Origin of the sequence: Salinicola sp. LHM (genome assembly GCF_034479735.1) — a bacterium.
In the GTDB taxonomy this organism is placed as follows: Bacteria; Pseudomonadota; Gammaproteobacteria; order Pseudomonadales; family Halomonadaceae; genus Salinicola; species Salinicola salarius.
The window spans coordinates 456368-511775 of record NZ_CP140261.1 but is presented as its reverse complement, the minus strand read 5'-3'; the positions used below and the strand labels follow the sequence as shown (position 1 = coordinate 511775).

The following is a 55408-nucleotide window of genomic DNA, read 5'->3' as shown; positions in this document are numbered from 1 at the left end:
AATGAAAGAGGGCCCAGGCGCAAGCGCCGGGGCCCTCAGTAAGCACGACCATAGGTGCTTGGCTATCACGGTCTCGCAAATCCGTGAATCCATGGCATCAGAACATTCCTGTCTGCATTCCTGGCGAGCATCCATCCAATGGAAGGCGACAGCATAAAGCCAAATTATGACTAGGAATAATGAACTGGCTTAAGTATTGCCAGTATTTTGTTACTCATTGTAAGTATGCAGGCAGCTCCTGCTCGGTCGAGCTGCCCTGTTTCGTCATCGGGACTGCTTCAGCAGCGCTCCAGATAGTGGACGCTGAACAGGTCCTCGTCGTCGGTCCAGCAGGCGCGCGCCTTGAATCCCGCGCGCTCCGTGAGTGCCTGAAAGCCTTCGACCGTGTACTTGTAGGAGTTTTCGGTATGGATCGTCTCGCCCTCCTGGAAACGGAAGCGCTCGCCTTCGATCGCCACGACCTGGGGTAATCGGCTGACCAGGTGCATCTCGATGCGGGATTGCGCCTCGTTATAGAAAGCGCGATGGGCGAAATGCCCGGGGTCGATTTCGGTATTCAGCTCCCCGCGCAGCCGATCCAGCAAGTTCAGGTTGAACGCTGCCGTCACGCCTGCCGCATCGTTGTAGGCGGCTTCGAGTGTGGTCTTGTCCTTGATCAGGTCGACACCTATCAGCAACCCGCTGCCAACGGGCAGCAGTGAGTGCAAGCCGCGCAGGAAATCTTCGGCGGACTCCGGGTCGAAGTTGCCGATGCTCGAGCCCGGGAAGAAGCCGACCGGCCGTTCGCAGTACAGCCCCTCCGGCAAGTCCAAGTTGCAGGAGAAGTCGGCACAGGCGGCGTGCACCTCGAGCCATGGATAGTCGGCAGCCAGACGGCGCGTGCTTTCGAGCAGGAAGTCCCGGGAGATATCGATGCCGAGATAGCTCGACGGTCGCATGGCTTCCAGCAGCAGCCGAACCTTGCGGCTTGCCCCGCTGCCGAGTTCGATCAGCGTCGCGTCATTCCCGGCGATGCTTGCGATGTCCTCGGCGGCGTCGGCCAAGATCAACTCCTCGGTTCGTGTCGGATAATACTCCGGCTGTGATGAGTACCTGGCGTTTCCGATCGCCATGCTCGGAATCACGGTGGCGCGCCGTGCCTGGACGATGGGAGTAGCGTTCGTGTTATATCGGCTGTTCGATGTCACCAAGCCATTGCCCATTGGCTATAGCGAAGCCATCGGTGGCGGCTTGGGTATCGTGCTGGATGACGTTATGGCGGCATTCTTTGCATGTATTGTGCTCTTTGTGGGGCTTACCCTGTGGCACCGATGGCATTCCAGGTGAAGCGATGATCCTGCCACCGTCACGCAAAAACCCGGTCGATCGAAATGCCTGAGATGTGGCTTCGGGGAGGCCTCAGTTGAATGAACACCGAATTGGGATAAATCACGATATCCGGCGCCTTCCGGATTTTCAGGAACCATTCAGGAACCGGCTGTATCTTCGGCAAATAGATTCAGTCTCTCGATGAGCCATGAGAATATTACTGGTAGAAGATGATGAGCTGTTGGCGGAAAGTTTGGCAGAGCTTCTGGATGATGCTGGCTACCGCACCGACATTTCACCTAGTAGCCGATCGGCGTCTGCGCTCTCGGCTAGCGAGGAGTACACGCTGGTCATTCTGGACCTTGGTTTGCCGGACGGCTCCGGGCTGAGTCTCCTCTCCGACTGGCGGGACGCTAAGTGGTCTGTGCCGATACTGATTCTGACCGCAAGAGATAGCTGGATGGATAAGGTCGAAGGGCTTCGCGCCGGCGCCGACGACTACCTCACCAAGCCTTATCATGAGGAAGAGTTGCTGGCGCGTCTGGAGGCCTTGTTGCGTCGTCGAGGTAGTCATTTTTCCTCCCTTCTGGAGATCAACAATCTTCGGCTCGATGAGGCACGCCAGCAGTTCAGTGTGGATCACCAGGAGTGGCAAACACTCACCTCCACCGAATTTCGGCTTCTGCGCTACCTGATGCGCCACCCTGATCGCGTTCACTCCAAGCGACACTTGCTCGAACAACTCTACGCGCTCGAGCAGGATGCTGCGGCTCCCAATCTCGTCGAGGTCTATATCGGCAGACTACGTCATCGGCTCGGACGTGAGCGCATCGTGACGCGCCGTGGTGAGGGGTACATGCTTGTCTCGGTTTAGCCGGCGAAGCCTACGCCTCCGGTTGCTGGGTAGCCTGGGCATTGCGGCGCTGATCGTCGTCGGGAGTACCTGGGTACTGCACGGACTGCTGCTGGACCAGTTGGCACGGAATTTTCTCGCCGATCGCTTACAGCAGGAATCCGAACTGCTCGTGCGCCGATTGCGCCTCGAGGGCCCGAGTGCCCTGTCGCTGCCACCTGATTCCAGCCCCGCCGAAACCTTTCACCACTTCTATCAGTTGCGGACCAACGGCCGTGTCTACGCGACTCACGATGCGCTCGAGACATTGCCGACCGGGGATACAGAAGGCGCGCAACTCTTGCAGTGGCGCGATCATCGACTGCTGCTGTGGCGAACCGGATTGATGCTTGCCGGCGAACCTGCCACATTGACGGTCGGCGAAGACTTCGCCGGCATCGAGCGAGGACTGACACGCCTTCACTGGTGGATCGGTGCAGCGGCCATGGTGCTGCTGTTGCTGTTGATACTGCTCAACCTGTTCGCGGTCAATCATGCTTTACGCCCGTTCGGTCGGCTATCGCGCCAGCTCATCGAGCTGCAACGCGGCGAGCGCCGCCGCCTGGACATCAAAACCGTCTCCGAGCTGAAAGCCCCCATCGCTCAACTCAATACCCTTCTCGACGAACATGAACGTCGTCAGCAGCGCTCGCGGGAGTCACTGGCCAACCTTTCTCACGCGATCAGGACGCCACTAACGGCGGTCATGCAAGCCCTTCGCTCAAAACGAGCCCTGGATGATCAACGTCGTAAGCAGATTCTGGCTCGTCTCGACGACATCGATGAAAAACTGGAGAGCGAACTACGCCATTCGCGTATCGCCGGCCAGTCTACAGGACAGCAACATACCGGCATGGCAGAAGTCATTTCCATGCTGGAAATGTTTCGTACCCTCTACCCCGATCGCATCTTCGTTCTCGATGACACCGCCGTCGTCGATTTCCGGATACCGCTGGAGCGTCAGGACGGCATGGAGATGCTCGGTATCGTGCTCGACAATGCCGGTAAATGGGCGCGCCAACGCGTCGAGCTTACGCTACTTCCCAAGCCCTGGTGCCTAAGGCTCGAGGATGATGGCCCGGGGGTTCCGGATATCATGCTCGATCGCCTGGGCCAGCGAGGCGTCAGGCTTGATGAACAACATCGTGGCCACGGCCTGGGGCTCTCCATTCTGTCACAGCTCACCGAACGCTACGGCGGTCGTGTGACCTATGGCCGTTCACGACTGGGCGGGCTGCGGGTCGAAATCACGTTACACCCTGGCTCGGCGCCGTGAAGATACTTTTCTCGTTTTGGCGGATCTATTCAGCCTCTTTTCAGCTTACCCACGTTTACTGATGGCGAAGGCTCATGAACGCTCGGGAGATTCGTCATGCCACGCAGAAACGTCGCACTACTTTTGTCCGCAACACTCATTCTGGGTGCTCAAGTCGCCCACGCTTCGCCGCTACCCGATGAGGCGACACTCTACAAAAGCCCTGCCTGTGGCTGCTGTGCCGCTTACGGCGATTATCTGAAGGAGCGTGGTGTCGATGTCAAAGTCGTGGAAACCACCAACCTCGGCGAAATCAAAGAACGCCTTGACCTTCCTCATGGACTCGGGAGCTGCCACACCCTCAAGATGGGGGGCTACGTTGTCGAGGGCCATGTACCCGGCGCAGCGCTCGATCGGCTTTTTGCCGAACGTCCAAGCGTTCGCGGTATCGCCCTGCCCGGCATGCCGGCTGGCACACCGGGGATGCCCGGCGATCAGGTTCAGGCCTTGAACGTGCATCAGTTCGACGGTAACGAAACTCGAGTGTTCATGACCCTGCCGATATCGGCAGGCTGATTCTGGCACCCGGCAATCTGGTTTTGGTATCCGCCGGCCTCGATCAGCGGGCGAAAACATCACCTTTAAATATCCTTTCTCATAACAGCGGAGCTTTTTGATGAAATTCCTGTTCTTGCTTTTCACCTTGACTGCCGTCAGCGCCTCAGCCTTGGCAGATACCGGCCACGGTCAGTCACACCAAAGTGAGCCCGCGCCCAGCCGAACGATCGATATTCAGGCCGGAAGCATGTGGTTCGACGCCGACAAACTGCAGATCGAACCCGGTAAGACGGTACGTTTTCGGATCGAAAACGTATCCATGATTCCCCACGAATTTTCTATCGGCAGCGGCCGCATGCAGCAGATGCATCGAGAAATGATGCAACAGGGCGGAGACCATCACGGCGCTGAAGGCAGCGATAAGATGATGGGCGATCATCACAACGGCATGATGGATCACGGTGAGACCCAAAGCGCAGCCGTCACCATAGCGCCGGGCGAGACCGAGACACTGATCTGGACCGCACCCGAGCAGGGCGACGTCATCGAGTACGCGTGCTTCCTTCCCGGCCATTACGAAGCCGGGATGAAAGGAACCGTCACCTTGAATTCGAACGCTTGAACCTTGGTCATGCGCACCGCACGCGCTCCTAGGTGATCTCACGCACGTTGGGGAATGAAATCCATGAAACATCGCTCGATCGATAATGATCGTCGTCGACTTCTGATCGCACTGGCCGGAACCGGCGCCCTGGCAGGATTGGAGTCACTGCTACCCAGCTATGCCCGAGGCGAGGCGCTCTCTTCGCAGAGTGGGGTCGCGGCGCTGGTTGCGGGCGGCTCGCCCCGCCCTGTCTCGCTGGATCTCGACGTGCGTCGAGAACGGGTTGCCATCGCCGGTGGCCATGGCAGCGGCATCACCATCAATCGTTCGATTCCCGCGCCGCTAATCGAACTATGGGAGGGGCAAACCGCACGCCTGCGCATTCACAACCATCTCGATGAAGATACCTCTATTCATTGGCATGGTTTGCTCTTGCCGTTCGAGATGGATGGCGTGCCAGGTGTGTCGTTCCCCGGCATCGCACCTGGCGAAAGTTTTGAGGCGGCATTCTCCGTGCGCCAGAGCGGCACCTATTGGTATCACAGTCACTCCGGCATGCAGGAGCAGATCGGTCTGACCGGCCCGCTCGTCGTGCACCCTGCAGCCCCCCATCGGATACAGGCCGATCGCGAATACGTGATCATGCTCAACGACTGGACCTTTGAAGATCCACATAGAGTGATGGCACGGCTGAAAAGTCAAAGCGACTACTACAACTACAACGAACGCACGGCAGGCGATTTTTTCGAGGCCGTGGAGAAGCATGGTTGGAAAGCCACGCTACAAGACCGTCTGGCGTGGAACAATATGCGCATGAGTCCCAGAGACATTGCCGATGTGACAGGGTCGACGTACACCTACTTGATGAACGGCCGTCATCCGGCGGCTGGCTGGGAAGGACTCTTTCAACCGGAAGAGAGGATACGGCTGCGGGTTATCAATGCCTCGGCAATGACCTACTTTAACTTCCGCATTCCCGGCCTGGCCATGACAGTGGTAGGCGCTGACGGTGAGGAAGTGGAGCCGGTAGAAACCGACGAGTTTCAGATCGGTGTCGCAGAAACCTATGACGTTATCATCGAGCCGCGAGCAGACACTGCCTACACGCTGATGGCGGAGTCAATGGACCGCAGTGGTTTCGCCTTGGGCACTTTGGCGCCTCGCGCTGGCATGCGCGCGGCGGTACCCCCGTTGAGAGAGCCACCGCAGCGCACGATGGTGGATATGGGTATGGATATGTCGCACGGCGCCATGGGCGGCATGGCCGCCGGGGAGATGAGTGGCATGAGCGATGGCAGCATGTCGATGAACCACGGCTCCATGAATGGCATGGGCGATGGTGGCATGTCGGGTATGAACCACGGCTCCATGAATGGCATGAGCGATGGTGGCATGTCGGGTAGGAACCACGGCTCCATGAATGGCATGGGCGATGGCAGCATGTCGGGTATGAATCACGCCGGCGGCAGCCACAACGCCATGGCCGGAATGGCCGGAATGGGCGCAGAGGATGCCGGCCCGGTCGTGGCACGCCATGAGCAAGGCGGCCACGGACCCGGCAACATCAACGTCGCCGAGGTGCAGAGCAACCGGCTCGGTGAACGTGGGACCGGTCTCGAGACTGTCGATCATCGCGTGCTCACCTATAGTCAGCTACGCAACATCAAGCCCATGCGCGACCGACGCCCGCCGTCACGCACGATCGAGCTGCACCTGACCGGCAATATGGATCGCTACATGTGGTCATTCGACGGCGTGAAGTATTCCGACGCCGAGCCAATCGACATCGTGCTGGGAGACCGTATTCGTCTGGTGCTGGTCAACGACACCATGATGGAGCATCCCATCCACCTACATGGCATGTTCATGGAGCTGGAGAACGGACAAGGGGAACACCTACCGTTCAAACACACGCTCAGCGTCCTGCCGGCCTCGCGTGCGTCATTACTTCTCACTGCCGATGAACCGGGTCGCTGGGCTTTCCACTGCCATTTGTTGTACCACATGGATGCCGGGATGTTCCGGGTAGTCAGAGTCGCTCCGGCGGAGGCGTTCGACAATGTTTAACAGCAAATTCACCTGTCGCGGAACACTCCTCCTCGCGGCTCTATGCTTGCCAGTCGCCGCTATCGCCGACAACCATGGCCGTGCCAATGTGGACGAAGTCGTCCCCGGCGGGCCTCTGAACGCCCACAGCGGCTCTCCCGCCGAGTGGAACGAACCGGTACATGATGACGCGCTGTTCAGCCAGATACTCCTGGATCGGTTCGAGTATCGCGACACAAACGGCGCCCCCAACGCCTGGCTGTGGGATGCCCAAGGCTGGATTGGAAACGACATCGACCGTTTCTGGTGGAAAAGCGAAGGAGAAGGGCCAATCAATGGAGGAAGTCCCGAAAGCAGCGATCTCCAGTTGCTCTATAGTCGCGCGATAAGCCCGTTCTGGAACTTGCAGACGGGCGTGCGTCAAAGCTTCAATCCGGACCCTGATCGACGCTTCGCGGTCGTTGGCTTTCAGGGTCTGGCACCTTTGATGATGGAAACCGACACTGCGTTATTCGTCAGTGACGAGGGTGATGTCAGCGCAAGCACCGAATTCGAATATGAAATGCTCATCACTCAACGACTGATTCTTCAGCCTCGGCTGGAGCTCTCGGCATCGCTTCAAGATGTGCCGGAATATGACCTGGAGCAAGGCCTCAACAGCAGCGAGGTCGGGCTGAGGCTAAGTTATAGCCTGATACGGGAGATCAGCCCTTACGTGGGGATCAGTCATGAACGCAATTACGACGAGGATGAATCGACTACTGCATGGGTAGTGGGTTTGCGAGCCTGGTACTGAGTCTCTGTTGTGGGGAGGAGGAAGCATCACGATGGCATTTTTACCCGTGAAGGACACACCTGATCGCTACGGCAGAATCAGCCGATGGTTACACTGGGGAATCGGCGCGCTGCTGCTTTGGCAACTTGGCGGGATGGCAGCAAAAATATTATGGGGACACCCCCAGTGGGTACAAGCCTGGCTTTCGACCCATCAACCCCTGGGCACGCTGTTGATGGGCTTGATTGTACTTCGCGCACTTTGGGCACTGTTCAACTTACGCCACCGCCCGGCTCACGTCGGCAAGCTGGCCAAAATCGCGACTTTTTCGCACTTATTGCTCTATCTGCTAATGCTGGGAATACCGGCTCTCGGGCTCTACATGACCTGGCTCGGTGGTCAGCCATTCGCACCTTTCGGCATACCTCTATTCGACGGCCAAAGCGCCCAGGGCGCTCGGATGATGCTGGCTCGTCAGTGGCATGTCTGGCTGGGCTGGGCCCTGCTGGCGCTGATTGTCGGTCATGCCGGTATGGCACTGCTTTGGCACGGTCTGATACGCCGGGATGGTACTCTTAGCCGCATAGCGGGGCCCCGGCGCCGCTGATCTAGCGTCAGTTCGAAGCAAGATTTCGAAGATATTCGGATGAAATAATTGGTAAAGCTCCCTGTTTCCAATCTTTTGATCCTCTTGAAGAGTCGATGGATCGGACCGAAAATACTTGTCGGACTCAGGGAGACTCATGCAGGAAACCATGAATGCCGTCTCATCGTCATAGGTGTGACGTATCCATCATGGTTTGAGGGATTCTAGTCGGTGTCCTTTATAATTCGATAGTTTGCATATGGATCCCGTGCGATCGTGTTAGACAGTGCGGCCTTTCCCGATCGTTATGTTCGTCAAAATGCAGGACAAATGCAGCTATCATTCGGAAATTGGAAGATTCACTCGCCAAACAAGCTAACCAGTGCCGCCCTGCTGGTCGGTTCTTCAAGATTTATCTGCTGGCAACACGGCATCCCCTTCCCTCTACCGGCTACCGGCTACCGGCTATAGAAATATCATTTCCTATGCACCAAACCTTTTCAGGCATTTTAAACACCGTTAGTGGCCTGAATCTTCGAGCAGATTCGAGAAACGTTCGAAATACAGAGAGGCGATAAAGAAACAGAGCTTAACATAAGTGGTGCTATCATAGGTCGGACGAGGTGTAGTGGCATGAACATCTGAAGATCTATCTAATTTGGTGAAAGGATTGCAATGTGATAGAACAAGCAGAACCGCAAAGCAAACATTCACTTAGTGCAATTGACTTACGCCACCCCATTACCGGATTCGCTTTTCAAGTTTATCCATCAATATTCGTATCGTTTTCAGCTCCAGTTCAGATTCGTCGCACATACTTAGGCTGTACCAACTTTTAGGAGATTGTCATGAACCGTGGAATTCAAGCATTGACCTTAGCGCTTGCCGTAGCTATCACTGCCCCCGCCTTTGCGGCTCCGGGACATCAAGATACAGCGAACAAGATATTACAAGAGGGTATCTCTTCTACCCAGCAGTTAGCGAGCACCTCCGTTCGCTACCAAGTCCCGGTTGATCGGGCTGGGAAGCTTTACTTAAGCAGCGAACATCTTGCCAGCGATTCAGGCCAATCAATGGTAATCGAAGCTGCATTATACAACTCTGCTGATCAGCTACTAGCTAGCGACACTGACAACAGTGGACACTTCATGATCACCGAGGACGTAACACCGGGGCAGTATTACCTTGAGATAAAAGGTTCTGCACTGGGCAGTGTCAACGAGTCAAACAGTCGTTACAATATACACATGGGGTTTGAATAACCAACAGAAAAGCAATAACCAAATCAACGCACCAGGCCCTAAACAAAGGGCCTGGCCGTCACGTTATTTGGTAAATTCTTTTGCAAAATAACAGTCAAAAAAGTATCCATGTACGTGATGCAGCCTAAGAAACAGTAGACTAAGCTCTTTCCAGATAATGAACACTAAACAGAGCGGCGTCATCGACCCACTGAGCTCTCGCTGGAAAGCCCGCACGCACAGCTAAAACCTGGAATCCCTCGATCGTGTATTTATAGGAATTCTCAGTATGTAGCATCTCTCCCGTCTCGAAACGGAAAATTTCGCCAGCCACCTCGATCTCCTGGGCAATATCGCTGACCAAGTGCATCTCGGTACGCGATTGCGCTTCGTTGTAAAACGCCAGAGGCGAAAATGAACTGCGGATCGAGATCGGCCTCGACTTCGCGGCACGGCCGCTCGAGCAGATTGAGGTTGAGGGCCGCCGTTACCCCCGCTACATCGTTGTAGGCAGCATTGAGGGTTTTGGTGTCCTTGATCAGATCGACGCCGATCAGCAAACCACTATCCACAGGCAGCAATGAGTGCAGGCTGTGCAGAAATGACTCCGCTTTCTGCGGTGTGAAGTCACCGATGCTCGAGCCGGGAAAGAAAGCCACCGGATGATCGCACGCCAGCCCCTTGGGCATCGCCACGCGCTGCGAAAAGTCAGCACAAGCAGCATGAAGGATAGTCAGCGGCGAGACGTCGCGTACTATCCAGCAGGAAATCACGGGAAATATCCATACCCAGATAGCTCGTCGGTCGCACCGCCTCGAGCAACAGGCGAACCTTGCGGCTCGCTCCGCTACCCAGTTCGATCAGCGTGGCATCCCGGCCCACCACATTGGCGATGTCATCGGCGGCATCGCGCAGGATCGCTTCTTCCGCGTGTGGGATAATACTCAGGCTGTACGCAGATCTGGTCGAACAGCTCCGAACCACGCCGATCGTATAAAACAAGGGCGATGCCATCTTGGGGGCCGACCTCAGGCCTCGAAGCAACTCGTCGCGTAGCGATTTAAAGGCAACCGGAGGTTGCTCAGACTGCTGACGAACCCACCGATTTCGGTGGGTTCGTTGTTTTCAGGATGGCACTACCCACACCGTCGCCATGCAATCGGCATAACGCGCTGTTGCGATGTCAGCCGAGAGAACACGCCCTGAGGGCTCTGATACGCCTTCAGGTAGCTCAAAATCGCGCTAAAAAGCCGGCGCCATCGCGCCAGCGCTATCTTCTTGAGGTTTTGGCACGCGGCGGCTAGCAGACACTGCTCTCTCACCCGCTTTAGCCCACGCATTCGCGCATAGCGATGCCCATGTAGCTGTTTGGCATCGGCGAAGCTGCGCTCCACCGTTTCTTTCCTGCGTTTGTAGAGCTTCTTGCCCGGCTCCGTCAGCCGTCGGGCATCCACCCGATCCTTGTCGTCCTGCCACACATGTCGCGTGACGGTTTTGATCTGTTTAGCGTTACGGGTACAGGATGCGAGTCGAGGGCAGTCCCGGCAGATTATGGGGTCGCTGCGATAATGGCGGTAGCCGTTGCGATCGGTCGTGGCGTAGGTCAGGGAGTGGCCTTCCGGGCACTGATACGTGTTGCTCTGCGTTTCATAAGTGAACAGTCGCTTCGGCAGATAACCCTTGAGTTTGCTGGGTCGGCGATAGCCGATGACGCCGTAGAGACTGCGCGCTTCCAGCCCGTGGCAGATGGCGGCCGTGAAGTAGCCAGCATCGAGGCCGACACCGATGGGGTTGAGTCCGAAGCGCTGGCACTGATGATCGAGTCTTGCCAGATAGGGAACACTGTCATGCACGCTCGCCGGCGTCACATGGGTATCGGTGATGATGGCGCATTTGCCGTCAACGGTGCGGTGATCCAGGTAGAAGAAGCCGGTAGGCTTGCCGTCGCGCACCATGTAGCCGCTATCGGGATCGGTGAGGCTGATCTTCTTCTCGGTCGTCGCCGGTGCCTTGGCACGCGGCGTCAGGGCTTTTTTCCCTGCTGAGCGCGATCCTCCTCGACCGCCACATCCAGCGCTTCCCAATAATCTTGCGTGCTCGTTTCGACTTCGCGTCGCTCGAGGCGATGCTTGTTGGCGTTGGCCTTGAGATGGGTGCTGTCGGTGTACAGTACCTCGCCGCCGACCAGTCCCTGCGCGATGGCCTGCTCGACCACGGTGTCGAAGATCTCCTGATGGATCGTACTGTCGGAGAACCGGCGGCGCCGGTTCTGACTGATCGTCGAGGCGTCGGGTATCTTGTCGGTCAGTCGCAGCCCCAGAAACCAGCGATAGGCGACGTTGACCTGGATCTCGCGCATCAGTTGGCGTTCGCTGCGAACGCCGAACAGATAGCCGATGAACAGCGCCTTGAACAGCAGTACCGGATCGAGTGCGGGCCGGCCGTTATCGGCGCAGTAGAGATGACGCACCCTGTCGCGAATGAAGGTGAAGTCGAGCGCGGCATCGATCTGGCGCAGGAGGTGGTTGTGGGGAACCAGCTCCTCGAGCGTGACCATCTCGAGTTCATGTTGTTGTGGGGAAGGATCTTTGAGCATGTCGGCAGCTGCAGCGAAAACGGGTCTGCCAATAACAACAAAGCTCCGGCGAAGACGCCAGAGCTTTGTCAGCAGTCTGGGCAACCGGAGGTTGCTGATCGTGGAAACGCACGGCTGTTGCCGTGTTCGACATTATGGTCACGCCTCCCTTGCCAGGCGAAATCCCGAGAATGCCCAGCGGGCATGAGGCGGGAAGAAGTTGCGATAGGTGACGCGGACGTGATCGGCCGGCGTCGTACAACAGCCGCCTCGCAACACCATCTGGCCGGACATGAACTTGCCGTGGTATTCCCCCAGACTGCCCGGCAACTTGCGAAACCCCGGATAGAGACGATAGGCGCTGCCCGTCCACTCCCAGACATCGCCGAACACCTGTCCCGGGGCGCCTGTGTCCCCGCCAGCGGCGACCCGGCGCCTATGGTGGCAAGCCGGCGGTCGTGTCTCCCCAACCGTCTAGATCGCCGATTTGACGTAACGGCACCCAATGTTGTTTGGGTCACCGACATCACCTACATCCGCACCCACGAAGGCTGGCTCTACCTGTCGGTGGTTATCGACTTGTTCTCGCGCCAGGCCGCGGGCTGGTCGATGAAGCCACGCATGACAACGGACCTTGCCTTGGATGCCTTGCTGTCAGCCGTCTGGCGGCGGAAACCCCAAGGGATTGTCATGGTACATTCGGACAGTAAGACTACAAAGTGCCAGGTGTTCCTGGGTTGATCTAACGCTCACAGTGATCGATCTATCCTGAAGACCTGGTGCCGTGAGTGTTCTCGGGTTTCCTGACCCGCATTCCGATCGACCATGGCCAAGTGTCTTTCCCTGGACCTGTCGGTTACCCGGGAACATCTAACGGCGAGGTTTCGCCTCGTCGAAGCATGTGACCCAAGAAGGGCCTGACAGCCTGTCTCGTTACTGTCGTGTCCAGGCTATCGAACTCGGTGAAACCATCCTGAACCGATAGTCTGGAGACCCGCCATGAACCAGCAACACAGTGACCGCCCTGGCATTGTCGGCGGCGTTGATACCCATAAGGATCTGCATGTGGCCGCGGTCGTGGATGCCCATGACCGCGTTCTTGGTTCCGCCGGTTTTCCGACCACCCGGCATGGCTACAAAACGATGCTGACTTGGATGCGCTCCTTCGGCGAGATCAGCCGGGTGGGTGTCGAATGTACCGGCACCTACGGAGCTGGCCTACTGCGCTACTTTCAGCACACTGACATCACCATTCTGGAGGTTACGACGCCCGATAAGAGCGTACGGCGCAAGCGTGGCAAGAATGACACCCTCGATGCGGAAAACGCCGCCCACGCGGCCTACGCAGGAATTCGCACTGTCACGCCGAAGACACGTGACGGCATGGTCGAGGCCTTGCGCGTGCTGAAAGTTTGCCGGAAGACTGCAGTCGAGGCTCGTCGTGTGGCGCTCCAGATGATTCAGACCCAGGTGATCTCAGCGCCAGAGGAACTGCGCGACCTACTGAGAAAAATGACGCGGATGCAGTTGATCCGGACGCTGGCAGCATGGCGACCCGACCTGAGCGGGTACCGAGATATTACGATGGCCTATCGTATCGCCCTGAAGTCCCTCGCTCGCCGCTACCTGGAGCTGCATGACGAGATCGCCGATCTGGATATCATGATCAAGGCCATCGTCGATGAACTGGCACCCGAATTGGTGTCGCGGACTGCGGTAGGCTACGAGTCGGCAGGACAATTACTGATCACGGCGGGCGACAACCCGGACCGCCTCGGCTCAGAAGCCAGCTTTGCGGCGCTATGCGGTGTCAGCCCGATTCCTGCCTCGTCAGGAAAGATGCAGCGGCACCGGCTCAATCGGGGTGGCGATCGGGCCGCCAATAGTGCGCTGCATATCATCGCCATCGGGCGACTACGCCTGGATGCCATCACGCAGGCGTATGTCTCGCGACGGATGGCGGAAGGACACTCCAAACTGGAAGCTATCCGCTGTCTGAAACGCTATATCGCCCGGGAGCTGTACTATGTGCTGCGCAACCGCCATCGTGAGATCCGTCAAGCACAAATCGCCACTTGACACTTAGAAGGGCGTCCAGGGCGGTCAATATGCGAGCCGAGTCTTCCGTCAGCGACTGTGGCGCTACCGGATACAACAGAGCATGAGCCGTCGTGGAAACTGCTGGGATAACGCACCGATGGAGCGGCTGTTCCGCAGCTACAAGAGCGAGTGGATGCCCGCGATCGGCTATCTGTCAGCACAAGAGGCTTTACGAGATATCAGCTTCTATCTGATGGAGCGCTACAACCGACAGCGACCCCATCAGTACAACGGCGGCATGTCGCCCGCACGAGCGGAAGCAACACTCAATTCACTGTCCGGAATTAGTTGACCACTACAGTGCGCAAGGGCCTCAGAAAGGAGCTGAAACCGTCCCAGAGCCGGACTCTCAAGGGAGACCGGAAAATCCTGCTGAAACGCGCTCACGAAGTCTCAGACCGGGAGCGCCTCATCATGGAGACCTGGACAGGCGCGTTCCCGCAACTGCTGGCCGCCTACGAGCACAAGGAGCGCTTCTACGGCATCTGGGACGCCACCACACGGCTCCAGGCAGAAGCCGCCCTGGACGAGTGGATAGCCACCATCCCGAAGGGCCAAAAGGAAGTCTGGAGCGATCTGGTCAGGGCAGTGGGAAACTGGCGCGAAGAGACCATGACCTACTTCGAGACGGACATGCCCGTCACCAACGCTTACACGGAGTCCATCAACCGACTGGCCAAGGACAAGAACCGTGAAGGGCGCGGTTACTCCTTCGAGGTGATGCGGGCACGAATGCTCTACACCACGAAGCACAAGAAGAAGGCACCGACTGCGAAGGTCTCTCCTTTCTACAAGAAAACCATCGGTTACGGACTGCCGGACTTCGCAGAGGAACTCAACTACGGAGTCGATCTATCAACCATCTGAGGGTGGTATCAGATTGATGGGGTGAAGGTGCCCCATCAACCATTAAATCCGTATACCCCATATTACTGATAACGCAACGAATTTTACTGGGCGCCTCGTCTATCTCTGATATATCCCGTTCAAACTCCGATGTCGAAATATATTCATTCTTATAGGTTAAACGGAACGAACCCATGTCTTCCCAATGCCAACGCTGCGCTCAAGCCTGACTGCACCGGCTCGATACCGGCTTCGACCTCCTCGAGCAATAGCCCTTGAGCGGCCAGCGCCTGCAGGCAGACCAGCACCGGTACACCCTGCTGGCGCAGGGCGTTCCACCAGGGCGCGTTGGGGTTTTCCTCGAGTGACGGCTCGGCAATCCGCTCGCGATAGGCTGCAGATTTCAACACGCATGGCGTCGCCGGCCCGGCAACGACGACCACGGCGCGACACGCCACCTCGGCCTGTGACATCAGATTAAGCGTTCGCACCAGCCGCATGACACCGCCATGCACTCGATCCGTCGCATCGGCCGCACTGGAAATCTGAAAGAGCCCATGACAGGTCTCGCCGGGCGCGGGAAGCCACTGATCGACCGACTGCCCCACGGGCAGCGGTGAACCGGGGATCGCCAGTTCGGCATTACCGGGTTTGCCTCGAATCAGCCCCAAAGAGTCGAGCCACTGCGATGAGGGGTAATTGTGCATTTTGACCTCCGCTTAGATATCATAAAAAGAATAACGATATTCAATAAATGAATATACGCTATCGACAGCGATAGCAATGGTTCATTTTCAGCTCATCCCCATGGGCCAATCTGTCGCCATCGAATCAGGAGCGCAGCCGATGCGGGCAGGAGCGAAGGGGAAGTCAATGCGGTCAAGGCGATTCCGGTGGATCATGATGCTGGCATTGCTCGGTGTCGCCACGCTGTCCATGGCGCAGGATCCGTTCGGGCAACAGAGCGACTTCCTGCCGCCGGATCAGGCCTTCGAACCGACGCTGATACAAGACGGCGACGAGGTGGAAATCGACTGGCAGATCGAGCCCGGTTACTACCTCTATCGCCACAGCTTCTCTGCTCAAGCCGATGAGCGCGAACTGTCGCTCGATATCCCCGAGGGGGAGACCATCGAGGACGAGTACTTCGGCCGGTCCGAGATCTACCGTCATGCGTTGAGCATGACCACGCAGCCCGGGGAAGCCGATACCCTCACCCTGCGTTGGCAGGGTTGCGCCGATGCCGGCCTCTGCTATCCCCCCCAGCAGCGAACCTTCGATCTGGAGTCCGTCGCAGATGCCTCGGGGGGCAGCACCACCGACGCGAACGCGCTGGAAACGGATGCCTCGGCCGATGCGCCGAACGCGTCATCTGCCACGCCATCGTCTGCCGCACCGAGCCCCACCACTCAGACCCAGACAGACGTGGCGATGGCGGAAGATCAGCAGCTGGCGGCGCAGCTCGCCGGCGGCAACTGGATCTGGACGCTGGCAGCTTTCTTCGGCATGGGGTTGCTGTTGACCTTCACGCCCTGCGTGCTGCCGATGATCCCCATCCTCTCCAGCCTGATCGTCGGCCAACGTCGCAGCGGCAAGAATCCACGCGCCGCCGGCTTCGTGCTCTCGCTCGTCTATGTTCTGCCCATGGCCGCGACCTACGCGATACTGGGCGTGGCCGCGGCCATGGCCGGCGCCAACCTGCAGATGCTGTTCCAGAATGTCTGGTTCATCGGCATCTTCTCGGTGCTGTTCGTGGTGCTGGCGCTCGCTATGTTCGGTGCCTTCGAGCTCGAACTGCCGCGAGCGCTGCATCAACGCCTGGATGCGAGACTGTCGAAACAGCGCGGTGGCCGACTCAAGGGCGCCGCTGTCATGGGGGTGCTCTCCGCCCTGCTGGTCGGCCCCTGCATGACCGCTCCTCTCGCCGGCGCTCTGCTCTTCATCGCCGAAACCGGCAATCCGTGGCTGGGCGGTGCGGCGCTGCTCGCGCTGGGCCTCGGCATGGGCGCCCCGCTGGTACTGATCGGCACGGCCGGCAGCCAGTTGCTGCCCAAGCCTGGTGCCTGGATGACGCGCGTCAAGGCACTGTTCGGCTTCGTGCTGCTGGGCATGGCGATCTGGTTCGTCGCCCGAATCCTCTCGGATGCCATCGTCCTTGGCCTGTGGGGCGCGCTGGGCCTGGGCGCCGCGATTTCTCTTGTGATCATGGCGCGGGGCAACGGCACGGGTAGCATTCTGCCTCAGTTCGCCACCGCCAGTGCCGCCATCATCGGTCTGTGGAGCGCCTTGATCCTGATCGGTGCCGCCGGTGGCGCCGACGACCCGTGGCGGCCACTGTCGGTCTACGTCCCGAGCGGTGTGGCAGCGACCTCCCAGGACGCCAGCGGGTCCGGGCCTATCGCGTTCGACGATGTAAAGGATCTGGCGACGCTCGAACGCCGTATCCAGGCAACCGCCAACGGCGGCCAGATGACACTGGTCGAATTCACTGCGGACTGGTGCGTCTCCTGCGAGGTCATCGAACAGGAAGTGTTCAGCGACCCGACCGTCAAGAATGCGCTCCGGGACGTGCAGCGGCTGAGTATCGACGTCACGGATTACGACGCCGAAGATCAGGCGATCATGCAGCACTTCGGTGTCGTCGGCCCGCCGACCCTGATGTGGTTCGGCCCCGACGGTCAGGAGCAGCGCAGCGCCCGCATCATCGGTGAACTGGATGCCGAGGCCTTTCTCGACCGCTATGCGCAGGCCAGACAGAGCGCCAACGAATCCACGGAGGGCTGACCATGAATCCGCTCGATCGCAGTATCGCCCTGGGCCCCCTAGGCGTGAGTCTGGGTCAGCTTCTGCTGGCCCTGGCCATGATCGTCGCCCTGATCGTGGGTGCCTGGATGGGCCGCCGTCGGCAGGTCAGCGTCGGCGATCTGCTGTTCAATGCGTTGCTGATCGGCGTGATCGGTGCACGAATCGTTTTCGTGGCCCGCTACTGGCAGAGCTACGACACGTTCTGGTCCTGGCTCGATATCCGGGATCGCGGGTTCGAGTCGCTGGCGGGGCTGGCTATCGCTTTCGTCTATCTGGCCTGGCGTTTCTGGCGGCAGCCGGCCATGCGCCGCCCGTTGGGTACAGCGGTGCTAGCGGGTGCATTGGCGTGGTCGATGACGGCCGGCGCGCTGGCGCTGATGGCGCCCCGCGGCGCGAGCCTGCCCTCGATCCCGTTGGCGGCTCTCGATGGGTCAACGGTGGCCCTGCCCGCCGTGCTGCAGGAAGCCGATCGGCCCATGGTGGTCAATCTCTGGGCGAGCTGGTGCCCGCCCTGTCGTCGCGAAATGCCGATGCTGGAGCAGGCCCAGCAGGCGCGGGACGACGTGTCGTTCGTGTTCGTCAATCAGGGCGAGAGCGTCGACGCCGTGGAGACGTTTCTGCAACGAGAGTCCCTCGCGCTCGATCATCTCTATCGCGATCCGGACATGACCTTCGGTCGGGAAGTGGGGGCCATGGCCATGCCGACCACCCTCTACTACGACGCCGACGGCCAGCTCGTCGATACCCACTTCGGCGAGCTTTCCCGAGCCACGCTCGATCGCAGTCTCGAGCGCTTTGCCCCCTGACGACCCAGACGCGCTTTCAACCCGAGCGCTTCACTCGACCTTCCCGCTAGACATTAACAGACGGAGACGACCACGATGCACGACCACGCCCCCCGAAGGATGCCACTACGGCTCGCGCTGCCCCTGGCCGCCGGTATTGTCCTGGCGGCAAGCCTCCCCGCCTTTGCCGAAGACTGGCCCGCACCGATCCAGACGCTCGAGCAGCAGGGCCTCACCATTCACGGCAAGTTCGACGCGCCCGGCGGGCTCAAGGGCTACGCCGCCAGCGTGCGCGGCCAGTCCGTTGCGGCTTATCTGACCCCGGACGGCGAGCATGCCGTCGTCGGTACGCTGATCGACGCGCAGGGCCGGGACGTCTCCGCCGAGCCGCTGGAACAGCTCGTCGATGGACCCAAGAATGCCGAGCTATGGAAGGCAATGGCGGGCCACCATTGGGTTCGCGAAGGCGATACCGATGCATCGCGCGTGGTCTACACCTTCAGCGATCCCAACTGTCCCTACTGCCGCAAGTTCTGGCAGGACGCTCAGCCCTGGGTCGAAAACGGTGATGTCCAGATTCGTCACCTGATGGTGGGGATTCTGAAAGCGGACAGCCCCGAGAAAGCCGCCGCGATCCTGGCCGCCGACGATCCCAGCGCCGCGATCGCCGAGCACTATCGCACCGGCGCCATGCCGAACAGCGAGGGAACCGATCAGAGCGAGCAGTGGGTCAGCGACAACACGCAAGTGATGCGCGACGCCCAGCTGTATGCCACTCCGGTGATTTTCTATCAGGACGACGATGGCGAGGTGCACAAGGTCATGGGCGCACCCACCCCGGACAAGCTGCACACCATCATGGGTAGCGACTCGCCCTGAGCTTTCCTGTCCACCCCTGCTTATCCACCTCCTGCTCACCCGTCCTTACTCATCCGCACGGACGAATCAGGCCAGGGGCAGTGAGAGGGTGACGCGCAGCCCGATACCGTCGCCGGAGGTGAGCCGCAGGCTCCCGCCAGCCCGGGTAGCGATCGCCTCGACGATGGATAACCCCAGGCCGCTACCCTGAGGATGATTGCCGCGATGAAAACGCTCCGTCAGGCGGGCGATCTGCTCGGGCGGAATGGTTTCGCCCTGGTTGAAGATGTCGATCACGGCCAAGCCGTTCATCCGCTGCGCTTCAATCTCGATCGGGGTGTCAGGCAAACCGTGCCGCATGGCATTCTCGAGCAGATTGCGCAGCGCAATCACCAGCAACTCCCCGGATAGCGCGACATGAAGTCGGTCGACTGATGCGCGCCAGTGGCACCGTTCACGACTGCCCGTCTCCACCATCGCAGCCTCCAGGGCCTCTCCCAGCCGCGTAGGGTCGACACACCCCCGCGCGACCTCATCGCTTTCCATGCGTGCCAGCAACAGCAACTGGTCGAGCGTCTTCGTCAGCCGCCCCACCCCCGCCTCCGCCTGCTGCATCGCCTGTTGATGGGGATCGCCGCCGACGCGTCGCGCAATCTGAAGATGGGTCCGAATCGCGGTCAGCGGTGTGCGCAGCTCATGCGCGGCATCGTCGGTAAAGCGCTGCTCCAACTCCAGCATGCGCCGGGTGCGCGCAAGCAGGGTGTTGAATCCATCGATCAGTGGGCGAATTTCCCCCGGCAAACCGCGGATCGGCAGTGCCGAGAGATCGTCGTGATCGCGTGACATCAGGCGCCGCTGCAGCCTCGACAGCGGCGACAGACCCCGGGTCACGCCCCACCACAGCGCGATCAGACTGCCGATCGAAGCAAACAGAAAGGGATAGAATGCGGCACGGCGTACCTGGGCCAGCAACGACTCCCGCTCACGCAGGCGATCCGCCACGGTGATGCGCTTGTCGTCGTCGACCAGGGTATAGACGCGCCAGCGCTGGCCGTTGTGATCGCGGTAGCTGTAACCTTCGTCATCGACTGCGAGAACATCGTTCATCTCCGGGTGCGTACCCGCCACCACCTGACCGCGCAGCGACGACACGCGGCAGGCGACGCCCTCGAGCGCAGGGATGGTCGACGTCTCGCCCATTTCTCCATCCCAGGCCGCCGCCGGCACGCGATCGAGCAGGCCGGCCACCATTCGCGCCGACTGTGCCAGACGCTGATCCAGCGAACGCTCGAGCTGGGTCGAGAGATCGCGCATCGACCACGCCGCCGTCAGCCCCCACAGCAGCATCAACGTGATCCCAAGCGTAGCGACGAGACGCAGCCGCAGGCTCATGAGGGCGTATCGCCATGCAGTCGCTCGTCGGCGGGAAGCGCACCGAGACGGTAGCCGACGCCCCGGACCGTCTCGATCACTTCGCGTCCCAGCTTGCGACGCAACTGGTAGATATGCACGTTGAGGGCGTTGCTCTCGATCTCGTCATCGATGCCGTAAAGGCGATCCTTCAACTGGTCGGCGCTCAGGATCCGCCCACGCGCGCGCATCAGCGCCTCCAGCAGCATCAGCTCGCGACGCACCAGCGCCACCGGTGCGCCATCCAACGTCACGCTGCGAGCGACGGGGTCCAGCGCCAGGCGCCCGTGGCGAAGGGAGCGGTCGACCTGCCCGGCGCTGCGGCGCAACAGCGCCTGCAGCCTTGCCGTCAACTCATCCAGATCGAACGGTTTGACCAGATAATCGTCGGCTCCGCCCTGAAGCCCTTCGACACGACTGGCAACGGCGTCTCTCGCCGTCAGCATCAGTACCGGCATGGCAATACCCGCACGACGCCACTGTTGCAGCAGCGTCAGACCATCGCCATCGGGCAAACGGCGATCGAGCACCGCGGCATCGTAGTCGATTACGGACAACGCCCCGCGTGCACCGTCCAGCGTGGTCACGATATCGACGACGAAGTCGCTCAGCGCCAGTCCCGCTTCGATGCCTGCCGCCACCGGTGCATCGTCCTCGACGAGCAATACGCGCATGTTTATTCCGTTTTCTACCCGATCCATTCCCGCCACAGTCTGGCGGACGGCGATGATGTCAGGATGAGTTCGCCCTTCAGTGAGCGGGGGAAAGCCGACGCGCCAGCCACCACCCGGCCACCATGGCGATCAGGAACAGCGCCAGCGGCCAGCTCAGCCCCGCCAGCGAGGCGACCGCCGGTCCCGGGCAATACCCTGAAAGCCCCCACCCGATACCGAAAAGTGCGGCACCACCCAGCAGTCGGGTATCGAGGTTACGGCGGGTGGGCAGCTGGAACCGGGATTCGAACAGCGGCATCTGGCGTCGCCAGACGAAGCGATAACCGATGAACGTGGTGATGACCGCTCCGCCCAGTACGAAGATCAGGGCCGGATCCCAGGCGCCGGCGACATCGAGAAAACCGAGGACCCGCGCCGGGTCGGTCATGCCGCTGATCGCCAGGCCGAGACCGAACAGCAATCCCGCCAAATAACCTGCCAGCATTTTCATGGCGCGCCTCCCAGCCAGTGACGCGACACGAACACGGTCAGCATGGCAACCAGCACGAAGACGAGCGTTGCGGCCATCGACCGGGGCGACAGACGCGCCAACCCGCAGACCCCGTGCCCGCTGGTGCAGCCGCTACCCAGGCCAGTGCCCAACCCGACCAGCAGGCCGGCGATCAACATCGTCGTCAGCCCCCTCGTCGGAGCACCGATCATCGCCCCGCTGTCGCCTGCCACATTGCCCCAGTCCAGACCAGCCAAGATCAGCAAGGCCGGCCCGGAGATGAGGCCTAGCAGAAACGCGACACGCCAGGGCCTGTCCGCACCGCGCTCGAAAACCAGCCCGGAGAGGATCCCGCTGATACCGGCGATCCGTCCCAGCAACCCCATGAGCAGCGTGGCGGAAAGTCCGATGAGAACCCCGCCCAGCAACCCCTGCAACGCACTCAACGTTTCCATCTCGCTCCTCTTGCCATTATCTCCACCACTATCTCTACCACTATCGTCATCAGCCGGCAGTCACCGAATAACCGGGCGTCGGTGATTCGATACAGGGATGGCTCAATCGCCCCGCCCCGCGGCCATGCAGCTCGCACCAGGCATCGAAGGTGCTCAGGAAGACCCGGCCATTGAGCGTTTCGAGCAGTTCGGTGCGACTCAGCCGATCCATCACCGGGCCTTTCACTTCGGCGAGATGCAGCCCGATCTGCCGGGCCCGAAGACGCCGATTGAGCGCCTCGAGACTTTCCAGCGCCGTGGCGTCGATGACGTTGATCGCCTGGCAGGCCAATACCAGATCCCGCGGCGACGGATCGCGAGAAACCACTGCCGTGACCAGGTCTTCCAGGTGGCGGACGTTGGCGAAGTAGAGGCTCTCGTCGACGCGCAGAATGGCGACCCCGGCGTCGGTTTCCACGGCGTGGCGGCGGACGTTGCGAAAATGCTCGGTGCCGGGGATGCGACCGACTTCCGCGCTGTGCGGCCGACTGGTGCCATAAAGATGCAACGCCAGCGACATGGCGACACCGACCAAGATGCCCACGTCCACACCCAGCATCAGTGTCGCCAGCGCGGTCGCCGACATGGCGATGCCCTCGCCACGGGCATAGCGCCAGACACGCTTGAATGCCGCCAGATCGACCAGCGACACGGTGGCGATAACGATGGTCGCCGCCAGCGTTCCCATCGGCAATTGTCGCAGCCAGGGCGACAGAAACAGCATGGCCAACGCGATGCCCACGGCGGTGAAAGCACTGGAGGCCGGGGTGCGGGCACCGGCATCGAAGTTGACCACGGAACGGGAGAAGCCGCCGGTGATCGGCATGCCGCCGGTGAACGAAGCTGCCAGGTTGGCTCCGCCCAGCCCGATCAGTTCCTGGTCCGGGTCGACGCGTTCGCCGCGGCGCACCGCCAGCGCCTGGGCCACCGAGACCGACTCCACGTAGCCGACGATGCTGATCAGCACCGCCGAACCGATCAGTGATCGCCACAGCGCTGGCTCCCAGTCGGGCAGGGTCAAAGGTGGCAGTCCGGCGGGAATCTCGCCGATGACGGCGACACCATTACCGAGCCATCCCGCCGCACCGGCCACCAACGTCGCCAGCACGATGGTGGCGATCGGCGCCAGCTTGACCAGCACGCCCGCCACTCTAGTCGGCACCCGGCAGCGTTCCAGTGCGGATTTTCCCCACCGCCGTACCCACCACAACACCAGAAGCGAGCCCAGCCCGATGCTCATCGTCGGTGGACTGACATCCTCCAGCACGGAAGGTAGCTGAGACACCAGGGCCGGCAGCGTCGAGCCCGACAGATCGACTCCAAGTAGCTGCTTGAGCTGACTCGCCGCGATCAGAACGCCCGAGGCGCTGACGAAACCAGTCATCACCGGGTGACTCAAGAAGTTGACCAGAAACCCCAGCCGGCAGAGCCCCATGATCAGCAGAATGCCACCGGAAAGCAGCGCCAGTACCAAGGCCGCGGCGATATAGTCCTGCGACCCCGATTCGGCTACCTGCGACAATGCCGATGCCGTCATCAACGAGACGACCGCCATCGGGCCCACCGACAACGTCGTGCTGGTCCCCAACAGCGTGTAGACCACCAGCGGCACGAGGCTCGCGTACAACCCCACCACCGGGGGGAGTCCCGCCAGCATCGCGTAGGCCAGTGCCTGCGGAATCAGCATCAGCGCCACGATGACGGCCGCCAGCAGATCATCGCCCAGCCATTGGCCGTTGTAGCGCCGACCCCAGTCAAGGATCGGGAGCCAGCGTGCCAATCCGGCTTTGTGCGGCTGATTCATGATCTGCTGGCCTCGATCAAGTGCGCGCCTGCGGCTTGGCCAGCCATTCGTGCCCCTTGAGCATCAGATTCCAGTAGATGAAGGGGAGCTGCTGCGCCTTGATGTTCCAGCCGAGCCGGGTCGGCCGTGTCGCCTGATTGATCCAGGACGGGAACGTCGGCTGCAACTGGCCGCCGTAACCGAACTCCGCCAGCACCACGCGGCCTCGTTCGACCGTCAACGGACAGGCGCCATATCCCGCATAGCCGGAGGGCATCGACTTGCCATCGAGCACAGCCAACAGGTTGTCCGCCACTACCGGTGCCTGCTTGCGCACGGCGGCGGCCGTCTTGGCGTTGCCGGTACCGCTGGCGTCGCCGAGACCGAAGACATCACTGAAGTGGTTGTGCTGGAGAGTGTCGGCATCGAGATCGAGCCAGCCACCCTCGTTGGCCAGTGACGATTCGCGCACCAGCCGTGGGGCGCGCTGAGGCGGCACGACGTGAAGCATGTCGAAATCGGTCTCGATCTCTTCGCTGCTATCTTCGCTCGTGACGCAAAAACGCGCCTTCTGGGCCGGGCCGTCCACAGCGATGAGGTTCTGTTGGAACTGCTTGTGGATGCCGTAACGCTGAACGTATTCGTCCAGTGCCGGCACGAAGTCCGAGACACCGAACATCACACCGCCGGCATTGTGGAAATGGACATCGATGCCGTTCAGGACGCCCTGCTTCTCCCACTCGTGACAGGAGAGATACATCGCCTTCTGTGGCGCTCCGGCGCACTTGATCGGCATTGGCGGCTGGGTAAACAGCGCCTTGCCGCCGCGCATTGCCTGAACCAGCGACCAGGTGTAGGGCGCCAGATCGAAACGGTAGTTCGAGGTCACGCCATTCTTGCCCAGCGTCTCCTCGAGACCATCGATCGCCTGCCAGTCGATCTCGAGACCCGGGGCAACCACCAGCGCGCGGTATCCGAGTGTCGAACCGTTACCCAGCACGACCTGGCGGGATTCCGGCAGCAGCCGTTCCGCCGCGGCCTGATACCAGGTGACGAAGCTCGGCATCACCGAGTGCATCGAACGCCGGGTCTGCTCCGGAGTGAAGACACCACCGCCCACCAGCGTCCAGCCGGGCTGGTAGAAGTGATCCTGCGCGGGTTCGACGATAGCGATATTGAGATCGGAACGGCGTTTGTGCAGACTCGCGGCGACCGCGATGCCCCCTGCCCCACCGCCGATGATGACGATGTCATGGCGCTTGTCGTTCGCGGCTATCGACGGATTCGTGTCTGTCGATTCGTTCATGACTGTCGATTCGTTCATGACTAACTCCCGTTGGTAGATTCGGCGCGGCGCGGTATGGCCTGACGACGGCGCCTTCTCACTCCCATGCCGCGCCTTCGAGGGCATCGAGCGGGAATTTCAGATAGCGCTTGCCGTTGCTCTCCGGCTCGGGAAGGCGGCCACCGAGAATGTTGACCTGCAGGGCGTGCAGGATCAGCTTTGGCATCGGCAGTTCGCTATCGCGCTTCTCACGCAGCGCAACAAACTCAGCCTCGCTGCTGTCGCTCAAACGATGCTTGTTGGTCTCACGCTGCTCGCGCACGGTGCTTTCCCACTGCGGTTCGCGCCCGTCCGGCATGTAATCGTGGCCGGTGAACAGACGCGTCTCGTCGGGCAGCGCCAGGATCGCCTGGATCGAGTGCCACAGCTGATGGGCGCTTCCCCCGGGGAAGTCGGCACGGGCGGTGCCGAAATCGGGCTGGAACAGGGTGTCGTGAACAAAGGCCGCATCGCCGATCACATAGGTGATCGAGGCCAGCGTATGACCCGGTGAGTGCATCACCCGGCAATCGATCTCGCCAAGCTTGAAGGTGTCCCCCTCGCCGAACAGATGATCCCACTGGCTACCGTCGTCGCGTAAATCCGGCCAGTGGTAAATCGCCTTCCACAGCGCCTGCACCTGGGTCACCGGCCGGCCGATGGCGGTAGGGGCGCCGGTCTTGTCGTGCAGATAGCGCGCGGCGGAAAAGTGATCCGCGTGGGGATGGGTATCCAGAATCCACTCGACCCCGAGCCCTTCACGCTCGATATAGGCCAAAAGCTCATCGGCCTGGAATGTCGCCGTGGCGCCGGACTTCTCATCGTAATCGAGCACTGGATCGATGATCGCGCAGCGGCTCGTGGCGGGATCGCTGACGACGTACTGAATACTGAAGGTGCGAGGATCGAAAAAACCGGCGACATCGGGGAGACCAGTATCCTCATTGCCTCGTGATAGAGCGTAGGTGTTCATAAGAGCTCCTTGAAAGAACATGCCCCCAGGTTAGCTTAGAAATAATTCTAACGTTAGATCGTTTTTGAATATACCTAATAACCACGAAGATATTTCTATGCTTTTAGCGCATAAGCTTCATTTGCTAGGAAGAGGTAGATGCAACACCAGACGAAAACTGAATATCTGCCTTATTCCTATGGGTATACGGATTTAATGGTTGATGGGGCACCTTCACCCCATCAATCTGATACCACCCTCAGATGGTTGATAGATCGACTCCGTAGTTGAGTTCCTCTGCGAAGTCCGGCAGTCCGTAACCGATGGTTTTCTTGTAGAAAGGAGAGACCTTCGCAGTCGGTGCCTTCTTCTTGTGCTTCGTGGTGTAGAGCATTCGTGCCCGCATCACCTCGAAGGAGTAACCGCGCCCTTCACGGTTCTTGTCCTTGGCCAGTCGGTTGATGGACTCCGTGTAAGCGTTGGTGACGGGCATGTCCGTCTCGAAGTAGGTCATGGTCTCTTCGCGCCAGTTTCCCACTGCCCTGACCAGATCGCTCCAGACTTCCTTTTGGCCCTTCGGGATGGTGGCTATCCACTCGTCCAGGGCGGCTTCTGCCTGGAGCCGTGTGGTGGCGTCCCAGATGCCGTAGAAGCGCTCCTTGTGCTCGTAGGCGGCCAGCAGTTGCGGGAACGCGCCTGTCCAGGTCTCCATGATGAGGCGCTCCCGGTCTGAGACTTCGTGAGCGCGTTTCAGCAGGATTTTCCGGTCTCCCTTGAGAGTCCGGCTCTGGGACGGTTTCAGCTCCTTTCTGAGGCCCTTGCGCACTCTCTCTAGGGCATCGTTGGCCATGCGCACCACATGGAACTTATCGACCACGATACGGGCCTGGGGCAGCACAGCCTTGACCGCTGCCCGGTAGGGGTTCCACATGTCCATGCTGACGATCTCGACCTTCTGCCGGTCTTTCAGCTTCATCAGGTAGTTGGTCACCACGTCCTGGCGGCGGGTGGCCAGCAGGTCGAGCAGGGTTCGCTCCTCAATGTTGGTCAGAATGCAGCGGTAGCGCTTGTTCAGGTATAGCTCGTCAATGCCCAGGATGCGGGGCGTCTCGAAGCGGTGCCAGCGCCCCAGGAACTCGGCGCGGGCGTTGAAGATGTCGCGCACCGTCTTCTCGTCCAGGCCGGTCTGTGCCGCCACAAAGGTGTAGGGGTGGTTGAAGGATTCCTTCTCCACGTACTCATGCAGCCGCAGTGTCATACGGAATCCGTCCACCATCTCCGGTAGCTGGGGCCTGAATGTTGTCTTGCAGGCCCGGCAGGTGTATCGGCGGCGGACCACCCAGAGAGTGACCCGCTTGCCGTGGATGGGCAGATCACGATAGGGAACGTCACGCTTGCCGAACCGTACGAACTCACCCTGCACGCCGCATTCCTCGCAGGCGATGGGATCGGGCACGTCCACCTGGAAGTGCATTTCGTCGTCGGTTGATTTGCAGCCCAGTACTTGGTATTGCGGCAGGTGAAGGATGTTGTCGGGAAGTTCGGTCATGGTGTTGTATAGGCGTAGGTGTCAGTCAGATCCATCCGGCTCGGCATTGGTGTTTGCTTTTTTACCCAACAAGCTGCTGGAAACGAAAAGTAAGGCACCGAGGACAATTGCAATATCAGCCAGGTTGAAGGCCGGCCAATGCCAGTCTCGCCAATAGAAATCAAAGGAATCCACAACATAGCCGCGAAAGACCCGGTCAATCAGGTTGCCCATGGCGCCACCGAGGATAAGACTGTAAGCGATGGCTTCTCCTTTATGACGATTTTCAAGGATCAGCTTGATCAGAAAAATCGAGACCACTACCGCGATTCCGATAAAAAAGTAGCGCTGCCAGCCTCCACCATTCGCAAAAAGACTGAATGCGGCACCGGTGTTCCATAGGTGCACCCAGTTAAAGAACGGGGTCACCGAAACATACTCGCCATAGGCCATTGATTGCTGCACCAGCCACTTTACAGCCTGATCAGACGCTGCCAGCAGGCCCGATATGGACAATAGGGCATACGGCGAGAGCTTTTTGCCAATAATGAGCATTATTTAACCCTTCAACGCCAAAATGCGTCTGGCACCGTTAAGTACAATGCCCCCCGCGATGGTGCCGATAATCAGATCCGGATAATTGGAACCGGTCCACGCGACCAGGGCGCCGGCGGTGATGACCCCCAGGTTGATCACCACGTTATGCGACGTCAACTACTTTGGCCGCTTGGCGACAATTAAAATGGCCGGTTGGGTGGGGTAGTTGTCGTCAGTCCGACGACCCAGCTTTTCCTCCTTGTAATTGTCGTTGATAAGCACGCTTACGGTAGCTCTCCCCGCTCAGCTCCATCAGCGTGGCGTGGTGCACCAACCGGTCGATGGCGGCCACGGCCATCATGCTGTCGGGGAAGATACTGTCCCAGGCGCTGAACGGCTGGTTGGCGGTGATGATCAGGCTGGCCGACTCGTAGCGATGGGCGATCAGCTCGAACAGCACTGACGTCTCGGCCTCGCTGCGTTGGACGTAGCCGATATCGTCGATCACCAGCACGGCGTACTTGTCGAGCTTGATCAGGGCGTCGCTCAGGCGCAGTGCCTGCTTGGCAGCCTGGAGCTCCTGGACCAGGCTTGAGGCGGTGGCGTAGCGCACCCGGTAACCCTGGTCGACCAGCGTATGCCCGAGCCCGGCCGCCACGTGGCTCTTGCCGACGCCGGAGGGCCCAAACAGCAGCAGGTTGTGAGCCTGGTCGACCCACTGCGTGTCGCCGGCCAAGGCGCTCAGTTGCTGGCGCTGCTCGGCCGCGATGGCGTCGAACTCGAAGGACTCCAGCGTCTTGCCCACCGGCAGCCGGGCCTCCTTGAGGTGCCGGGCCAGCCGGCGTCGCTCACGCTCGGCCAGCTCGTGCTCGCATAGGGCGGCCAGTGTTTGTGGCAGGCTCCAGTTTTCGGCTCGGGCGCGGGTTTCCAGCTGGGGCCAGCAGGCGGCCATGGTGGGCAGGCGGAGCTGTCGCAGTAGCAGCGGCAGCGTCTGGGCATCAGGCATGGCAGCACACCTCTGTGGTCGGCACGCTGGGCACCAGATGGTTGTAGCTGGCGATGTCATGCTGAGTCACCTGGGGGAAAACCAGCGTGGCGCTCGGCGTGGCGGCGAAGCGGGCCTGGAGCTCGGCCAGCGTCGGGCTCTTCCCGCGCGCCAGGGCGCCCAGCCAGTAACTGGCGATCGCCTCGGCCTGGTCCTGCTCGGCGGCCAACGCCAGAGCGCCAACGATGCGCTTGCAGGCCTCGGCGACCGGCAAGGCGGCGGTCAGCCGGGCGTACAGCTCGCGCCACTCCGCACTCGGCAACAGGTCGTCGCGGAACGTCAGCCCCGCCAGCGCCCGGGGCTTGCGGACCAGCCAGCCGATCACATGGCGGTAATCGATGACCCGCAACCGGCCGCTTTCCGGCGTGGCATGCAGCCGCCTCAGCGTCAGCAATGCTTGCTGTGCGTGATGCAGCACCAAGCGATCATCGTAAAGGTGCACCCGCAGGTTCTCGCCGATCAGCCGGGACGGCACCGAGTAGAGCACCTTGCGCACCTGGATGGTGCTGGAGGTAGTGACGCGCACCGTCACCTCGCTGTAGTCGGTACCGGGCCGGCTGGGCAGTGGCTGCAGCGCGCCACGCTCGACGGTGATCCGGGCCGCGTTGCGGCGGTTGATCGCGGTGGTCACCTCATCGAGGAAGGCCTGGTAGTCATCGAGGCTAGCGAAGTCCTGGGAGCCGCGCAGCGTCAGGCGCTGTTGCAGGCGCCGCTTGAAGTGGCCATGTGGCGACTCGATGCTGGCGTTTTCATGGCCGCGCCCTGGGTTATTACGGGTGGCCGTCATGCCGTAGTGAGCGCACAGGGCAGCATAACGCTCGGTGAGGTCGGCTTCCGCCTCCCGGCCGAGGTTGCGGAAGGCCGCCGACAAGCTGTCGGTGCGGTGCTCCGCGGGGACACCGCCAAGCCGCTCCAGCGCACGGGTCAGGCCTTCAGCCAGCGCCGGGTAGCTCTCGCCACCGAGCACCACCCGGACATAACACCAGCCGCTGTAGGCCAGGCGGAAGTGGTAGAGCCGGTGATCAAGCAGCTCCCCTGCCACGGTAATGACAATCCCCTTGAGCTCGGTGAAGTCGGAGAGGCCGCGCAGCCCGGGGCCATGGGTTTGCGGGAACATTACCTCTTTCTCCGGGCCGTGCGCGGCTCGCCAGCCCTTGACCCGGCGCTGCAGGGTTCGCAGCAGGCTGTCCGGGTACTGGCCGGGGTGCTGCTCCTGCAACCACTCCAGCAGGGTCAGTGCCTGCAAGCCCGGGGCGGCGGCCAGCTGGGGGACGAGCGTGGTCTCCCACACATCGGCGAAGGGGTCGGGCCGGGTTCGCCAGTGCCGTGATGCCGGCGGCTCGGAGGACTCGGCCCGGCGTTCGAGGCGGCGAGCGGTTCTGACGGAGAGGCCGGCCTTGGCGGCGGCGACCTCCTGGGTCTGGCCTTGTTGACGTTGCGACATATAGAGCGTGACCTGTTGGCTGGTGACCGCCATACCGGCTCCCTGGTGGGTCGGGACAAGCGGTCAAGCTTAGGGCAACCGGTCACAGTAGTTGTCGTCGGCCGGCCAGAGTAATTGTCGCTCTATACACCACGTCGTTGGCCGAGAATATCCAGCTTGCCTTCATGTGCGCCCCGCCTTCCCGATGTTTGGATATGAGCAGCAGACAACTGGTATTGGCAATCAATGCGACGAATGCGATAGCCATCATCACCAGCGATTCAGGCTCACTACCGAATACAAAGCGTCTCACCACCTCTACGAGCACGCCCACAGCCAAGATCAGTTGCAGTACACCAGCAAGATGCGCGGCACGTACCTGCATTTTCACGCTATGTCCAACCGCATAAAGGGCAAGCCCGTACACCGCCGCATCGGCAAAATTGTCCAGGGATTCTCCAATCAGGCCGGTGGACTGGGCGATCAGACCGGCAGTCATTTCCACCACGAACAGAAGTGCATTGATGCCGAGCAACCAGCGCAGGGTCCCGGATTCTTGCTTAGCAGAAGCTGCCGAAAACTCGGCGGCCTTGATGGTCTCCGGATTTGCAGCGACGGTTTCCTGAAGCGAGGCGCCTAGCCCCAAGGTCTTCAGTTTCGAGGTGACGGGCTCGACCTCGCCGTCATGCACGACCTTCAGCCGGCGGTTCGACAAGTCGAAGGACAGCGCCCGAATCTCCTCAAAGCCGTTCAGGGCTAGGTGTGTAAACCCACCAGGTTGTTCACGGAAAGGCCCAGCCGACTAACCGGAGGACAGTAATCCAGGCTGGCATGCGGCCGATGCCAGTTGTACTGGTGAAGCCAGGCAGGTAGGTGCCTGCCTCGCTCCTCCGAGCTCGCGTATGACCGAGCGTAGGCCCACTCACGCAGCGCCGTCTGGATGAACCGCTCGGCCTTGCCGTTGGTGCGCGGGCTGTACGGCTTGGTCCGGCGGTGCTTCAGCCTCAGCCGCCGGCATAGACGCTGGAAGCGACGGGAGCGATAGCAGGCGCCGTTGTCGGTGAGCACCCTGGTAAAGCGGATCCCCAGGCTGGCGTAGTAGCGCACTGTCTGCAGCAGGGCCAGGCAGGCACTCCAGCCTGTTTCGTCGGGATGAAGGCTACTGAAGGCCAGTCGCGAGTGATCGTCGATGGCCACATGGACATATTCCCACCCCGCCTTCGGCGTGTTCTGCTGGCGATCGCCGGTTACGCGATGCCCCGGGCGCTCGAAGCGTCCCAGCTTCTTGATATCCAGGTGCAGGAGGTCTCCGGGCGCCTCGTGCTCATAGCGATTGTCGGGCCTTGCCGGTGACAGGGCAGCCAGCCGGTTCAGCCCCTTGCGCTTGAGAATCCTCGCCACCGTGCTCTGTCCGACCCCCAACGCCTGGGCAATCTGGCGATAGGTTTGACGTCGCTGGCGCCGTTCGATGAGCTGTTTGACGGTAGCGGCGTCTGTCGCCAGGGGGCTTCGTGAAGGGCGCGACGTGCGGTCTTGCAGACCGGCAACCCCTTCTTTGCGGAAACGATGAACCCACTTGTAGACCGTTCTCACGCTGACACCCTGGGCTTGGGCCACCTCCCTGGGCCGCAGCCCTTCATCAATGACACGGGCGGCCAGCAGGGCTCGACCATGCGGTGTGAGACGGGCATTCTTATGGGTGTTCATCCGGGCCTCCTGGAGGTTGGTTTGGGTCGCACCTCCAATTGTCCGGGTAGGCTCCGGATGAACAACCTACCGAGAGATCACAGCTAGGCGAATCATTCGTTCTTCTGATGGACAGTCCATCTTCGGCACGGCATAAACACTGACCCATCTCCCTGGCGCCTCGGAGGAGGCCTGTATATCGGTATCCGCTGCGGACGTTGCATCACCGCCACAGGCGCCACCACAGGATTTGCTCATGATACGACTCCACTTGAACAATGTTGTGGTACCATTTTAAACTATAAAGCTACTATAAGGTCAATAGAGTAAAGAATCCGTTGGGGAGGAGGCTGATGCGCATTGGTCAGTTGGCGCAGTTGGTAGGGGTCGAAACACAGACGATCCGCTTCTATGAACAGCAGGGCTTGTTGCCGCCGCCTGATCGGCAGGACAACGGTTACCGTGTCTATACCGAGAAGCATGGTGAGGGGCTGGCCTTCATCCGTCGCTGCAGAATCCTGGGCCTGTCACTGGCTGAGATTCACGAACTACAGAGCTATCAGGACGACCCTCATCAGCCTTGTACCGCCGTCAACGCCTTGCTCGATGATCACATCTCTCATGTGCGGTCGCAGATAACCGCTCTGCAAGCGCTTGAGAAACAACTCGTTTCACTGAGAGCGAGTTGCAACGATGACCGGGAAGTTGAGGCGTGTGGGGTTCTTGCTGGAATTAGCGAAGGAAACATGCACCAGCAGTAGGTGAAGCATCAACCAGATAATCCGATGAGATGCCGGTCTGTCTCACTCTCATGCAAAGGTAAGATCAACCATTTAATCCGCTTACCCGAAATAGGTTCCTTCCACTGTATGGATAGGCGCCTTAGTGTCATTGATGACGATAGAGTGATCCGCAACTCCCATCTTCAACCACTGCCAGAACCGCTTACCGAGATCCGAATTATTGTTAACGTCTTGAGTGCTCGACTTTGGTCGAGAATCGTCATTTTTAGCAGATACAGATGCATCTAGCTCGGATGAGTTGGCTGGTTCAGGCGTACCAGCAATCTGAACCTTCTCTGACTCTTGCATATCTTCGGCACTTATCTCTGGGAAAAGCGCCATGACGTCGTCGTCCAGCGTGTCACTGCTTGGGCTAACCTTAGAGAGCGGTTTAGCCGGTGCTTCAGGCTCATTAGAGGTGGTCGACAGCTCTTCAGGCTGCATCTTCGGCTCAGGCGCTCCCTCCCCTTTGATCGTCAGCTTGCCCCTGAATGACTCCGGCTTACCCTCTACCCCCCAGATCAAGGTCGAGGGCACCTTGATCATGTTGAAAGACTGCTTCCACTCGCCATCTACGATGTCGCACTTCCAGACCGATTTCCCTTCGCTGACCTCTTCGATCAACCCATGCGCCTGAAGCTCGCCGTAAAGCCTGTTCAGATCTCCCGGAATGCTTTTGATGCCCTGTGCGTATAAATGCGTCTTCAGTTCATTGACCGCTTTCGGCGACACCAGCCACAGAGCCTCTTCTGTCAGCCAGCCAGTTCCTCCTTTCTGATTGAGCTTGAACTGCTCCCTGACCAAATACCGCAGCCCCTCGGCCAACTTTCTCTGAATGGACTCCATGGGCGCTGACAGGGCCTGTACCGGGTCACCGCCCAACGCCTTGGCGACGCTCGCACGATCCGCCTGATGGATCAGCTCTGCGATGATCCCTCCTTGCTCGGTATGCCCGGTGATGGTGTACATGAACAGTGAAAAGAGCTTGGGTTGGGTCATCATCCAGTCAAGAACTTTTGCTCCGAGGACTTGCTCGCCTAGCAATGGGTTAACTGCAGTATGCAGGTGATATTCTCGTCCAGATCGATAGCGAACTCGGTAAGGAGCAGGGATCGCGCCATGCCATAGCCGCCACTCGTTTCCATCCTCAAGATGAATCTCGATGTCAACCAGCGTCTTGGCGACGTCGTGCATGAGCGCCCCGTAGATAACGGCTGCACTCCACAACTCACCAGCGGAGCTTTGGTCTTCCGGCTTTGCGCCAGATGGGAGGAGGTGACGCTGCCTCAGTCTCAATCCGTAGCAAGCCATCTCGAGGGCATGATCGAGCATGCCGCCCGGGTAAGCATGGTGATGGGACTCTGACGCTGGAAGGAGCTGCACTAACTCAGCATAACGACGGATCGGTGCGAGCAGATACTCGTCGAATACAAACTGGGTCAACGACGTCATGTCCCAGAGCATCTTTACCATCCGCTGACGACGCGGGGTCTCGAGCAGCGCCCTACCAGAAAGCGGTACCGTGAAACCGTCTGACAGCTTGGCTTTCTGGCCGGATCGCGAGAATAAGGGTCGTAGCATTGATGATTCCTGTCGTGCTGCGCGAGCAATAGATGTGACAGGGAGCAGGTGATGGGGGAAAGCGGAAACGTTAAATGGATTTGAGAATCTTCCACTTCGACGGTCGAGCGATCGTGCCAAATGAATTTGACCTATTTCCAGTATTTGCGCTTAGATCCTAGGCACTCACTGTCGCCTCCCCTCCTCAGGGTCGACCCAGGTTGACGACCGCCGTCGCCGCCGCTGGTCGGCCCTGCCCAGGCCATCGCACGGCTAGCGAAATTCGGTCTGTTGCGGAGTCTGCATCCGATCGTGTCCGCGCGCTTCGCGACGCTTCTACGTCCCCTCGGCGCGGCACTGCTTGGCTTCTTCGGACTGCCCGCGGCAGGCTTCGCCATTTTCCACGGCGCGGGCAACGGTCTGATGACAATTGCCTCGGGCACGCTCCCTCTGGCGCTGTTCGGGTCGCGGGGCTACGGCCGGCGGCAGGGGCTCATCATCGCCCCGACCCGTATCGCCCAGGCGACCTCGCCGCTGACCTTCGGCCTGCTGATCGATCGATTCGGCGCCAAGGCGCTGCTGCTGACTTCGCTGCTGATGCTGCTGGCGCTGGCCGCCCTGCTGGTCATCCGCCCCGCCGAAGCGCGTTCCCGCATGGCGCTGACCGATTGATCCCCACGCTCCGCTCCCGCAGGGGCAGACTGTCGAGTCTTTCAGGGCTTCGTCGGCTCAACCGGGCGCATCGCGCTGCCGAGGCTCGCGAGTGAAATCGCCGATCAGCGTGTGCGGATCGGCCTCCTCGCGCTGCCTGTGGGCGGCCTCGGCCCACCAGCGCAGCTGGGTGGAGCCGCGCTGCAGGTAGGTCCGCCAGCGCCCGGCGCCCTCGTTGTCGCGATACCACCCTTCGTCATCCAGCACTTCCGCCGCGTGCGGGACGTGAATCATCGCCGACACCGGCAGGCAGCCCAGCTCGGAGAGAAAGGTACGCATGCCCACGGCGGCACGGACGCCGCCCCACTGCCCCGCCGAGTAGGTCACGATCAGGCTCGGCTTGTAAGCGTAGAGCGAACTGCCGAAGTGGTTGAGCAGGTGCGCCAGCGCCGGGCCGAGGCTGTGGTTGTACTCGGGGCTCACCATCACGTAGGCGCCGGCTTTACGGATCCTGTCGGCCAGCGCGTCCAGCGGCTCGGGCGCCCGGCCGGAAGCGTAGGCGAAGTGCGGCTTGAACACGTCACCGAGGTCGTAATCCAGCGGATCGATCAGTTCGATCTCGTCGTCCGGATACGCCTCCCGGAAGTGCGCAACTAGCGCCGCCGCCACCCGGCTTCCCAGGCGCGGCGGTTTCGGTGGCTGGCTCTGTCTCGTCGAGCCCAGAAATACCAGAATGTTCATGCAGTGCCTCCCGACCGATTGTCGGTTCTCGTACGGCTGCCGGCTCTCGTGGGGCTGCCGAGTTCAGGCCGCCGGCAGGGCCGGCAACCACAACGCCAACGCCACCAGGGTCGCCAGCAGCACCGGCGGGGTGATCAGCAGGCCGACCTTCATGTACTGCCCCCAGCCGATCCTGTAGCCCTTGCCGGCCAGCACGTGCAACCACAGAAGCGTCGCCAGGCTGCCGATGGGAGTGAATTTCGGCCCCAGATCGTTGCCGATCACGTTGGCATAGACCATCAGTTTCTGGGTGACCGCTGGCACCTGCGCCTGATCGATGGCCAGCGCCCCGACCAGCGTCGACGGCATGTTGTTCATGATTGATGCGACGATGGCGGAGAGAAACCCGGTGCCGATGGTGGCGACGAAGTCACCCTGCCCGGCCAGCCACTGCAGCGCCCGGGCGCCGTAATCGGTCAGGCCGGCGTTGCCCAGCCCGTAGACCACCAGGTACATACCGATCGAGAACAGCACGATCTGCCACGGCGCGCCCTTGAGCGCCGCAGTCACCGAGACGGCGGCCCCCTTGCCGCCCTGCCACCAGCGACCGGCGATCGCCATCAGCAGAATCGCCGCCGCGCCGGTCACGAAGGCGATGGGAATGCCCAGCGGCGCGGTGACGAAATAGGCGACGAGCAGCACCGCCAGCAGCGGAAAAGCGGCCCGGAAGATCAGCGGATCCTTGATCGCCGAGCGCGGCGCGTCTAGCTCCTCGACCGAATAGCGCTTGGGAATCCGCCGGCCGAAGGCGATCCAGAGCACGGCCAGCGTCGCCGCCAGCGACACCAGGTTGACCGGCACCATGACCGCCGCGTAGCGGTCGAAGCCGATATCGAAGTAGTTGGCGCTGACGATATTGACCAGGTTGGAGATCACCAGCGGCAGGCTGGTGGTGTCGGCGACGAAACCGGTGGCGATGATGAACGCCAGCGCCGCTGGCGGCGAGAAGTCCAGCCGCAGCAGGATTGCGATCACGATCGGCGTCAGCAGCAGCGCCGCGCCGTCGTTGGCGAAGAACGCCGCGATCACCGCGCCGAGCACCACGACCAGCGGAAACAGCAGATGCCCCCGGCCGTTGCCCCAGCGCGCCACGTGCAGCGCCGCCCAGGCGAAGAATCCGGCCTCGTCGAGGATCAGCGAGATGACGATCAGCGCGACGAAGGTGAACGTCGCGTCCCAGACGATATCCCATACCACGCCGACGTCGGACAGCTGCACCACGCCTGCGAGCAGCGCCACCAGAGCGCCGCCCAGCGCGCTCCAGCCAATGCCAAGCCCCTTGGGCTGCCAGATCACCAGGATCAGGGTGACGACGAAAATAGCCAGTGCCAGCATCGAATGACCTTGAGTTCAGTGAGTGCTTTTTAATGAGTACTTTTTAGCGAGTGCTCTTTAGCGAGTACTTTTAGTGAGTGCTTTGATTGACGCGGCGAGAGAGTTCTTCGGCACTCTCGACCCGCTCGGAATAGCGATCGGTGAGATAGGCCGAGCGGCCCCGTGTCAGCCAGGTGAACTTCACGAGCTCCTCGCAGACGTCGACGATTCGCATGTAGAGCGGCGACGGCTTCATGCGTCCGGCTTCGTCGAACTCGTTGAACGCCTTGGGCACGGAGGACTGGTTGGGGATCGTGATCATCCGCATCCAGCGCCCCAGGATCCGCAGCTGATTGACGGCGTTGAAGCTCTGGCTGCCGCCGGAGACTTCCATCACCGCCAGCGTCTTGCCCTGGGTGGGTCGAACGCCGCCCAGCGACAGCGGGATCCAGTCGATCTGGGCCTTCATGATGCCGGTCATGGCACCGTGGCGCTCCGGGCTGACCCACAGCATGCCGTCGCACCACTCGGCGAGCTCACGCAGCTCCTGCACCTTGGGATGTTCCGCCTCGGCATCGTCCGGCAGCGGCAGGCCGGAAGGGTTGAAGGTTCGCACCTCGCAGCCGTACCAGCGCAGCAGCCGGCCGGCTTCCTCGGAGGCCAGCCGCGAGAAGGAGCGCTCGCGCAGCGAACCGTAGAGCACCAGGATCTTCGGTGGATGACGCGGCGCATCGGCGCCGACCAGCGCCTCGACATCGATCGGCTGCAGTTTCGCCGGATCGATATTGGGCAGGTCATCGACATCGACCGAATCGCTCATTTCACTCTTGCTCCCGTCATTCATGCCCCGTCTCCTCGGCGTGCACGACTTCGCCATCTTCCTTGGTGAACGTGGCGACCGGGTTGGCCAGCAGCCCCAGCACGCGCTCCGAAGGCCGACACAGCCGGGCGCCCTTGTCGGTGACCACGATCGGCCGATTGATCAGGATCGGGTGCGCCATCATCGCGTCGATCAACTGGTCATCGCTCAGGGCCGGATCGTCGAGGCCAAGCTCCTCGAACGGCGTCCCCTTGCGGCGCAGCAGCGCTCGCGGGGTGATCGCCATCATCGAGATCAGCTCGACCAGCCGCTCGCGTGAGGGCGGCGTCTTCAGATATTCGACGATGTCCGGCGTCTCGCCGGAGGCCTCGATCATCGCCAGCGTGTTGCGGGACGTACCGCACTCGGGGTTGTGGTAGATCAACGGCTTCATGACGATCTCATGTCTCCTTGTTTTCGGGATGGCATTGCCCCAGCGCGTCCATCAGCGGCTCGCAGACCTCCGGATGCCCCGCACAGCAGTCGCGTACCAGGAACTGGATCGTCTCCTTCATGTGCGAGAGATCGGCGCGATAGATGATCGAACGGCTCTGGCGTTGCGAGACGACCCAGCCGGCCCTCGCCAGTACCGAGAGATGGGCCGACATCGTGTTGTGGGGTACCGAGAGCTGGCGCGCGATCTCGCCGGCGGGCAGTCCATCGGGTTCGTGACGCACGAGCAGCCGAAATGCCTCGAGGCGAGTCTGCTGGGACAAGGCGGCAAAACTGGTGATGACACTATTCGTTTCCATATGTCCAGAATATAAGACATATGGAAATACAGCAACGCCGTCAGGCAGAAATCGAAGGGAGTGGTTCCCAGGAGAGCCACGCACTGCACCGGACTCAGCCGTTGCTTTCGTTCAACTGACCGAAATAGACGGGCCGGCAAATACAGAAGACGGGTGCACCGATTGCCTCGACGGCGGTGACGAAGCGCTCCGCCGTTTTCTCGTCCACCGCGTACATGAGCTCGATGGGCTGGTCAGCCAGTTGGAGCCAATCTGCAACACCTCTACGACGTAGCCCTACTCTGCGGTATTGGCTTCACCATGAGCTTATTCATTGGCAATCTCGCTTTCCCAGACGATGCAATGCTCGTGGATGAATTGAAGATTGGCATTTTGATCGGTTCAACCCCCAACGGCATAGTGGGCTAACTGGTGCTGCCTCGAGCCAGATAATCCAAAAAGGGGCGGCCTCAACGGAGGCCGACATCCTGCTAGGCTGAATGCTCAGAGAACTCGAAAGCGGCCTCTGACAAAGCCAAATACCTTCTTACCGAGCTGACCACCCACTACCTCAATAGAATCTCCTCGTTGGCGGTTATCCCGTTTTCGTCTGCGATCAGCAGGTAGACTGTTATACTCTCCCCTAGTATATATACTACCCTCCTGTATAGTTTCAGTTTCTAAAGAGACAGCCACATGCACACCATCAAAGACAAAGCGAAGCTGTTAACCCGCGTTCGACGCATTCAGGGACAGGCGGCCGCACTTGAAAGGCAGCTTGACCAGGAAGGCGACTGTACTGCAGTGCTGCAACAGATCGCTGCGATTCGCGGGGCGGTGAATGGGTTGATGGCCGCCGTCATGGAGGGGCACCTGACTGATCACGTCGTCAGGGAGCCCGAACTGGCGCAGCGGCAACAAGACTTGGACGCGGTACTACAGGTCATCAAGTCCTACCTCAAGTAGGACATAAAGAAACCCGGCACACAGAAGGCCACAAAAACGAGTAGCGTACTGAAACGCCCCTATGACACGACGACTAATTTCGAGCGCCAAAAAATGGGCGCACGCGATCAAGCGTGATGTACATGCGGTCTGGTTAGCCGCACGCGACCCGCGGACACCGTGGTTCGCCAAGGTGCTTGCGCTGATTGTGGCGGCCTATGCCGTCTCGCCGATCGACTTGATCCCTGACTTCATTCCCGTGCTTGGTTACGTCGATGACATCATCGTCGTGCCACTCGGCATCATGCTGGTCGTGAGGCTCATCCCGCCGGAGGTAATGAACGAGCATCGAGAAACGGCTGCCAATGCGACCGTGCATCCGGCAAGCCGCATGGCTGCGGGCGTGTTTATCGCCATTTGGATCGTCTGCGCCATCCTCCTGGTCAGATTGTTCCTCTGAATATTTCAAAGCATGGCCAGGCGGGCAGATACAACCGGCTTCTACATATCGTGCTGATTACGACACCTAATCAACCTGGAGCAATACAGAATGCACCATCACCAACTCGAAGCCTGGCAACACACTCATGTTTTCGGTCAAGATCGAAAACGATCCGGCGAAACACGTTCTCTCATCATAGTTGGATTGACGCTCACTATGATGGTCTGGGAGATTCTGGCCGGTGTCCTATACGGTTCGATGGCCCTCCTGGCCGATGGCCTGCACATGGGCTCTCATGCGGTCGCTCTGGGTATTGCGGCCTTCGCCTATGTCTATGCTCGCCGAAACGCAGGCAATTCGCAGTTCTCATTTGGCACCGGAAAGGTCAATGCATTAGGCGGGTTCACCGGCGCGGTCCTGCTGGCAGGTTTCGCACTGTACATGGTGATCGAAAGCATCGATCGCTTCATCCACCCCGTCGCAATTTCGTTCAATGGGGCTATTTTCGTCGCCGTGATCGGCTTGATCGTCAATGGGTTATCGGCCTGGATACTGGGCGGAGAAGACCACGACCATGGACACGGACACGGACACGGACACGGACACGGACACGGACACGGACACGGACATCATGACCATAACCATAGAGCTGCCTACTTCCACGTACTTGCCGATGCTTTGACCTCACTGCTGGCGATTGCCGCGCTGTTGGCCGGTAAGTATGCGGGCTGGAACTGGATGGACCCGATCATGGGTATCGTCGGCGCAGCACTTATCACCCGCTGGTCATGGCATCTGTTGAAGGACACCTCCCGCGTGCTGCTCGATCATCAGCGCAGCGACTTGGAGCACGACGTCAAACAATCCATTGAGACTGACGATGCCCTTATCTGCGACCTGCATCTCTGGGCCATTGGTCCGGATATTCACGCCGCCATCGTCTCGATCGTTTCGCATGACCCGGAGTCGCCTGAAGTCTATAAACAACGTATACAGACTCGATGTCCGTCGTTGGTGCACGTTACCGTCGAGACGCAGCGCTGTGTCACTGATCCGGAGAAACCGATGCTGGGGCAAGGTTAGCCAGCTAAGCGCGACAGAGACATGGTAATCGGTCTTGGTACGGGCGAGAATTAGTTTTGCATGCAACTCGGTCTCGCCCCGTCTTCCCTCAATTATGGAGGCATTATTTTCAGTGCCTCAAGCCGCCACAGTCTTTCATAGGGACACTCAGTAGTCTGGGCAAAATATAAACAATGAAATCGAATAAGATGGGGATTCTGACCTTCTGTAATATCTACGGACCAAGCATTCCGAACACCTAAAATTACGGAGCGATAGTTCCTGTCAAATACAAGTCTGTCTGACCTGCCAAAACGTGGCTACAAAAACAGTGGCCTCATTAAAAATAATATCTATTTAATATAGAGTCATCCTAGATAGCCTAGTACAGGAAACGCTGCCAGGAGCCAGTAGGACAATGCGGTCAGCTGACCGGTAACCATTAGCACGCCCATACCTACCATTATGAGACCAGCTACGATATGCATGGGTCGCCCCCAGCGGCGCAAGAGTTTCTGATGCTGAAGGAATCGGTCGAGCGAGATGGCCGTGAGAAGAAATGGAATGCCAAGGCCCAGCGAATAGACCGCAAGTAATGCCAGGCCACTAGAGACATTGGCTGTCGAGGCACTAACAGTCAGAATGGCGCCCAGGATCGGGCCGATACAGGGCGTCCAACCAAAAGCGAACGCGACGCCTAACAAATAAGCCACGCTGGGCCCGTCACCTTCATCCTTGAACTTTCCTATGAAACGCCACTCCCGTTGCAGCCACGGCATCGTGAATATGCCTGTCATGAAAATCCCAAACAGAATAACGATGACGCCACCTATCAGGTTCGCTTCCTGACGGTAGATCAGCAGGAAACGGCCGATGGCTGTGGCGCTTGCTCCAAGAATCAGAAATATCGTGGAGAACCCGAGCACGAACCAGAGTGATTGGGTGATCACCCTGAGTCGTTCGCGACGGCTCGCCTGCTGAATCTGACCCAGCGAGCGACCAGCTACAAAGGAGAGATAGCCGGGCACCAGAGGTAGAACACAGGGAGAGACGAAAGAGATGAGGCCCGCTAGAAACGCCGTTAGCAGGCCGATGTTGGCGATTTCGAGCATGTTTCAGGTGCGCGCTAAAACGTTCTCTCGGTGGTAGAGGGGGGTATGTCAGCGTGGGCCTGCTGTGTCATCGTCTCACTTTGGCTGGCAGACTCGTCTTTCTTGCCCTTCTTGCAGTGCATCAAACACATCGCTCCACACATGAGCAGACATGGCAAGAGTGCCACCAGTATCGGTGCAATGCCGAGTATGACCAGTTGATCCCAGCCCATGGCGAGGCTACCTGTAACAATTACGGCACCCAAGATCCATAAGCGGCGCGGGCCTGACATCAGGCTTTTGAATCCGGACGGTTCTTGACCTCGATTAGATTTGTTGTCACCACAGCAGCTCATAGAGATACCTCTGTCGAATGTCCAATGGTTTCTTCAAGAAACGCGGTCATTTCCGGGGTGTCCCATTCTGTCGCACCCACGAGGCGCCCGATCTCGTCTCCACGGGAATCGATCAGTAACGTCGTTGGAACTCCCAGAGCACCAAGCTTGGTTCCGGCCATGCCAGTGGTATCAATATACTGGCGGAGGTGTTCTATACCCACATCCGTATAAAAATCCTGCACGGCCTCGACTCCCCTGCGATCGATCGATAGCGCGACGACCTCGAACGCTTTCCCGCCCAGCGAGGCCTGTAGCGCATCCAGGGCGGGCATTTCCTCACGGCAGGGACCGCACCATGTCGCCCAGATATTCAGCAGTACCATCTGGCCCTGGAAATCGGCAAGAGTCAGTGGCTCTCCCTTACCATCCTCGAAAGCTAGCTCCGGCAGATCGCGGGGGCTTTCCCAGAGCATGACCCCCTGCGGACCGATGCCTTCCGGCGGACTGGCAGGAGCGACTGAAGCCAAGACCATCAGGCATGCAAACGCCACGCCCCGTTTGATAGTGACCAGTGTCATAATTGTCCAATACTGGCATTAGTAAGTAGCGTAAACTTCAGGCGAATCGGTTGGCTGAAGGGTTAAGGTATAGACTTCGATAGGGTCTTGCTTTTCTCTGCCCATACCTGGCGATCCTAGTGGCATACCGGGTACGCTCAAACCTTTTATAGAGGGCTTGTCTTCCAACACCTGCTTGATGCTTTCGGCATCAACATGGCCTTCGAAGATATAGTCACCGATCAGCGTAGAGTGACACCCATAAAGCTTTTTAGGAACGTCATGTTCTGCCTTGATTTTCGCTAAGTCATTAGTATCGATGACCTCTACATCAAACCCATTGGCTTCCAAATATTTAGCATGTTCAGAGCAACACCCGCAATTAGGGTTCTTATAAAGCGTTGCTGTAGTTTCGGCAGCAAAACCTGAAATAGGGAAAGCAAGCAATACAGTGAAAATTAGTTTCTTGAAGTATTTCATCGTTCCCTCTCTGGTGCCATATAGCTACTCAGCTAGACTTCGGTATCAATTAGCCAAGCTCGCAAAATTAGTGTGTGATTTTCACCAACTGTTTATCAAGCGCCTTCAACCTGCTTTTTTTGCATCATTTCCATCATGGCATTGCATTTTTCCATCATGGAACTCATCTGAGCGCCCATATTTTCATGCATGCCGCCGCCTTCATCCATCATGCTTCCTGGCATGTCATTGGCCTGCAACTTTCCGTTTCGCGCATTTTCTTGCGCGAAGAGAGAACCGGCACCAAAGGTACCCACAGTGATAATGGTAGCGGTGAGCATTATATTGCTGAACTTTCGCATGGTATTTTCCTCATGTCGGATCAGAAACTGAATTTACCTATTTGCTATCGCTTGGCACTGCACCGTACCTAGAGCTGTTAGAGCCTAGCTCCGCGCGATACTCGTTTACATCGCCAATAAAAGCATCTTAGGATCTGGACCTTACCCATAGGTCAAGAAACGAATAATCCGTCCAGCACCCATGCTCAGCAGCATATGCATGACCATATCCTTCAAGGTAACTTTAAGGTCAAGCGTTTTCTTTTCTACATCCTGTGCAATTTCTTCTTGGCTTTGGGTCCGCCTACGAGATCCACGGACTGCCTGTCTGCTCCAACCTGTTATCATTTAGCTCTATCTACATGCTGGGGCAGCCAGCTAGTAACCGGCACTAGCCAGTATCGATCGATAGAGCCCTGTTCCGAGGCAACGGCCTGAATGCTGAACTCCGCAAACAATGGAATGACATGGGACTTTATAACCGCTATGTATTGCCGCATCTCATGCATCTAGCAATGCGTACGCATTTGCTCGAAGCATACCGCCAGCGCTTGGCATCACAGGCTCAGGGAGTCATGCTAGAACTTGGCTTTGGGTCAGGGCTCAACTTGCCTTTCTACGACGTTGAAAAGGTCCGGCAGTTCTATGCACTAGAGCCCGAGGAAGGCATGCTCGAATTGGCTCGGGCACCTATTGCCAAAGCGGCGTTTCCGGTAGAAGTGCTGCAGGCCGGGGCCGAGCGGATTCCGCTCCCGGATCAGAGCATCGATACCGTACTCTGTACTTGGACACTCTGCACTATTCCTAATATCGAGCAGGCGCTCCTCGAAGCGCGCCGGGTCCTCAAGCCTGGAGGACAGTTTCTGTTCACGGAACACGGCCTTTCACCGGAATCTCGGGTGGCTCGCTGGCAGCACCGCATGACACCGCTTTGGACGCGCTGTGCTGGAGGCTGTCACCTGAACCGCGAAGCAGACATCTTGTTGCAGATAGCGGGGTTCGAGGTCGTCAGCGTAGTCTGAAGTGGACCCCATCCGTTGGACCACCTGACAGACGATTTAAGCTCTGACCGGATCATCATCAGGCGTCAGGCCGCCTGGGTCAGTGGTTGATCGCAGTACACCTCATCGGGTGTCGCATCGTCCAGCCCTTGATGGGGCCGCTGACGGTTGTACCAAGTGAAGTACTTCCTCAGCTCCCGGCGTAGGTGGGCACCATCTTCGAAGGCCTTCAGATAGACGCACTCGTACTTCACGCTACGCCAGAGCCGTTCGACGAAGATGTTGTCCCGGTAGCAGCCTTTTCCATCCATGCTGATCCGGACGCCATGGGCCTTCAGTACCTCGGTGAACGCCTGGCTGGTGAATTGGCAGCCCTGATCGCTATTGAAGATGCTCGGCGGCCCATAGCGGTCCAGGGCCTCCTCCAGTGCGTCAATGCAGAAGTCCGTATCCAGGGTGTTCGATACCCGCCAGGCCAGCACACGGCGACTGTGCCAGTCCATGATGGCCACCAGGTACATGAACCCTCGCGCCATTGGGATATACGTCACATCAGTGGCCCAGACTTGGTTGGGACGATCGATGACGCGATCCCTGAGCAGGTAAGGATAGACCCGATGCCCCACGCCAGACTGGCTGGTGCGCGGCTTCGGGTACACCGCGTGCAGCCCCATCTGCCGCATCAGGCGACGGATCCGCTTGCGGTTCACCGTGTGCCCCAAGCGGTTGAGATGGGTCGTCATCCGCCGGGAGCCGTAGACCGGCGTCCGCAGATGCTCCTCGTCGATCAGCCTCATTAGCATCAGGTCCTCGGCGAGTAACTCACGGCGCTGGTAGTATAGCGATGAGCGACTGATACCGAGCAATTGGCACTGCCGGCGCAGGCTGGGAGTGTCGGAGGATGGCGGCTCGATCAGGGCCAAGCGCTGAGCCCGGCTCAACGATCGAGCCTGCGCGACAAAAAATCGCGTTCCACCGTCAGCTTGCCGATCTCGCGGTAAAGCGTGTCGATCTCCTCCTGGCTCTTCTGGGCGGCTTTACCATCCTTGCCTTCGAAGACGCCCGTGGCGTTGTCCAGGAGTTCACGCTTCCACTGGCTGACCATGGTGGGGTGGATCTCGAAGCGGGCGGCGATCTCCGACGTTGTCTGATCGCCCTTGAGGGCTGCGAGAGCCACCTTGGCCTTGAAGTCACTGCTGTACTGCTTGCGTTTCCTGCTCATGATCATCGTCTCCAATCGTCATGATCAGAGCTTAACGCCTGGTCCTGATTTCGGGGACCACCTCAGTCAAAGGTTACCTCGGTCCACTAAAGCTCATGACATTTATGTCCGAGGGGCGAGCCAAGTTACCTGAGTCAACAGTGGCAGGAGCCGAGTCGAAGAATGCCTCCAGCTCTATTTGAGCTGGAAGGTAACAGAGCCCTTCGTCAGAACAACCCTGAAACGTCACTGAAATGGCCACCGAGCCAATATCCTCGCTTTCCGAAACGATGGGAGCGCTGAGCACGACCTGGTCATAAAAGACGTATAGCTTGCCCAACTGGGGATGAATGACAAGCTCGCCCGGGGGTATCTCCAGCTCTCCGAAGCTGGCTGACGGGTCAAGGCTTTCCAGTGCAAACTGGTGTCGATGCAGATAATAGCCGGGGGCATTCTTGAACCTAACGAATATCCTACTATCGCTTCGCCATGCGCTAGCCTGAAAGGCTTGATTGACCGGCAAGAACTTGCCTAGGACGGGATCATTGAAGAGCCCGTGTTTACCGTTATCCGCGAACAATTCCTCGCTGGCCGCTGATTGTCCCACGATGAGGAACAGAAGCATGAGAAGAAGAGAGGCGGCTCTCATGAGGCGGCCATAGTTTTTGCAATATCCACCGACTGGCGTCTCGCCCAGACGATCAACGCAAGGCCCCCCAAGACCATCGGCAAGCTCAACAATTGGCCCATGGTTAGCCAATCGAAGGCAATGAAACCCAACTGAGGGTCGGGCCGGCGCATGAACTCCACGGCAAAGCGAAAAACACCGTAAAGCAGCAGGAATAGGCCGGATGTCATGCCTCGCTGACGGGGACGGCTCGAGAACCACCACAGCACAACGAACATCACGATGCCTTCCAAGGCGAACTCATACAACGAAGAAGGGTGACGTGGCTCCGGCCCCAGCCCCATCATGGGCGGCCACACCATTGCCCAAGGGACCTCGCTGATGCGCCCCGGCAATTCATGATTGATGAAATTACCAAGCCGCCCGGCACCCAGACCAATCGGCACCAGTGGTGCGATGAAATCGGTCAACTGGAAAAAGGCCAGGCGATGCTTGCGGGCAAACAACCAAGCCGCAACCAGCACGCCGGTCAAACCGCCATGGAAGCTCATACCTCCTTCCCAAACCTTGAAGAGCCATAAGGGATCGGCCAGTAATTTATCGAACCCGTAGAACAGCACATAACCAATGCGACCACCCAATATGATGCCCAAGGCCCCATAGAAGATCAGATCGCCGATGTCGTCACGGCTCATGCCCAGTTGATGGGCGCGGCGACGCCCCAACCACCAGGCAGCGGCGAGACCGACCACGTACATAAGGCCATACCAATGGATCTGCAAAGGGCCTATGGCGATGGCAATGGGATCGATTTGAGGGTACTGAAGCATGGTTTTTCCTTATATTCCGACGGTCAATTCGGTTGCCGGATTTAACGCTCAACAAGCCTTGTTTACTCAACAAGATGTGTTAATGCCTAGCCGGGATCGTCGACGTCATCCAGCAAGTGGCGTCGGTAAAAGGGGCGACTTACTCTGGGAGCTTGAGCGACTCGGGGCTCGTCGGCTGGTGTCTAAGATGGCTCGCCGCTGACGGGCTGAAAACGACGCAGTCTTAAAGAATTCGTCAGGACGAAGATACTGGATAGGCTCATGGCCGCAGCCGCCAATATCGGGTTGAGCAGGAAGCCGGTGAATGGATACAGCGCCCCTGCCGCTACCGGAATCAACGCCACGTTATAGCCATAAGCCCAGGCGAAGTTAGACAAAATGGTCTTGCGGGTGCGCTTGGACAACGCCGTGGCATTGACGATGCCTCTCAGATCGCCACGCATGAGCACGACGTCACCAGCCTCGATCGCAATATCGGTACCCGTGCCAATAGCAATGCCCACATCGGCTTGCGCCAATGCCGGTGCATCATTGATGCCGTCGCCGACGAATGCAGTATTGCGGCCTTCAGCCTGTAGTCGCTTGACCTCGTTTGCCTTTTGATCCGGCAACACTTCGGCGAGCACCTGCTGAATCCCCACCTGTCTAGCGATAGCCTCGGCCGTGGCGCGGTTATCACCGGTCAGCATGGCCACATCCAGGCCCTGCGCCCTGAGTGACGCAATAGCCTCAACCGAGCCCTCTTTGAGCGGATCGGCAACAGCAATCACCGCCGCAAGCTTGCCATCGACTGCCGCATACAGCGGGCTCTTGGCCTCTCTGGCAAGCGCAGTGGCACGCTCTTCCGCCTTGCCTAGGTCGATGCCGAGCCGACTCATATAGCGGTCAGCTCCCACATTGAGCTTATGGCCGTCGACCTCGGCTTCGATGCCAAAACCAGGCTCGGCCTGGAAGCGGCTGATGGATGGCAGATCTAGGCCTAAGTCTTTTGCACCACGTACAATCGCTTCGGCAATCGGGTGTTCACTTTGCGCTTCGACCGCGGCGACCCAGCGAAGCACTTCGTTCTCCTGCCCTTCGAGCACTACGAAGTCCGTCAGCTCGGGGCGTCCCATCGTCAGCGTGCCAGTCTTGTCCAGCACGATCGTGTCCACCCTAGCCAGGGTCTCGAGTGCTGCCCCTTTACGAAACAGCACACCCATCTCGGCCCCTTTACCGGTCCCCACCATGATTGCAGTGGGCGTCGCCAGGCCCATCGCACAGGGGCAGGCAATCAACAGCACACTGACGGTGGTGACAAAGGCGAAAGCCAGCGCCGGGGCTGGCCCGAAACCGAGCCACACAGTAAACGTGATTGCCGCAATCAGGAGCACGATCGGTACGAAGATTCCGGCAATCTTGTCGGCCAGCTTCTGGATCGGCGGTTTTTCCGCCTGGGCAGATTCCACCATCTTAACGATCTGCGACAGTACCGTGTCGGCACCTACTCGGGTGGCGCGGAACGTCAGAGCACCGTTCTTGTTGATCGTTCCGCCAACGACCTCATTATCCATCTGCTTGGCAACCGGCACCGGCTCCCCGCTGATCATCGACTCGTCGACGTAGGAGTGACCTTCCTCGACAATGCCATCGACGGGGATGCGCTCTCCCGGACGAGCCAGGATACGATCACCCGGCACGACGGCCTCGATCGGCACTTCAACCGTGTCGCCGTTGCGGATGACGCGGGCCGTTTTTGCCTGTAGCTGCAAAAGCTTCTTGATCGCCTCGGAGGTGCGGCCCTTGGCGACATGCTCGAAGTGACGGCCCAGCAGGATGAGCGTCACGATGACCGCCGCGGCCTCAAAGTAGCTTCCGGCGGTCCCCGCAGGGAAGAAGCCGGGAATCAAGAGCGCAGCCATAGAGTAGAAATAGGCGGCGCTTGAGCCAATCATGACCAAGCTATTCATCCCCGGGTTCGCATGTCGCAGTTCAGCGAAGCCCGCTCGGTAGAAACGTGCCCCGGCATAGAACTGGACTGGGGTAGTCAGCAACCACTCGATGCCCATCCAACCTCGGTGCGGCATGATGCTGGTGAATATCGCTTCCAGCGCAGGGATCATCTTGCCCATGGCAATAAACACGACCGGAATCGTGAATGCTGCCGCAATCAGCACCTTGTTGCGAAGCTGGACGCCCTCCTGGTCCTCGCGCTCGGTCTGTGTACTCTCCCCTTGGTCCTGCGGCTCATATCCCGCATCACGAATGGCATGGTGGATGCGTGGCAACGTTACCGCCGCGGGCAGGAACCGCACAAAAGCCTTTTGCGTGGTGAGATTCACACTGGCCTGGACAATGCCTGGCAGCTTCTCAATGGTACGTTCAACCCGTGAGACACAAGAACCGCAGGTCATGCCGATAATAGGAATCTCAGCGGTTTCAACGACAGGCTGGTAGCCAGCCTCTTCAACGGCATGGACTGCCTGGCTGGGATTGGCATGCGCTTCGAAAGTAACCGTGGCCTTTTCAGTCGCCAGGTTCACTTGCACATCCGTGACACCGGACTGCTTCTTGAGGGCGCGCTCCACGCGCCCGACGCAGGAAGCACAGGACATGCCCCGAATACTGATATCGACACGCTCGGTCATTTAGAACTCCTGGCGGCATCACTCGCGTTAACAAGGTTCGAATGGCTGGCGATTGTTTCGCCAGGCCAGAAGGCGGGAATAAAGGGGATTTACTTGCCGTCGGTGATCGCTTCGACAATGGGGCACCCTTCCTTCATGGGGCCCTCTCCGGAACACTCCGAGAGGGTTTTCGAAAGCACCGACTCGATTTTCGAAAGATACCTGATCTGCTCTCGAACTTTGATCAGCTTCTCTTCGGCAATCCGCTTGGCTTGTGCCCGGTCGCCGTTGGCATCCTGCAGGATCAGCAGTTCACGAATTTCATCGAGTGTGAACCCCCATTGCTTGGCCTGAAGAATGAACTGCAGCCTGGCCACATGCTCCTCGGGATAGCGGCGGTAGTTGGATTCCGTTCGCTGGGGCTTCGGCATGAGCCTCTCTTGCTCGTAGTATCGGATCGCCTGGGTGGCAATGCCGCAGCGCTCGGCCAGTTGTCCGATACTGTAGGTTTTCATCAAGAGTTCCTCAGCGACACTTCAGGTAGCCCGGTGCAACCGGACCACCTGATCGTTCTGTTGGTTACTTGGGCTGGCGGACCACACGCAGGTACGGTGTCTGCTCATCCCAGCCTTCAGGAAAGCGCTCCTTGGCTTCCTCGTCCGACACGGAGGGGACGATGATGACGTCTTCGCCGTTCTGCCAGTCCACCGGGGTTGCCACCTTGTGCTTGCCGGTCAGTTGCAGCGAATCGATGACCCGCAGGATTTCATCGACATTGCGACCCGTGCTGGGTGGGTAGGTCAGGGTCAGACGAATCTTCTTGTCAGGGTCTATGATAAAAACGGTGCGTACCGTCAGCTTGGGATCGGCCTTGGGATGAATCATCCCGTAAAGCTCTGCCACCAACCGATTCTCGTCAGCCAGTAGCGGATAGTTGAGAGACGCGCCTTGGGTGGTCTCGATATCCTTCGCCCAGCCGGCATGAGAAGCCAGCGGATCGACGGAAACACCGATCAGCTTGGCGCCGCGCTTGTCGAACTCATCTTTGCGCTTGGCAAATGCGCCAAGCTCTGTCGTGCAGACAGGGGTATAATCGGCCGGGTGAGAAAACAGCACGGCCCAACTGTCACCAAGCCACTCATGGAAGCTGACAGTGCCTTCCGTTGATTCCACCGTAAAATCGGGTGCTATTTCTCCAAGCTGCAAAGTCATGGGGCTATCCTTACGTTGGGGTTGGGTGATGCATGGTTTACGATAGCCCTAAAGTGAACTTTAAGGTCAACCCCAATGATGAAAAGCTTGTTATTACAGTAGTCGCCCAACGCACTTGACCTCCAGGCAAGGCAAAGGTTTTAAGCTAGCACTTTACCGATCTATCAGCGGCCTTAATCGACCGATGCCATTCCTCCCTTCACTATCTCAGGTGCCCCAGCTTAATCGGCCTGTTTCCCCTCCCTGGGATAAGCGGCCTTTCATCGCTGTCTCGGTCTGGTTGACCTCAACGGCTCTCAGCGAATCCTGCCTACATAGTAGTTCTCGTTAAAACCGCATACATTAATCAGTGGATAAACGGATGCTTACAAGAAGAGCCCTCGTCAAGAACTTGATTCTTGGCGGAAGCACGGCAACGCTGGTCACAGGCATGGCCGGTTACAGTGGTTTACAGCAGTTACTGTTGGGAAGACCCGCTTTTGCCGCTTCTCTCAAACCGCTTGCTGTTCCGCCACTGCTTGGCGGAGAAAGCCGGGACGGGATAAGGGTGTACGACCTCAACCTACAGAAGGGCACTACCCAATTCTACGATGGGATGAATACGCCCACGCTGGGTATCAACGGAAGCTATCTCGGCCCGACGCTAAAGATGCGGGCCGGGGATACCGTGCGACTCAACGTCACCAATCAACTCGGCCAGAACAGCACGCTGCATTGGCATGGCTTTCATCTACCGGCCTATGCCGATGGGGGGCCTCATCAGATCATCAAGGATGGTGCTACGTGGTCGCCACAATTTGAGGTGAAACAGCGTGCCTCGATGTTCTGGTACCACTCCCATTTGCCGCCCGTCACCGGCCCGCAGGTGTACCAGGGTCTTGCCGGGCTGATTTATGTGGACGACGAGGAGACCGGGCGCTTGGACCTGCCGAGCGAATACGGCGTGGACGACATTCCACTGATGCTACAGGATCGCACGTTCGACGATGATGGTTCGCTATTCTATTCCGGCATGATGATGGGTGTGATGGGTGACGTCATGCTCGTTAATGGCAGCTTGAATCCGTATTTTGAATCAAAATCCCAAAAGCTACGCTTGCGAATTCTCAATGGGTCCAATGCCCGTTTCTACTCGCTGGGTTTCAGTGACGAGCGCGTATTCAGTCAGATAGGCACTGATGGTGGGCTTTTGGAGCGCCCGATTGATGTCTCGCGCATTAGTCTCGCACCTGGCGAGCGCGCTCAGGTCATTGTTGATCTAAGTGATGGTCGCCCCGTCGTGCTACGCGCCGTCTCTTCCGGAAGCGGTCCGGTGGGCAGTGAACAGGTGTTCGATGTCTTACGTATCCAGCCCGACCTCGAACGTGCTCGTGTCGCGCCGCTGCCCAGTCGTCTCGTCACGCTGGATCAGCCCGATCCTGCTCAGGCGATCGGGACTCGCCCGTTCGTATTGGGAATGGGCATGACGATCAATGGAAAACGGATGGATCGCAACCGTATCGATGAAACTGTCCGTTTAGGAAGCACAGAGATCTGGGAGATAAGTAACACTAGCATGGTACCCCACCCGTTCCATGTACATGATGTCCAGTTCCGAATACTCGATCGCAATGGCTCGCCTCCTGCGCTGAACGAGATGGGACTAAAGGATACGGTGGTCGTTAATCCTGCTGAGCGGGTACGCGTGCTTCTGAGCTTTACGGATTACAGTGATCCATATCTGCCTTATATGTACCACTGCCATAATCTTGAACATGAGGACACAGGCATGATGGGCCAGTTCGTTGTGACAGCCTAATCAAATCATAAGGGCAGCTTCACCCCTCAAAACAGTGTATTTTGCTGATAAAGCTACGCGTCATAAACGGAACCGGCCTCGGTCCATACGTTAATGAGGGAGGCCCGTCTGCGTTGATCGAAACAAATCGTAAATTACTGCCCGGGACGAGTTGACCACAACAACTGGCATACAACAGGAGCTAGCACGGCACGTTAGCTTTGCACCAATACCCCCTCTAAGCCCGCCGATACCAGCGTGAACAGGACGAAGCCACCCACAAAAGCCAGCGGCGAGACGTGCGTATCTTCGCCGCTTTCATGAGCCTCGGATATCATGTCCTCAATGGCGGCGACCGTAAGAAGGCCTGCCGTAAACGTCAATGCTGCGAGTTTGAACGACTCCGGTTGGCTTCTGAGCACGAAATAAGCAAAAACGGCTGCCGAGAGGACGGGGATGGCAAAGGAGGCAGAAAGCAGCAGGCGCTTGCTGCGCGGAATCCCCTTGTCCTTCATGTTGGCAATTGCCGCGAAGCCCTCGGGAATATCCGCGAGAACCTGGCCCACCGCCAGGATCAAAGCGACTGACAGCGAGACCGCCGATCCCGCTCCGATCAGGAGACCGTCGCTGAACAAGTCGATGGACACGGCAATATAGATCATCCAGACGCTCGTCTGGCCGCTTTCTCTCTGCTGGCCTTGCCGCCTTTGAATGCCCTCTACGAGTTTCTCGATACCTACGTAAGCAATGCCGCCCAAGGCGAAGGAGAGTGCGATCAGCCAGGCTGAGAGACTTTCCAGCACGCGCGGCATGATCTCCACCGCCACCACCGCAATGACCAGACCGGCGGCGCCATGCAGGGCGTAATTGAGACGGCGCCCGGTCGTCCGCGAGACCTCCGCAACCAGCCCGCCACCGAAGTTTCCCAACGCGGGAAGCAATGCCAGGCCGAGCACCATCCAAATGCTATCCATGATCACCTTCCCTGGTCGATGTCTAGCTATCCGCCTTCTAGCACTCGCCTTCAAGCACTCGCCGGCGAAGCGGCCTGGCCCGAGCTTTCCGGCGGCACATTGACGGAGGCTCCACCGCCGCGTGTCGGGCCCTGTCGATTCTCGAACCGTAACAGACGCAGCGCATTCAGCGTCACTAGTACGGTGGCGCCGGTATCAGCCATGATAGCTACCCACAACCCGGTCAGACCAAACATGGTCGTCAACAGGAATACCGCCTTCAGGCCCAGCGCGATGGTGATGTTCTGGCGAATATTGTTCATGGTGGCGCGAGCCAGACGAATCATGGTCGCTATGTCGGTCACGCGATTACGCAGCAAGGCGCCATCGGCCGTTTCCAGGGCGACATCGGTGCCCGAGCCCATGGCCACGCCGACGTCGGCGGTGGCGAGTGCAGGCGCGTCGTTGATCCCGTCGCCCACCATGATCACCCGGTCCTTGGCGACCATTCCCTTGATTGCCGTGACCTTGTCGTCAGGCAGCAAGCCTGCCTGGAACTCGATGCCCAGCGGATCGGCAATCGCTTTCGCGGTACGGGGGTTGTCACCGGTCAGCATCACCGAGCGGATGCCCAGTGCCTGGAGATCCTTGATGCCGTCGATGGCGTCCGTGCGCGGCTCGTCACGCATGGCAATCAGTCCGACGATC

General features: G+C 59.3%; 55 protein-coding genes and 10 pseudogenes (1 of these 65 only partly in view). 24 read left to right on the top strand and 41 right to left on the bottom strand.

What is annotated here, in order from left to right; all coding sequences use genetic code 11:
• Window positions 1-278 precede the first annotated feature (278 nt).
• Window positions 279-1043, bottom strand: coding sequence for an L-histidine N(alpha)-methyltransferase (gene egtD / locus R5R73_RS02520; RefSeq protein WP_322528665.1), 765 nt, complete (start codon window positions 1041-1043; stop codon window positions 279-281).
• A gap of 67 nt (window positions 1044-1110) precedes the next feature.
• On the opposite strand from egtD, the gene R5R73_RS02515 reads away from it, so the two are divergent.
• The 9 genes from R5R73_RS02515 (at window position 1111) to R5R73_RS02475 (ending at window position 9286) form a co-directional block, all read left to right on the top strand.
• On the top strand, window positions 1111-1326 hold the full coding sequence (locus R5R73_RS02515) for a phosphatidylglycerophosphatase A (RefSeq protein WP_322528664.1): 216 nt from the start codon (window positions 1111-1113) through the stop codon (window positions 1324-1326).
• Window positions 1327-1516: 190 nt separating this feature from the next.
• Window positions 1517-2182, top strand: coding sequence for a response regulator transcription factor (locus tag R5R73_RS02510; RefSeq protein WP_251929364.1), 666 nt, complete (start codon window positions 1517-1519; stop codon window positions 2180-2182).
• The gene (locus R5R73_RS02505) at window positions 2169-3476 is read left to right on the top strand and encodes a sensor histidine kinase (protein ID WP_322528663.1); all 1308 of its coding nucleotides are present in this window, start codon (window positions 2169-2171) and stop codon (window positions 3474-3476) included. Before R5R73_RS02510 ends, R5R73_RS02505 begins: the two co-directional genes overlap by 14 nt.
• Before the next feature lie 96 nt (window positions 3477-3572).
• The gene (locus tag R5R73_RS02500; protein ID WP_322528662.1) at window positions 3573-4031 is read left to right on the top strand and encodes a DUF411 domain-containing protein; all 459 of its coding nucleotides are present in this window, start codon (window positions 3573-3575) and stop codon (window positions 4029-4031) included.
• A gap of 100 nt (window positions 4032-4131) precedes the next feature.
• Window positions 4132-4635 carry a cupredoxin domain-containing protein gene (locus R5R73_RS02495; protein WP_035476223.1) on the top strand — a complete coding sequence of 168 codons (504 nt, stop codon included), beginning with the start codon at window positions 4132-4134 and terminating at the stop codon, window positions 4633-4635.
• A gap of 63 nt (window positions 4636-4698) precedes the next feature.
• On the top strand, window positions 4699-6684 hold the full coding sequence (locus tag R5R73_RS02490; RefSeq protein ID WP_322528661.1) for a copper resistance system multicopper oxidase: 1986 nt from the start codon (window positions 4699-4701) through the stop codon (window positions 6682-6684).
• Entirely contained in the window at window positions 6677-7459 is a 783-nt protein-coding gene (locus R5R73_RS02485) for a copper resistance protein B (protein WP_322528660.1), read from the top strand. Before R5R73_RS02490 ends, R5R73_RS02485 begins: the two co-directional genes overlap by 8 nt.
• 31 nt (window positions 7460-7490) lie before the next feature.
• Window positions 7491-8045 carry a cytochrome b gene (locus R5R73_RS02480; protein WP_322528659.1) on the top strand — a complete coding sequence of 185 codons (555 nt, stop codon included), beginning with the start codon at window positions 7491-7493 and terminating at the stop codon, window positions 8043-8045.
• Window positions 8046-8872: 827 nt separating this feature from the next.
• Window positions 8873-9286: a hypothetical protein gene (locus tag R5R73_RS02475; RefSeq protein WP_164673685.1), complete on the top strand. Its 414-nt coding sequence runs from the start codon at window positions 8873-8875 to the stop codon at window positions 9284-9286.
• Between the two features lie 139 nt (window positions 9287-9425).
• On the opposite strand, the gene R5R73_RS02470 is transcribed toward R5R73_RS02475, so the two are convergent.
• The 5 genes and pseudogenes from R5R73_RS02470 to R5R73_RS02445 all read right to left on the bottom strand — a co-directional run bounded on the left by R5R73_RS02470 (window position 9426) and on the right by R5R73_RS02445 (window position 12233).
• On the bottom strand, window positions 9426-9635 hold the full coding sequence (locus R5R73_RS02470) for an L-histidine N(alpha)-methyltransferase (RefSeq protein ID WP_299259584.1): 210 nt from the start codon (window positions 9633-9635) through the stop codon (window positions 9426-9428).
• A pseudogene (locus R5R73_RS02465) lies at window positions 9550-10226 on the bottom strand (L-histidine N(alpha)-methyltransferase). The gene R5R73_RS02470 and the pseudogene R5R73_RS02465 overlap by 86 nt, the downstream one beginning before the upstream one ends.
• Before the next feature lie 175 nt (window positions 10227-10401).
• On the bottom strand, window positions 10402-11592 hold the full coding sequence (locus tag R5R73_RS02455) for an IS1182 family transposase (protein WP_322529550.1): 1191 nt from the start codon (window positions 11590-11592) through the stop codon (window positions 10402-10404).
• Window positions 11538-11822, bottom strand: a pseudogene (locus R5R73_RS02450) (transposase); the annotation flags it as partial. The pseudogene R5R73_RS02450 and the gene R5R73_RS02455, both read right to left, overlap by 55 nt.
• A gap of 177 nt (window positions 11823-11999) precedes the next feature.
• Window positions 12000-12233: an SUMF1/EgtB/PvdO family nonheme iron enzyme gene (locus R5R73_RS02445; RefSeq protein ID WP_416221212.1), complete on the bottom strand. Its 234-nt coding sequence runs from the start codon at window positions 12231-12233 to the stop codon at window positions 12000-12002.
• Window positions 12234-12259: 26 nt separating this feature from the next.
• Between R5R73_RS02445 and R5R73_RS02440 the strand changes: the two are divergent.
• The 4 genes and pseudogenes from R5R73_RS02440 to R5R73_RS02425 all read left to right on the top strand — a co-directional run.
• A pseudogene (locus R5R73_RS02440) lies at window positions 12260-12545 on the top strand (DDE-type integrase/transposase/recombinase); the annotation flags it as partial.
• Between the two features lie 294 nt (window positions 12546-12839).
• Window positions 12840-13919, top strand: coding sequence for an IS110 family transposase (locus tag R5R73_RS02435; protein ID WP_322528658.1), 1080 nt, complete (start codon window positions 12840-12842; stop codon window positions 13917-13919).
• A gap of 16 nt (window positions 13920-13935) precedes the next feature.
• Window positions 13936-14232, top strand: a pseudogene (locus R5R73_RS02430) (integrase core domain-containing protein); the annotation flags it as partial.
• Between the two features lie 8 nt (window positions 14233-14240).
• Window positions 14241-14807, top strand: a pseudogene (locus tag R5R73_RS02425) (ISL3-like element ISPpu12 family transposase); the annotation flags it as partial.
• Between the two features lie 149 nt (window positions 14808-14956).
• On the opposite strand, the gene R5R73_RS02420 reads toward R5R73_RS02425, so the two are convergent.
• Window positions 14957-15493, bottom strand: coding sequence for a DsrE family protein (locus tag R5R73_RS02420; protein WP_322528657.1), 537 nt, complete (start codon window positions 15491-15493; stop codon window positions 14957-14959).
• Between the two features lie 193 nt (window positions 15494-15686).
• On the opposite strand from R5R73_RS02420, the gene dsbD reads away from it, so the two are divergent.
• From dsbD to dsbG, 3 genes are all read left to right on the top strand, one after another.
• Window positions 15687-17570 (top strand): protein-disulfide reductase DsbD, encoded by a 1884-nt coding sequence (gene dsbD / locus R5R73_RS02415; RefSeq protein WP_322528656.1) that lies wholly within the window; start codon window positions 15687-15689, stop codon window positions 17568-17570.
• A 2-nt stretch (window positions 17571-17572) separates the two neighbouring features.
• On the top strand, window positions 17573-18397 hold the full coding sequence (locus R5R73_RS02410; protein ID WP_322528655.1) for a prolipoprotein diacylglyceryl transferase family protein: 825 nt from the start codon (window positions 17573-17575) through the stop codon (window positions 18395-18397).
• 75 nt (window positions 18398-18472) lie between these two features.
• Window positions 18473-19255 (top strand): thiol:disulfide interchange protein DsbG, encoded by a 783-nt coding sequence (dsbG, locus tag R5R73_RS02405; RefSeq protein WP_322528654.1) that lies wholly within the window; start codon window positions 18473-18475, stop codon window positions 19253-19255.
• A gap of 66 nt (window positions 19256-19321) precedes the next feature.
• Here the strand turns inward: dsbG and R5R73_RS02400 are convergent, their stop codons facing one another.
• From R5R73_RS02400 to R5R73_RS02330, 15 genes and pseudogenes are all read right to left on the bottom strand, one after another.
• Complete coding sequence (locus tag R5R73_RS02400; protein ID WP_071232028.1) at window positions 19322-20626, bottom strand: HAMP domain-containing histidine kinase; 1305 nt, start codon at window positions 20624-20626, stop codon at window positions 19322-19324.
• A complete protein-coding gene (locus R5R73_RS02395; protein ID WP_071232027.1) occupies window positions 20623-21318 on the bottom strand; it encodes a response regulator in 696 nt (231 codons plus the stop codon). Before R5R73_RS02395 ends, R5R73_RS02400 begins: the two co-directional genes overlap by 4 nt.
• Window positions 21319-21394: 76 nt before the next feature.
• Complete coding sequence (locus R5R73_RS02390; protein WP_071232026.1) at window positions 21395-21808, bottom strand: DUF6691 family protein; 414 nt, start codon at window positions 21806-21808, stop codon at window positions 21395-21397.
• Window positions 21805-22263 carry a YeeE/YedE family protein gene (locus tag R5R73_RS02385; protein WP_071232025.1) on the bottom strand — a complete coding sequence of 153 codons (459 nt, stop codon included), beginning with the start codon at window positions 22261-22263 and terminating at the stop codon, window positions 21805-21807. The genes R5R73_RS02390 and R5R73_RS02385 overlap by 4 nt, the downstream gene beginning before the upstream one ends.
• 49 nt (window positions 22264-22312) lie before the next feature.
• Window positions 22313-24106 carry a SulP family inorganic anion transporter gene (locus R5R73_RS02380; protein ID WP_071232024.1) on the bottom strand — a complete coding sequence of 598 codons (1794 nt, stop codon included), beginning with the start codon at window positions 24104-24106 and terminating at the stop codon, window positions 22313-22315.
• Between the two features lie 16 nt (window positions 24107-24122).
• The gene (locus R5R73_RS02375) at window positions 24123-25409 is read right to left on the bottom strand and encodes an NAD(P)/FAD-dependent oxidoreductase (protein WP_247643274.1); all 1287 of its coding nucleotides are present in this window, start codon (window positions 25407-25409) and stop codon (window positions 24123-24125) included.
• Window positions 25410-25467: 58 nt separating this feature from the next.
• Window positions 25468-26382 (bottom strand): MBL fold metallo-hydrolase, encoded by a 915-nt coding sequence (locus R5R73_RS02370; protein ID WP_071232023.1) that lies wholly within the window; start codon window positions 26380-26382, stop codon window positions 25468-25470.
• 238 nt (window positions 26383-26620) lie between these two features.
• Entirely contained in the window at window positions 26621-27910 is a 1290-nt protein-coding gene (locus tag R5R73_RS02365) for an ISL3-like element ISPpu12 family transposase (protein WP_004574636.1), read from the bottom strand.
• 21 nt (window positions 27911-27931) lie between these two features.
• A complete protein-coding gene (gene lspA / locus R5R73_RS02360) occupies window positions 27932-28444 on the bottom strand; it encodes a signal peptidase II (RefSeq protein WP_004863699.1) in 513 nt (170 codons plus the stop codon).
• A gap of 3 nt (window positions 28445-28447) precedes the next feature.
• Window positions 28448-28600 (bottom strand): annotated as a pseudogene (locus tag R5R73_RS02355) (sodium:proton antiporter); the annotation flags it as partial.
• Between the two features lie 58 nt (window positions 28601-28658).
• A complete protein-coding gene (gene istB / locus R5R73_RS02350; protein WP_322527534.1) occupies window positions 28659-29432 on the bottom strand; it encodes an IS21-like element helper ATPase IstB in 774 nt (257 codons plus the stop codon).
• Window positions 29425-30948 carry an IS21 family transposase gene (gene istA / locus R5R73_RS02345; protein ID WP_416221188.1) on the bottom strand — a complete coding sequence of 508 codons (1524 nt, stop codon included), beginning with the start codon at window positions 30946-30948 and terminating at the stop codon, window positions 29425-29427. Before istA ends, istB begins: the two co-directional genes overlap by 8 nt.
• Window positions 30949-31042: 94 nt before the next feature.
• Window positions 31043-31654, bottom strand: a pseudogene (locus R5R73_RS02340) (cation transporter); the annotation flags it as partial.
• Window positions 31651-32601: an IS481 family transposase gene (locus R5R73_RS02335; protein WP_322528653.1), complete on the bottom strand. Its 951-nt coding sequence runs from the start codon at window positions 32599-32601 to the stop codon at window positions 31651-31653. The gene R5R73_RS02335 and the pseudogene R5R73_RS02340, both read right to left, overlap by 4 nt.
• A 78-nt stretch (window positions 32602-32679) precedes the next feature.
• A pseudogene (locus tag R5R73_RS02330) lies at window positions 32680-32838 on the bottom strand (sodium:proton antiporter); the annotation flags it as partial.
• Window positions 32839-32933: 95 nt separating this feature from the next.
• Between R5R73_RS02330 and cadR the strand changes: the two are divergent.
• Window positions 32934-33341, top strand: a complete 408-nt coding sequence (gene cadR / locus R5R73_RS02325; protein ID WP_004364961.1) for a Cd(II)/Pb(II)-responsive transcriptional regulator — start codon at window positions 32934-32936, stop codon at window positions 33339-33341.
• 81 nt (window positions 33342-33422) lie between these two features.
• Here the strand turns inward: cadR and mobH are convergent, their stop codons facing one another.
• Window positions 33423-34943, bottom strand: coding sequence for a MobH family relaxase (mobH, locus tag R5R73_RS02320; RefSeq protein ID WP_071231928.1), 1521 nt, complete (start codon window positions 34941-34943; stop codon window positions 33423-33425).
• 291 nt (window positions 34944-35234) lie between these two features.
• Between mobH and R5R73_RS02315 the strand changes: the two genes are divergently transcribed.
• Window positions 35235-35594: a hypothetical protein gene (locus R5R73_RS02315; protein WP_247643264.1), complete on the top strand. Its 360-nt coding sequence runs from the start codon at window positions 35235-35237 to the stop codon at window positions 35592-35594.
• 57 nt (window positions 35595-35651) lie between these two features.
• Here R5R73_RS02315 and R5R73_RS02310 read toward each other — a convergent pair whose 3' ends face one another.
• The 6 genes from R5R73_RS02310 to R5R73_RS02285 form a co-directional block, all read right to left on the bottom strand.
• Window positions 35652-36314: an NAD(P)H-dependent oxidoreductase gene (locus R5R73_RS02310; protein ID WP_322528652.1), complete on the bottom strand. Its 663-nt coding sequence runs from the start codon at window positions 36312-36314 to the stop codon at window positions 35652-35654.
• A gap of 63 nt (window positions 36315-36377) precedes the next feature.
• Complete coding sequence (locus R5R73_RS02305) at window positions 36378-37688, bottom strand: arsenic transporter (RefSeq protein ID WP_322528651.1); 1311 nt, start codon at window positions 37686-37688, stop codon at window positions 36378-36380.
• Between the two features lie 70 nt (window positions 37689-37758).
• A complete protein-coding gene (gene arsH / locus R5R73_RS02300) occupies window positions 37759-38511 on the bottom strand; it encodes an arsenical resistance protein ArsH (protein ID WP_247643265.1) in 753 nt (250 codons plus the stop codon).
• Window positions 38504-38920 carry an arsenate reductase (glutaredoxin) gene (gene arsC, locus R5R73_RS02295; RefSeq protein ID WP_071231932.1) on the bottom strand — a complete coding sequence of 139 codons (417 nt, stop codon included), beginning with the start codon at window positions 38918-38920 and terminating at the stop codon, window positions 38504-38506. Before arsC ends, arsH begins: the two co-directional genes overlap by 8 nt.
• Window positions 38921-38927: 7 nt before the next feature.
• The gene (locus R5R73_RS02290; RefSeq protein ID WP_071231933.1) at window positions 38928-39278 is read right to left on the bottom strand and encodes an ArsR/SmtB family transcription factor; all 351 of its coding nucleotides are present in this window, start codon (window positions 39276-39278) and stop codon (window positions 38928-38930) included.
• A gap of 94 nt (window positions 39279-39372) precedes the next feature.
• Window positions 39373-39495: a hypothetical protein gene (locus R5R73_RS02285; protein WP_322528650.1), complete on the bottom strand. Its 123-nt coding sequence runs from the start codon at window positions 39493-39495 to the stop codon at window positions 39373-39375.
• Between the two features lie 20 nt (window positions 39496-39515).
• Here R5R73_RS02285 and R5R73_RS02280 point away from each other — a divergent pair.
• The 4 genes and pseudogenes from R5R73_RS02280 to dmeF all read left to right on the top strand — a co-directional run.
• Window positions 39516-39686: pseudogene (locus tag R5R73_RS02280) on the top strand (Na+/H+ antiporter NhaA); the annotation flags it as partial.
• Between the two features lie 267 nt (window positions 39687-39953).
• Window positions 39954-40223, top strand: a complete 270-nt coding sequence (locus R5R73_RS02275; RefSeq protein WP_071231934.1) for a metal/formaldehyde-sensitive transcriptional repressor — start codon at window positions 39954-39956, stop codon at window positions 40221-40223.
• 109 nt (window positions 40224-40332) lie between these two features.
• A pseudogene (locus tag R5R73_RS02270) lies at window positions 40333-40662 on the top strand (YkvA family protein); the annotation flags it as partial.
• A gap of 90 nt (window positions 40663-40752) precedes the next feature.
• Window positions 40753-41727: a CDF family Co(II)/Ni(II) efflux transporter DmeF gene (gene dmeF / locus R5R73_RS02265; protein WP_071231936.1), complete on the top strand. Its 975-nt coding sequence runs from the start codon at window positions 40753-40755 to the stop codon at window positions 41725-41727.
• A 347-nt stretch (window positions 41728-42074) separates the two neighbouring features.
• On the opposite strand, the gene R5R73_RS02260 is transcribed toward dmeF, so the two are convergent.
• The 4 genes from R5R73_RS02260 to R5R73_RS02245 form a co-directional block, all read right to left on the bottom strand.
• A complete protein-coding gene (locus R5R73_RS02260; RefSeq protein WP_071231937.1) occupies window positions 42075-42818 on the bottom strand; it encodes a cytochrome c biogenesis CcdA family protein in 744 nt (247 codons plus the stop codon).
• 331 nt (window positions 42819-43149) lie between these two features.
• On the bottom strand, window positions 43150-43713 hold the full coding sequence (locus R5R73_RS02255) for a TlpA family protein disulfide reductase (protein WP_071231939.1): 564 nt from the start codon (window positions 43711-43713) through the stop codon (window positions 43150-43152).
• An 18-nt stretch (window positions 43714-43731) separates the two neighbouring features.
• Window positions 43732-44172: a DUF411 domain-containing protein gene (locus R5R73_RS02250; RefSeq protein WP_322528649.1), complete on the bottom strand. Its 441-nt coding sequence runs from the start codon at window positions 44170-44172 to the stop codon at window positions 43732-43734.
• A gap of 95 nt (window positions 44173-44267) precedes the next feature.
• Complete coding sequence (locus R5R73_RS02245) at window positions 44268-44513, bottom strand: hypothetical protein (RefSeq protein ID WP_071231941.1); 246 nt, start codon at window positions 44511-44513, stop codon at window positions 44268-44270.
• 446 nt (window positions 44514-44959) lie between these two features.
• Here R5R73_RS02245 and R5R73_RS02240 point away from each other — a divergent pair, with 446 nt between their 5' ends.
• The gene (locus R5R73_RS02240) at window positions 44960-45514 is read left to right on the top strand and encodes a class I SAM-dependent methyltransferase (RefSeq protein ID WP_322528648.1); all 555 of its coding nucleotides are present in this window, start codon (window positions 44960-44962) and stop codon (window positions 45512-45514) included.
• Between the two features lie 65 nt (window positions 45515-45579).
• On the opposite strand, the gene R5R73_RS02235 is transcribed toward R5R73_RS02240, so the two are convergent.
• From R5R73_RS02235 to R5R73_RS02210, 6 genes are all read right to left on the bottom strand, one after another.
• Window positions 45580-46715, bottom strand: a protein-coding gene (locus R5R73_RS02235) for an IS3 family transposase (protein WP_322528243.1) whose coding sequence is annotated in 2 segments (ribosomal slippage) — window positions 45580-46445 and window positions 46445-46715 — 1137 coding nt in all. Because the reading frame shifts where the segments join, the coding sequence is not laid out codon by codon here.
• Between the two features lie 73 nt (window positions 46716-46788).
• The gene (locus R5R73_RS02230; RefSeq protein WP_071231943.1) at window positions 46789-47343 is read right to left on the bottom strand and encodes a protein-disulfide reductase DsbD domain-containing protein; all 555 of its coding nucleotides are present in this window, start codon (window positions 47341-47343) and stop codon (window positions 46789-46791) included.
• On the bottom strand, window positions 47340-48152 hold the full coding sequence (lgt, locus tag R5R73_RS02225; RefSeq protein WP_071231944.1) for a prolipoprotein diacylglyceryl transferase: 813 nt from the start codon (window positions 48150-48152) through the stop codon (window positions 47340-47342). The genes R5R73_RS02230 and lgt overlap by 4 nt, the downstream gene beginning before the upstream one ends.
• Before the next feature lie 182 nt (window positions 48153-48334).
• On the bottom strand, window positions 48335-50779 hold the full coding sequence (locus R5R73_RS02220) for a heavy metal translocating P-type ATPase (protein WP_071231945.1): 2445 nt from the start codon (window positions 50777-50779) through the stop codon (window positions 48335-48337).
• A gap of 89 nt (window positions 50780-50868) precedes the next feature.
• Window positions 50869-51273 carry a heavy metal-responsive transcriptional regulator gene (locus R5R73_RS02215; protein ID WP_322528647.1) on the bottom strand — a complete coding sequence of 135 codons (405 nt, stop codon included), beginning with the start codon at window positions 51271-51273 and terminating at the stop codon, window positions 50869-50871.
• A 64-nt stretch (window positions 51274-51337) separates the two neighbouring features.
• Window positions 51338-51970, bottom strand: a complete 633-nt coding sequence (locus tag R5R73_RS02210) for a peroxiredoxin (RefSeq protein WP_071231947.1) — start codon at window positions 51968-51970, stop codon at window positions 51338-51340.
• Window positions 51971-52331: 361 nt separating this feature from the next.
• Here R5R73_RS02210 and R5R73_RS02205 point away from each other — a divergent pair, with 361 nt between their 5' ends.
• Window positions 52332-53768: a multicopper oxidase family protein gene (locus R5R73_RS02205; protein WP_071231948.1), complete on the top strand. Its 1437-nt coding sequence runs from the start codon at window positions 52332-52334 to the stop codon at window positions 53766-53768.
• A gap of 194 nt (window positions 53769-53962) precedes the next feature.
• On the opposite strand, the gene R5R73_RS02200 is transcribed toward R5R73_RS02205, so the two are convergent.
• Both R5R73_RS02200 and R5R73_RS02195 read right to left on the bottom strand, forming a co-directional pair.
• Window positions 53963-54721, bottom strand: coding sequence for a ZIP family metal transporter (locus tag R5R73_RS02200; RefSeq protein WP_071231949.1), 759 nt, complete (start codon window positions 54719-54721; stop codon window positions 53963-53965).
• Between the two features lie 50 nt (window positions 54722-54771).
• A protein-coding gene (locus tag R5R73_RS02195) for a heavy metal translocating P-type ATPase (protein ID WP_322528646.1) crosses the window boundary here: on the bottom strand, window positions 54772-55408 show its 3' end. Its footprint extends 1904 nt past the window's final position; 637 of the gene's 2541 nt are visible here — the last part of the coding sequence; the start codon falls outside the window, past its right edge; the stop codon is at window positions 54772-54774.

What these genes read in the sequence shown, in the direction of transcription:
- R5R73_RS02240 (WP_322528648.1), top strand. Translation starts at nt 44,960, where the DNA reads ATGGGACTTTATAACCGCTATGTATTGCCGCATCTCATGCATCTAGCA.
- lspA (WP_004863699.1), bottom strand. Translation starts at nt 28,444, where the DNA reads ATGCTCATTATTGGCAAAAAGCTCTCGCCGTATGCCCTATTGTCCATA.
- R5R73_RS02470 (WP_299259584.1), bottom strand. Translation starts at nt 9,635, where the DNA reads ATGCACTTGGTCAGCGATATTGCCCAGGAGATCGAGGTGGCTGGCGAA.
- R5R73_RS02275 (WP_071231934.1), top strand. Translation starts at nt 39,954, where the DNA reads ATGCACACCATCAAAGACAAAGCGAAGCTGTTAACCCGCGTTCGACGC.
- R5R73_RS02200 (WP_071231949.1), bottom strand. Translation starts at nt 54,721, where the DNA reads ATGGATAGCATTTGGATGGTGCTCGGCCTGGCATTGCTTCCCGCGTTG.
- R5R73_RS02375 (WP_247643274.1), bottom strand. Translation starts at nt 25,409, where the DNA reads ATGAACGAATCGACAGTCATGAACGAATCGACAGACACGAATCCGTCG.
- R5R73_RS02385 (WP_071232025.1), bottom strand. Translation starts at nt 22,263, where the DNA reads ATGGAAACGTTGAGTGCGTTGCAGGGGTTGCTGGGCGGGGTTCTCATC.
- R5R73_RS02210 (WP_071231947.1), bottom strand. Translation starts at nt 51,970, where the DNA reads ATGACTTTGCAGCTTGGAGAAATAGCACCCGATTTTACGGTGGAATCA.
- R5R73_RS02495 (WP_035476223.1), top strand. Translation starts at nt 4,132, where the DNA reads ATGAAATTCCTGTTCTTGCTTTTCACCTTGACTGCCGTCAGCGCCTCA.
- R5R73_RS02245 (WP_071231941.1), bottom strand. Translation starts at nt 44,513, where the DNA reads ATGCGAAAGTTCAGCAATATAATGCTCACCGCTACCATTATCACTGTG.
- R5R73_RS02485 (WP_322528660.1), top strand. Translation starts at nt 6,677, where the DNA reads ATGTTTAACAGCAAATTCACCTGTCGCGGAACACTCCTCCTCGCGGCT.
- R5R73_RS02215 (WP_322528647.1), bottom strand. Translation starts at nt 51,273, where the DNA reads ATGAAAACCTACAGTATCGGACAACTGGCCGAGCGCTGCGGCATTGCC.
- dsbG (WP_322528654.1), top strand. Translation starts at nt 18,473, where the DNA reads ATGCACGACCACGCCCCCCGAAGGATGCCACTACGGCTCGCGCTGCCC.
- R5R73_RS02370 (WP_071232023.1), bottom strand. Translation starts at nt 26,382, where the DNA reads ATGAACACCTACGCTCTATCACGAGGCAATGAGGATACTGGTCTCCCC.
- R5R73_RS02420 (WP_322528657.1), bottom strand. Translation starts at nt 15,493, where the DNA reads ATGCACAATTACCCCTCATCGCAGTGGCTCGACTCTTTGGGGCTGATT.
- R5R73_RS02410 (WP_322528655.1), top strand. Translation starts at nt 17,573, where the DNA reads ATGAATCCGCTCGATCGCAGTATCGCCCTGGGCCCCCTAGGCGTGAGT.
- dsbD (WP_322528656.1), top strand. Translation starts at nt 15,687, where the DNA reads ATGATGCTGGCATTGCTCGGTGTCGCCACGCTGTCCATGGCGCAGGAT.
- R5R73_RS02390 (WP_071232026.1), bottom strand. Translation starts at nt 21,808, where the DNA reads ATGAAAATGCTGGCAGGTTATTTGGCGGGATTGCTGTTCGGTCTCGGC.
- istA (WP_416221188.1), bottom strand. Translation starts at nt 30,948, where the DNA reads ATGGCGGTCACCAGCCAACAGGTCACGCTCTATATGTCGCAACGTCAA.
- arsH (WP_247643265.1), bottom strand. Translation starts at nt 38,511, where the DNA reads ATGAATGACGGGAGCAAGAGTGAAATGAGCGATTCGGTCGATGTCGAT.
- R5R73_RS02230 (WP_071231943.1), bottom strand. Translation starts at nt 47,343, where the DNA reads ATGAGAGCCGCCTCTCTTCTTCTCATGCTTCTGTTCCTCATCGTGGGA.
- R5R73_RS02290 (WP_071231933.1), bottom strand. Translation starts at nt 39,278, where the DNA reads ATGGAAACGAATAGTGTCATCACCAGTTTTGCCGCCTTGTCCCAGCAG.
- R5R73_RS02305 (WP_322528651.1), bottom strand. Translation starts at nt 37,688, where the DNA reads ATGCTGGCACTGGCTATTTTCGTCGTCACCCTGATCCTGGTGATCTGG.
- R5R73_RS02435 (WP_322528658.1), top strand. Translation starts at nt 12,840, where the DNA reads ATGAACCAGCAACACAGTGACCGCCCTGGCATTGTCGGCGGCGTTGAT.
- istB (WP_322527534.1), bottom strand. Translation starts at nt 29,432, where the DNA reads ATGCCTGATGCCCAGACGCTGCCGCTGCTACTGCGACAGCTCCGCCTG.
- R5R73_RS02400 (WP_071232028.1), bottom strand. Translation starts at nt 20,626, where the DNA reads ATGAGCCTGCGGCTGCGTCTCGTCGCTACGCTTGGGATCACGTTGATG.
- R5R73_RS02500 (WP_322528662.1), top strand. Translation starts at nt 3,573, where the DNA reads ATGCCACGCAGAAACGTCGCACTACTTTTGTCCGCAACACTCATTCTG.
- R5R73_RS02475 (WP_164673685.1), top strand. Translation starts at nt 8,873, where the DNA reads ATGAACCGTGGAATTCAAGCATTGACCTTAGCGCTTGCCGTAGCTATC.
- R5R73_RS02310 (WP_322528652.1), bottom strand. Translation starts at nt 36,314, where the DNA reads ATGAACATTCTGGTATTTCTGGGCTCGACGAGACAGAGCCAGCCACCG.
- arsC (WP_071231932.1), bottom strand. Translation starts at nt 38,920, where the DNA reads ATGAAGCCGTTGATCTACCACAACCCCGAGTGCGGTACGTCCCGCAAC.
- R5R73_RS02260 (WP_071231937.1), bottom strand. Translation starts at nt 42,818, where the DNA reads ATGCTCGAAATCGCCAACATCGGCCTGCTAACGGCGTTTCTAGCGGGC.
- R5R73_RS02490 (WP_322528661.1), top strand. Translation starts at nt 4,699, where the DNA reads ATGAAACATCGCTCGATCGATAATGATCGTCGTCGACTTCTGATCGCA.
- R5R73_RS02205 (WP_071231948.1), top strand. Translation starts at nt 52,332, where the DNA reads ATGCTTACAAGAAGAGCCCTCGTCAAGAACTTGATTCTTGGCGGAAGC.
- R5R73_RS02255 (WP_071231939.1), bottom strand. Translation starts at nt 43,713, where the DNA reads ATGACACTGGTCACTATCAAACGGGGCGTGGCGTTTGCATGCCTGATG.
- cadR (WP_004364961.1), top strand. Translation starts at nt 32,934, where the DNA reads ATGCGCATTGGTCAGTTGGCGCAGTTGGTAGGGGTCGAAACACAGACG.
- R5R73_RS02285 (WP_322528650.1), bottom strand. Translation starts at nt 39,495, where the DNA reads ATGTACGCGGTGGACGAGAAAACGGCGGAGCGCTTCGTCACCGCCGTC.
- R5R73_RS02395 (WP_071232027.1), bottom strand. Translation starts at nt 21,318, where the DNA reads ATGCGCGTATTGCTCGTCGAGGACGATGCACCGGTGGCGGCAGGCATC.
- dmeF (WP_071231936.1), top strand. Translation starts at nt 40,753, where the DNA reads ATGCACCATCACCAACTCGAAGCCTGGCAACACACTCATGTTTTCGGT.
- R5R73_RS02250 (WP_322528649.1), bottom strand. Translation starts at nt 44,172, where the DNA reads ATGAAATACTTCAAGAAACTAATTTTCACTGTATTGCTTGCTTTCCCT.
- R5R73_RS02510 (WP_251929364.1), top strand. Translation starts at nt 1,517, where the DNA reads ATGAGAATATTACTGGTAGAAGATGATGAGCTGTTGGCGGAAAGTTTG.
- R5R73_RS02365 (WP_004574636.1), bottom strand. Translation starts at nt 27,910, where the DNA reads ATGACCGAACTTCCCGACAACATCCTTCACCTGCCGCAATACCAAGTA.
- mobH (WP_071231928.1), bottom strand. Translation starts at nt 34,943, where the DNA reads ATGCTACGACCCTTATTCTCGCGATCCGGCCAGAAAGCCAAGCTGTCA.
- R5R73_RS02380 (WP_071232024.1), bottom strand. Translation starts at nt 24,106, where the DNA reads ATGAATCAGCCGCACAAAGCCGGATTGGCACGCTGGCTCCCGATCCTT.
- R5R73_RS02515 (WP_322528664.1), top strand. Translation starts at nt 1,111, where the DNA reads ATGCTCGGAATCACGGTGGCGCGCCGTGCCTGGACGATGGGAGTAGCG.
- R5R73_RS02220 (WP_071231945.1), bottom strand. Translation starts at nt 50,779, where the DNA reads ATGACCGAGCGTGTCGATATCAGTATTCGGGGCATGTCCTGTGCTTCC.
- R5R73_RS02480 (WP_322528659.1), top strand. Translation starts at nt 7,491, where the DNA reads ATGGCATTTTTACCCGTGAAGGACACACCTGATCGCTACGGCAGAATC.
- R5R73_RS02335 (WP_322528653.1), bottom strand. Translation starts at nt 32,601, where the DNA reads ATGAACACCCATAAGAATGCCCGTCTCACACCGCATGGTCGAGCCCTG.
- lgt (WP_071231944.1), bottom strand. Translation starts at nt 48,152, where the DNA reads ATGCTTCAGTACCCTCAAATCGATCCCATTGCCATCGCCATAGGCCCT.